The organism is Nibrella saemangeumensis, assembly GCF_039541915.1.
Taxonomy (GTDB): domain Bacteria; phylum Bacteroidota; class Bacteroidia; order Cytophagales; family Spirosomataceae; genus Nibrella; species Nibrella saemangeumensis.
On record NZ_BAABHD010000082.1, the window covers coordinates 171,156 to 228,826 of the forward strand.

The 57,671-nt window shown below is 53.3% G+C and carries 45 protein-coding genes (2 of these 45 cut by a window edge); 22 read left to right on the plus strand and 23 right to left on the minus strand.

Going from position 1 to position 57,671, the window contains the following annotated elements:
* The 5 genes from ABD949_RS25800 to ABD949_RS25820 all read left to right on the plus strand — a co-directional run.
* Positions 1-376 carry the final stretch of an Ldh family oxidoreductase gene (locus ABD949_RS25800; RefSeq protein WP_345248480.1) on the plus strand. It extends 722 nt beyond the left edge of the window, so the window shows 376 of its 1,098 coding nt (coding positions 723-1,098); the start codon falls outside the window, past its left edge; the stop codon is at positions 374-376.
* A gap of 31 nt (positions 377-407) precedes the next feature.
* Positions 408-1,514: a zinc-binding dehydrogenase gene (locus ABD949_RS25805; RefSeq protein WP_345248482.1), complete on the plus strand. Its 1,107-nt coding sequence runs from the start codon at positions 408-410 to the stop codon at positions 1,512-1,514.
* Between the two features lie 19 nt (positions 1,515-1,533).
* Positions 1,534-2,349: an alpha/beta hydrolase gene (locus ABD949_RS25810; RefSeq protein ID WP_345248484.1), complete on the plus strand. Its 816-nt coding sequence runs from the start codon at positions 1,534-1,536 to the stop codon at positions 2,347-2,349.
* A gap of 98 nt (positions 2,350-2,447) precedes the next feature.
* On the plus strand, positions 2,448-2,798 hold the full coding sequence (locus tag ABD949_RS25815) for a hypothetical protein (RefSeq protein WP_345248486.1): 351 nt from the start codon (positions 2,448-2,450) through the stop codon (positions 2,796-2,798).
* Between the two features lie 96 nt (positions 2,799-2,894).
* Entirely contained in the window at positions 2,895-3,728 is an 834-nt protein-coding gene (locus ABD949_RS25820) for an SdiA-regulated domain-containing protein (RefSeq protein WP_345248488.1), read from the plus strand.
* 214 nt (positions 3,729-3,942) lie between these two features.
* Here the strand turns inward: ABD949_RS25820 and ABD949_RS25825 are convergent, their stop codons facing one another.
* The 13 genes from ABD949_RS25825 to ABD949_RS25885 form a co-directional block, all read right to left on the minus strand.
* A complete protein-coding gene (locus ABD949_RS25825; RefSeq protein WP_345248490.1) occupies positions 3,943-4,437 on the minus strand; it encodes a RidA family protein in 495 nt (164 codons plus the stop codon).
* 210 nt (positions 4,438-4,647) lie between these two features.
* Positions 4,648-6,873, minus strand: a complete 2,226-nt coding sequence (locus tag ABD949_RS25830) for a carbohydrate binding family 9 domain-containing protein (RefSeq protein WP_345248492.1) — start codon at positions 6,871-6,873, stop codon at positions 4,648-4,650.
* Positions 6,874-6,944: 71 nt separating this feature from the next.
* Positions 6,945-7,742 (minus strand): hypothetical protein, encoded by a 798-nt coding sequence (locus tag ABD949_RS25835; protein ID WP_345248494.1) that lies wholly within the window; start codon positions 7,740-7,742, stop codon positions 6,945-6,947.
* A gap of 19 nt (positions 7,743-7,761) precedes the next feature.
* Positions 7,762-8,463: a hypothetical protein gene (locus ABD949_RS25840; RefSeq protein ID WP_345248496.1), complete on the minus strand. Its 702-nt coding sequence runs from the start codon at positions 8,461-8,463 to the stop codon at positions 7,762-7,764.
* Positions 8,464-8,597: 134 nt separating this feature from the next.
* Positions 8,598-9,833, minus strand: a complete 1,236-nt coding sequence (locus tag ABD949_RS25845) for a DUF4440 domain-containing protein (RefSeq protein WP_345248498.1) — start codon at positions 9,831-9,833, stop codon at positions 8,598-8,600.
* Between the two features lie 308 nt (positions 9,834-10,141).
* Positions 10,142-11,551: an FAD-binding oxidoreductase gene (locus ABD949_RS25850; protein ID WP_345248500.1), complete on the minus strand. Its 1,410-nt coding sequence runs from the start codon at positions 11,549-11,551 to the stop codon at positions 10,142-10,144.
* Between the two features lie 241 nt (positions 11,552-11,792).
* Complete coding sequence (locus tag ABD949_RS25855; RefSeq protein WP_345248502.1) at positions 11,793-12,413, minus strand: DinB family protein; 621 nt, start codon at positions 12,411-12,413, stop codon at positions 11,793-11,795.
* A 47-nt stretch (positions 12,414-12,460) separates the two neighbouring features.
* Positions 12,461-12,907: an ester cyclase gene (locus tag ABD949_RS25860; protein WP_345248504.1), complete on the minus strand. Its 447-nt coding sequence runs from the start codon at positions 12,905-12,907 to the stop codon at positions 12,461-12,463.
* Between the two features lie 104 nt (positions 12,908-13,011).
* Entirely contained in the window at positions 13,012-13,833 is an 822-nt protein-coding gene (locus ABD949_RS25865) for a DUF6597 domain-containing transcriptional factor (protein ID WP_345248506.1), read from the minus strand.
* 128 nt (positions 13,834-13,961) lie between these two features.
* Positions 13,962-14,660 carry a SanA/YdcF family protein gene (locus ABD949_RS25870; RefSeq protein WP_345248508.1) on the minus strand — a complete coding sequence of 233 codons (699 nt, stop codon included), beginning with the start codon at positions 14,658-14,660 and terminating at the stop codon, positions 13,962-13,964.
* A 3-nt stretch (positions 14,661-14,663) separates the two neighbouring features.
* Complete coding sequence (locus tag ABD949_RS25875) at positions 14,664-17,351, minus strand: DNA gyrase/topoisomerase IV subunit A (protein ID WP_345248511.1); 2,688 nt, start codon at positions 17,349-17,351, stop codon at positions 14,664-14,666.
* A 149-nt stretch (positions 17,352-17,500) separates the two neighbouring features.
* Positions 17,501-18,136, minus strand: coding sequence for an NUDIX hydrolase (locus ABD949_RS25880; RefSeq protein WP_345248513.1), 636 nt, complete (start codon positions 18,134-18,136; stop codon positions 17,501-17,503).
* 102 nt (positions 18,137-18,238) lie between these two features.
* Complete coding sequence (locus ABD949_RS25885) at positions 18,239-19,822, minus strand: NAD(P)/FAD-dependent oxidoreductase (protein ID WP_345248515.1); 1,584 nt, start codon at positions 19,820-19,822, stop codon at positions 18,239-18,241.
* A 229-nt stretch (positions 19,823-20,051) separates the two neighbouring features.
* On the opposite strand from ABD949_RS25885, the gene ABD949_RS25890 reads away from it, so the two are divergent.
* The gene (locus ABD949_RS25890) at positions 20,052-21,251 is read left to right on the plus strand and encodes an acyl-CoA dehydrogenase family protein (protein WP_345248517.1); all 1,200 of its coding nucleotides are present in this window, start codon (positions 20,052-20,054) and stop codon (positions 21,249-21,251) included.
* Between the two features lie 18 nt (positions 21,252-21,269).
* On the opposite strand, the gene ABD949_RS25895 is transcribed toward ABD949_RS25890, so the two are convergent.
* Positions 21,270-22,754, minus strand: a complete 1,485-nt coding sequence (locus tag ABD949_RS25895) for a helix-turn-helix domain-containing protein (RefSeq protein ID WP_345248645.1) — start codon at positions 22,752-22,754, stop codon at positions 21,270-21,272.
* Positions 22,755-22,958: 204 nt separating this feature from the next.
* A complete protein-coding gene (locus ABD949_RS25900; protein WP_345248519.1) occupies positions 22,959-23,555 on the minus strand; it encodes a hypothetical protein in 597 nt (198 codons plus the stop codon).
* A 255-nt stretch (positions 23,556-23,810) separates the two neighbouring features.
* Between ABD949_RS25900 and ABD949_RS25905 the strand changes: the two genes are divergently transcribed.
* Together ABD949_RS25905 and ABD949_RS25910 are read left to right on the plus strand one after the other, a co-directional pair.
* Positions 23,811-24,878 carry a sensor histidine kinase gene (locus tag ABD949_RS25905; RefSeq protein WP_345248521.1) on the plus strand — a complete coding sequence of 356 codons (1,068 nt, stop codon included), beginning with the start codon at positions 23,811-23,813 and terminating at the stop codon, positions 24,876-24,878.
* On the plus strand, positions 24,859-25,623 hold the full coding sequence (locus ABD949_RS25910; protein ID WP_345248523.1) for a LytR/AlgR family response regulator transcription factor: 765 nt from the start codon (positions 24,859-24,861) through the stop codon (positions 25,621-25,623). The genes ABD949_RS25905 and ABD949_RS25910 overlap by 20 nt, the downstream gene beginning before the upstream one ends.
* 189 nt (positions 25,624-25,812) lie before the next feature.
* Here the strand turns inward: ABD949_RS25910 and ABD949_RS25915 are convergent, their stop codons facing one another.
* Positions 25,813-27,963: a catalase gene (locus ABD949_RS25915; protein WP_345248525.1), complete on the minus strand. Its 2,151-nt coding sequence runs from the start codon at positions 27,961-27,963 to the stop codon at positions 25,813-25,815.
* 215 nt (positions 27,964-28,178) lie between these two features.
* Here ABD949_RS25915 and ABD949_RS25920 point away from each other — a divergent pair, with 215 nt between their 5' ends.
* Positions 28,179-29,789 (plus strand): FG-GAP repeat domain-containing protein, encoded by a 1,611-nt coding sequence (locus tag ABD949_RS25920; protein ID WP_345248527.1) that lies wholly within the window; start codon positions 28,179-28,181, stop codon positions 29,787-29,789.
* Between the two features lie 72 nt (positions 29,790-29,861).
* Here ABD949_RS25920 and ABD949_RS25925 read toward each other — a convergent pair whose 3' ends face one another.
* Both ABD949_RS25925 and ABD949_RS25930 read right to left on the minus strand, forming a co-directional pair.
* Positions 29,862-31,460 carry a SusD/RagB family nutrient-binding outer membrane lipoprotein gene (locus ABD949_RS25925; RefSeq protein WP_345248529.1) on the minus strand — a complete coding sequence of 533 codons (1,599 nt, stop codon included), beginning with the start codon at positions 31,458-31,460 and terminating at the stop codon, positions 29,862-29,864.
* Between the two features lie 19 nt (positions 31,461-31,479).
* Positions 31,480-34,812 carry a SusC/RagA family TonB-linked outer membrane protein gene (locus ABD949_RS25930; protein WP_425576811.1) on the minus strand — a complete coding sequence of 1,111 codons (3,333 nt, stop codon included), beginning with the start codon at positions 34,810-34,812 and terminating at the stop codon, positions 31,480-31,482.
* A gap of 542 nt (positions 34,813-35,354) precedes the next feature.
* Here ABD949_RS25930 and ABD949_RS25935 point away from each other — a divergent pair.
* Positions 35,355-36,512 (plus strand): ROK family protein, encoded by a 1,158-nt coding sequence (locus tag ABD949_RS25935; RefSeq protein ID WP_345248533.1) that lies wholly within the window; start codon positions 35,355-35,357, stop codon positions 36,510-36,512.
* A gap of 235 nt (positions 36,513-36,747) precedes the next feature.
* Positions 36,748-38,190: an alpha-L-fucosidase gene (locus ABD949_RS25940; RefSeq protein WP_345248535.1), complete on the plus strand. Its 1,443-nt coding sequence runs from the start codon at positions 36,748-36,750 to the stop codon at positions 38,188-38,190.
* 120 nt (positions 38,191-38,310) lie between these two features.
* On the opposite strand, the gene treS is transcribed toward ABD949_RS25940, so the two are convergent.
* Positions 38,311-41,625, minus strand: a complete 3,315-nt coding sequence (gene treS / locus ABD949_RS25945; RefSeq protein ID WP_345248537.1) for a maltose alpha-D-glucosyltransferase — start codon at positions 41,623-41,625, stop codon at positions 38,311-38,313.
* 416 nt (positions 41,626-42,041) lie between these two features.
* On the opposite strand from treS, the gene ABD949_RS25950 reads away from it, so the two are divergent.
* From ABD949_RS25950 to ABD949_RS25980, 7 genes are all read left to right on the plus strand, one after another.
* Entirely contained in the window at positions 42,042-42,581 is a 540-nt protein-coding gene (locus tag ABD949_RS25950; RefSeq protein WP_345248539.1) for a gluconate 2-dehydrogenase subunit 3 family protein, read from the plus strand.
* 93 nt (positions 42,582-42,674) lie between these two features.
* Entirely contained in the window at positions 42,675-44,393 is a 1,719-nt protein-coding gene (locus ABD949_RS25955; RefSeq protein ID WP_345248541.1) for a GMC oxidoreductase, read from the plus strand.
* 268 nt (positions 44,394-44,661) lie between these two features.
* Positions 44,662-46,194 (plus strand): tetratricopeptide repeat protein, encoded by a 1,533-nt coding sequence (locus ABD949_RS25960; RefSeq protein ID WP_345248543.1) that lies wholly within the window; start codon positions 44,662-44,664, stop codon positions 46,192-46,194.
* A gap of 1 nt (position 46,195) precedes the next feature.
* Positions 46,196-47,836 carry a glycosyltransferase family 2 protein gene (locus ABD949_RS25965; RefSeq protein ID WP_345248545.1) on the plus strand — a complete coding sequence of 547 codons (1,641 nt, stop codon included), beginning with the start codon at positions 46,196-46,198 and terminating at the stop codon, positions 47,834-47,836.
* A 1-nt stretch (position 47,837) separates the two neighbouring features.
* Complete coding sequence (locus ABD949_RS25970) at positions 47,838-49,004, plus strand: glycoside hydrolase family 26 protein (protein ID WP_345248547.1); 1,167 nt, start codon at positions 47,838-47,840, stop codon at positions 49,002-49,004.
* 104 nt (positions 49,005-49,108) lie between these two features.
* Positions 49,109-49,816 (plus strand): hypothetical protein, encoded by a 708-nt coding sequence (locus tag ABD949_RS25975; protein ID WP_345248549.1) that lies wholly within the window; start codon positions 49,109-49,111, stop codon positions 49,814-49,816.
* A gap of 143 nt (positions 49,817-49,959) precedes the next feature.
* A complete protein-coding gene (locus ABD949_RS25980; RefSeq protein ID WP_345248551.1) occupies positions 49,960-50,346 on the plus strand; it encodes a spore germination protein GerW family protein in 387 nt (128 codons plus the stop codon).
* Between the two features lie 91 nt (positions 50,347-50,437).
* On the opposite strand, the gene ABD949_RS25985 is transcribed toward ABD949_RS25980, so the two are convergent.
* The 4 genes from ABD949_RS25985 to ABD949_RS26000 form a co-directional block, all read right to left on the minus strand.
* Positions 50,438-50,998 (minus strand): OmpH/Skp family outer membrane protein, encoded by a 561-nt coding sequence (locus ABD949_RS25985; RefSeq protein ID WP_345248553.1) that lies wholly within the window; start codon positions 50,996-50,998, stop codon positions 50,438-50,440.
* A gap of 246 nt (positions 50,999-51,244) precedes the next feature.
* Positions 51,245-51,901, minus strand: a complete 657-nt coding sequence (locus ABD949_RS25990) for a CPBP family intramembrane glutamic endopeptidase (RefSeq protein WP_345248555.1) — start codon at positions 51,899-51,901, stop codon at positions 51,245-51,247.
* Positions 51,902-51,998: 97 nt separating this feature from the next.
* Complete coding sequence (locus ABD949_RS25995) at positions 51,999-52,778, minus strand: LytR/AlgR family response regulator transcription factor (RefSeq protein WP_345248557.1); 780 nt, start codon at positions 52,776-52,778, stop codon at positions 51,999-52,001.
* A 44-nt stretch (positions 52,779-52,822) separates the two neighbouring features.
* The gene (locus tag ABD949_RS26000) at positions 52,823-53,506 is read right to left on the minus strand and encodes an MCP four helix bundle domain-containing protein (RefSeq protein WP_345248559.1); all 684 of its coding nucleotides are present in this window, start codon (positions 53,504-53,506) and stop codon (positions 52,823-52,825) included.
* Between the two features lie 323 nt (positions 53,507-53,829).
* Here ABD949_RS26000 and ABD949_RS26005 point away from each other — a divergent pair, with 323 nt between their 5' ends.
* The 4 genes from ABD949_RS26005 to ABD949_RS26020 all read left to right on the plus strand — a co-directional run.
* Positions 53,830-54,696, plus strand: coding sequence for an alpha/beta hydrolase (locus tag ABD949_RS26005; protein ID WP_345248561.1), 867 nt, complete (start codon positions 53,830-53,832; stop codon positions 54,694-54,696).
* Positions 54,697-54,761: 65 nt separating this feature from the next.
* The gene (locus tag ABD949_RS26010) at positions 54,762-55,571 is read left to right on the plus strand and encodes a class I SAM-dependent methyltransferase (protein WP_345248563.1); all 810 of its coding nucleotides are present in this window, start codon (positions 54,762-54,764) and stop codon (positions 55,569-55,571) included.
* Between the two features lie 28 nt (positions 55,572-55,599).
* Positions 55,600-56,439 (plus strand): hypothetical protein, encoded by an 840-nt coding sequence (locus ABD949_RS26015; protein ID WP_345248565.1) that lies wholly within the window; start codon positions 55,600-55,602, stop codon positions 56,437-56,439.
* A 341-nt stretch (positions 56,440-56,780) separates the two neighbouring features.
* Positions 56,781-57,671, plus strand: the 5' portion of a protein-coding gene (locus ABD949_RS26020) for a helix-turn-helix domain-containing protein (protein ID WP_345248567.1). 78 nt of this gene lie beyond the right edge of the window; only the first 891 of its 969 coding nucleotides appear in the window; it begins with the start codon at positions 56,781-56,783; its stop codon lies off the right edge, out of view.

Sequence of the window (57,671 nt, forward strand, 5' to 3'; positions counted from 1 at the left end):
AGGCTACTGCCTGGCGGCTATGGTCGATATTCTGTCGGCGGTGCTAAGCGGAGCCAATTGGGGCCCCTATGCAACACCGTTTGCCATTACCGTGGCGGCTATGGACCGGCAGGTGGGCAAAGGTATAGGCCACTTTTTCGGGGCGCTGGACATTGAGGGCTTCCGGGATAAAACCGAGTTCAAGCGGGATATCGACGACTGGATACAGACCATGCGCAATACCAAACCTTTGCCGGGTACCGAAGGCGTACGGATTCCCGGCGATCCGGAGCGGGAGGCCTACGCCATTCGCCTGAAAGACGGCATTCCCGTCAACCACGAAGTCGTCGCTTCGCTGGAAGCCGTTGCCGGGTTGACCGGCATTGCCTTATATTAGCCGCTGATTCATGCCTAACCCTACCCTGACAATGAAAGCAAAAGCGGCCGTCGCCGACGGGAACGGTACCTTTGTTATTGGTTTTGTGGATGTGGCTGAGCCGCAGGCCGACGAGATCATCGTGGAAATGAAAGCCGCCGGCATCTGCCATACCGATTATGATTCGCTGTCGTGGGGCAAACCGATCATTATGGGCCACGAAGGGGCAGGTATTGTCCGCAGCGTGGGCCCGGCCGTTACGAAGGTGCAGCCGGGCAATGCGGTGATTCTCAACTGGGCCATTCCCTGCGGTCAGTGTTTCCAGTGCCTCGAAGGCAATCAGCATATCTGCGAAGTGAACTCACCCGTAACGGCCGGCAACCGCGCCAGCGGAGGCCACGCCCGGCTGGAGTCTACCACCTATAACGGACAGCCCATCGAGCGGGCGTTTAGCCTCGGTACGCTGTCGCAACTGGCGGTAGTCCGGCAGGCGGCAGCCGTGAAGATCGGCGTGGCTATTCCGTTTCCGTCGGCGGCCATTGTTGGCTGTGGGGTTATGACGGGAGTGGGTTCAGTAATCAACGCGGCAAAGGTAAAGCCAGGCCGGAGCGTGGTGGTGCTGGGTACCGGGGGCGTGGGACTGAACGTCATTCAGGGGGCGCGGCTGGCCGGAGCGGGCATGATTATCGGCGTCGATGTAAACCCGAACCGGCTGGAGATGGCGAAACAGTACGGTGCGACGCACACCATTCAGGCTGACCGGGCGGATACCGGTCTATTGCAGGCGGCTGCGCAGGTGAAGCAGATGACCGGTGGTCGCGGTGCCGATTACGCTTTTGAGTGCACATCGATTCCTGAACTGGGAGCCGCTCCGCTGGCGATGATCCGGAATGCCGGCCTGGCCTGTCAGGTGAGCGGTATTGAGCAGGAGATTGCTATCGACATGAACCTGTTCGAGTGGGACAAAGTCTACATCAACCCGTTGTACGGTCAGTGCCGCCCCGAAATTGACTTTCCGCTGCTGCTGAACCTCTATGCCAAAGGCGATTTGCTGCTGGACGAACTGATTACCCGAACCTATTCGCTGAACAACCTCCAGCAGGCCCTTGACGATATGCTGGCCGGCCGCAACGCCAAAGGCGTTATTGTGTTTGACTAAACCCTAACCTGGCTATTGGATGAACCCACCCTTCCGTACCATCAGAGTCTCCGACCCACGCTTCAATAGCGAGGGACTTCGTTACGTAACTGTTAAATCCACCAACCTCGCCGGGCGCGGTGATATTACCTTCTGGTGCCCCGATCTCCCGGACAATAACCAGGAGCCCTTACCGCTGGTCATTCTGCTGCATGGCGTGTACGGCAGTCACTGGGCCTGGACCCACAACGCGGGTGTACACCGGACGGCCGCCCGGCTGATCCGGGGAGGTCAGATGCCGCCAATGGTCCTGGCGATGCCCTCCGATGGCTTATGGGGCGACGGCAGCGGTTACCTGCCACATCCGCAACAGAACTTCGAACGGTGGATCATAGATGACGTGCCCCTGGCAGCCGCGACAGTATTCCCGGAATTGTTCCCCAACGGAGCCGTGAGCACTCTGTTCCTGACCGGACTATCCATGGGTGGCTTTGGTGCCCTGCGGCTGACGGCCAAATACCCGGAGCGGGTGAGGGGCGTATATGGGCTGTCGTCAATCACCCATGCCGACCAGATGAGTCTGTTTGTCGAGGAGCCGCTCAGCGCCTACCGGCAACCCGATCCGGTGAATGAATCGGTGCTGGCTCTGATGCTGCAAAACCGGGAGCGTCTGCCGCCCATCGGCTTCGACTGCGGCACCGAAGATTTGCTGCTGGAACACAACCGTGCCCTGCACCGCGCCCTGACCAGCCACGGCATACCTCATACCTACCTTGAGTGGCCCGGCGGCCACGAATGGCCGTACTGGGAGCGGCATATCGAAGATGCGCTGTTGTTCTTCAGTAAAATTTCTTAACATTTGCTTAACATTGACGTAACATTCCCGTAATATTATGGTAACAAAGGGTCTATCCCGGGTTGTATCGCTTAGCGATCTCATAACGACCAGCTACCATGAGAAAGACGGCACTTTTAATTATAGGAATAAGCCTTTGGGGTAGCCTGCAGGGACTGCTGGCCGATCCGGCTAAAGAAACAAAGCGGGCGCAAAGCTGTGAGGAGCAACTGGCTGCCTACCTCACCTGTCCCGACGTATTGAAAGAAAAAAAATTGAGTGGCATCGTGGTAATCCAGTTCCAGGTAAATGCCGACAGCCGCCTGGCTCAACTGGAAGTATTTAGCGCCGACGAACGGCTCAACGCCAGTCTGATTCGCCAGTTGACGGGGAAAAAGGTGAACCTGACCGACAACGAATATAAAAAGACCTATACGGTACGGTTGCATTTCCGGCCAACTCAGTCATAACTAAGCATTGTTGCTATAAAAAAGCCCTTGACCGGTGTCGGTCAAGGGCTTTTCGTTGTTTTGCCGTTACCTTTACCAGTGCATTTGCGATACGCTATGAAGTACCACCTGTGTGCCTGGTTGATCCTGCTTGGACTGGGCTGCCGCTCCCGACAACCAACTGAACAGCCGGCAAGCGCTGACTCATCGGCAACGTACCGTATGCCGTACCGGCTTACGGAGCCGGACCAGCGCTATAAGTTGCCCTCGTCATTGAAGGAGATCTCCGGACTGGCCTATTATAAGGATGATCAGTTGTTGTGTGTCCAGGATGAAAAAGCCGTGGTATATGTATACGACACCCGCCGGCAACGGGTAAATGATGAATTTAATTTTGGAGGATACGGCGATTTTGAAGGAGTCGAGTGGGTTGGCGGAGAGGTCTATGTGCTGGAAAGCGATGGTACTTTGTTTCGTTTTAAGCCCGGATCGAAAAAGATTGGCCGGACCGGAACCGACCTGCCGGCCAAAACCGAAGTGGAAGGGCTGGGTTATGATTCCAGGGCCAACCGGCTGCTGCTGGCGGTGAAAGAAGGTGTACCGCCCGCCGAAAAGCGTATCTACTCGTTCGACCTGCGAACCAAAACGGTGTATAAAGTATGGGTTGTGGCCGGAAGCCGTCTGGACGAGGTCGGTATCGACGGCAGGAAGTTTAAACCGTCGGGGCTGGCGGTTCATCCCATCAGTGGAGACTGGTACCTGCTGTCGTCGACTGGCAGGCAGTTGCTGGTTACCAACGCGAAGGGCGAACTCCTGTCGTCGGCACCGCTTGATCCAGAGCAGCTCCGGCAACCGGAGGGCATCTGTTTTGCGCCCAATGGTGATCTGTTTATTGCCAGTGAGGGAGACGGTAAGGCCGGTTATATTCTGCAGTTCGGTTATCAGCCGTAGCGGGTTGAAAAGGCAAATGGGCGGCTGTCGGGCAGCCGCCCCTGCACTGCATCATTTTCCATGTAAGGGCATGAGAACCCTTAAATGGTCCCTAACCTATCTTTAATAGCTGGTGACCTGCCGGGCTGTGGCTCCGGTCGGACTGTAATTTCAGAAACCGGGTGATAAACAGACGGTCGTATGTATAGTAAAGTTGCACCGGGTTAAATTTACCCTATTTATATTTTTTTTCGGCTTCCAATTCAATTTCCACCAGAAACTCGGGCTGGTCCAGTTGCTTTACTTCCAGCCAGGAACCGGTTGGATACCGGCGCTTGTAGTAGGAGGCCCGCAGGTCGGCATGCTCTTTGAACAGATCCATATTGGTGGTATACACCGTTTCTACCACCACATCGTCGAACGTACAGTCAAAGTGTCGGAGCGTCTTCTCCAGATCGCTGTACACGTTCTTCAACTGGCTTTTCATATCTCCCACCGAAGTGGGGTTACCCTGATCATCTATGCTTACCGCCCCGGACACCCGAATGGTATTGCCGATGCGTACTGCCTGTGTGAGGCCAGCGGGCTCCTCCAGGTCTGGCCGCAGGGTAAAGTATTCCGCTTCCCCCAGCGTGGGATCTTGGTAGTTGGTGCCGGCTTCGCCAGGCTGGCAGTTCGATAAGGTCAGTCCGGCAAAGGCTATACTGACCAGTTTAAGTAGCGAGTTCATCTTGAGGCAGGTTCTATTTCGGGAATAACGGTTCGGTCAGGAACACCGTCAAACCTACTGAAAATTACGCCGGCCCACCTATCAGTTTTGGGACAAAAACTATCAAATTCAGGCCAAAAGCTGTATTTATGCTTAAGTTCCTGCCCGTTGCCGGTCTTCTTCCGATGCGGCAGCACGCTTTCGGGTGCCAGGCAGCCATCTAAGGCCAGATTACCGGACAAAGGTGTACGTGTATTTGACCACAATCGTCCGGTCGTTGATGAAGGGGATAACCGGTTCCGCTCTGAGACGGTTGGTATTGTTGCCCTGGTTGAAGACAATGAACAGGTCATTGCCTTCACGGGGGTTGTATCGAAACCGGATATTGGACGACAGCACATTGGCAGCACTGTTGTATTGAATAAAGGCATCGAGCATCAGTTTAATGTTCAACGCCAGGCGGGTTTTCAGCCGGACCAGGGCTATATCCGAGGGTTGCCGCAGGGTAGGGAGCGTGACCCGGTTCCACTGCACAAAACCACCTAACTCGACAAATCGGGAGATGGCCCAGGTAGGGGTGACGCTTACCGACCAGCGCTGTCCGTCATAAAACTGACCGCCGTCGAGCAAGATTACGGCGTTGAATTGATTCGCTCCGGGTGTTTCAACCGACGCCAGAAGGCCATTAAACCGGTAGTGTCCGGCGGGTACGTACACATCTCCAAACAACTGGAGCGAATCACGGATACTTTCTACTGAGTGCCGGAGACGGGCCTGTAGCACATACCCGGATTTCAACTCGGCATTCCAGGTGGGAGCCAATTCGACCGACTCGGTCGTGCCGTCGGTATTGCGGATAAAGGCGTAGCCGTTTACCCCTAGTTGGTGGTTAATGATTCTGGAATCTTTGCCCGGCAGCCAGCCCCAGAATATGCGGTCACCAAAGCGGGTGTAGTTCTTGCGGAATTCAAATCCCAAAGTCGGATTATAATCGATCCCGGCCCGCGAATAGCTCAGGTCATAGCCGAAGCCTTTTCGGTTTCGATTTTCCCACTGCACCCGAATGCGGGCCGGGTCAAGGCTGGCAGGCGAACGGGTATAATTCGGCTGTGTAGGACCCCAATCGAACGTTTGGGCCCAGTTGATGGCCAGAAAGTCCTGCGCGAACAACCGGAAGATGCCATCAAGTCCATACGCCAGGTTACTTCTACCATCGGCTCCGATGCGTGAGGTGGTCATCAGGCCCACGTACGAATTTGGGTTGAATACCTGCCGCCGAAACCGTAATACACCCATATTTTCGGAGGGAAGGTTAAATTTGGCACCCGTTTGCATATCCATCAGGCCCACGTCCCAGCGGCCTACCCGCCCCACCACGCGTACTCCGGCCAGGATTGGAACCGCCTGCCCATTGTTCAGGCCGATTTGCCGGCTGTAGAAAAGCTGATTCGGCGCACCGAACCCAAAGTTGAAAATACTGGAGCGCTCCTGAAAAAAAAGTCGTTTCTCCGGGAAAAACAGCGAAAAGCGGGTCAGGTTAACCTGCTGGTCGTCGGCCTCTACCTGTGCGAAGTCTGTATTGATGGTGAGGTCGGCGGTGAGATTACTGGTCAAGCCTACTTTCATATCCAGTCCGGCATTAAACGTCGGTTTATTTACGGCCTGGTAGGACGATTGATTTTCGTTTAGTTGGTGGGACAGACTGTGGCCACCCAACACATACGGCGTAATATAAACCGGTTTGCGGGGGTGCAGGCTTTCAAACACGATGGGTTGCATTTGTGACGATTTCCAGATGCTGGGGCCACCCCACTGCGTTGAGATGAGCGGGTACGAATCCAGCTCGTTTTTACGGGCTATCCGTCTATTAAACGACATACCCATGACCACGCGCCCATTTTGATCCTGATACCGTAACGAAGAGAGCGGAATCTGAAATTCGGTGTACCAGCCTTCGCGGTTCCGGCTGGTGGCACAGTACCAAAAGGTGTTCCAACTAAAGTTGACCCAGTCGTTGTTAGGAACCTGGGCGTCGTTGCGCACGGTAAAGTCGATCCGGTTACCGGTGGGGGTGGTGGCGAAGTTGAGGGAGTTTTCTTTATCTGCGAAGGTATCCAGGTTAAACGAAAACCAGTCTCCACCATTACCCGGGGTGTCACGCTGAAAGGTAGTTCCCCGTACGCCATTGGGGTCGCTGTCGTACAGCCAGGCGGCTACGTACAGGAAGTTATCGTCGTAGGCAAGTTTCGCTTCAGTGCGCTCCGAGGGTTGTGCCCCCAGCGTTGGAATATGCATTAACGCCCCCAGCGGAGCAATCGTCTGCCAGCCCGGCTCGTCGGGAATGCCATCCAGTGTAAAGCTCCCGACATAGCGTGGAACAACGTACGGCGTTTTGTCCTGCGCTATGCCAGGAGCGATCGGCAGTAGAATGCTTAAAAGAAGAAGCGTTGTCTTCATGCAGAATGGTCGCAACCAATTTGACCTGTCGGACAGGTAAGACAGGTATCCCGACTTTTAATCTGTCACCTTTACTTCTTCATGGCCATCATGTGCGGTTCTGCACTGACAAAAAGCTCCCGCCAGCGCGACTGCTCCTGCGTGAAGGCGTTATCATGCAGCGTAATAGTATAGTTGAGTATTTGCCCAACCTCATAAAAGTCTCCGTTGGCAAAGTCGATCGTTTGCTTCAGCCGCTGCCCGTCGAATTCGTACGTTCCACCGAAATACTCCAGCACCTCATTCTCCTTCGATCCGTAGGTGACCGAGACAAAATGGGGGTACATCATATACTGGAGCGTAATGGTGCCCGGTTGGTCACGCATATGCATCGAATGATCCGAATATTCGGAGTAGAGGTGGAGCCAGACGCCCTCCAGGTTCGTAGCGGTCAGCGGCTTTTCGGCTTTTATCCGCTCGGCGTACTCTTCCGACAGGTAGTCGTGGTGCTTTTCGGTTCCTCTCACCATACCTCTCTGGTAGTACACCCCGTTTTTTAGCGAGTAGTCATATTTGATGGTCTGCCCGACGACTGTAGGGTTCCAGCTATAGAAACCGGTGGTCTCCAGGTATTTGCCATTTTTCAGGTGATAGGTACCTCCGCCAACGCTCCCGGTCTTGGCGGGGTCCTTGTGGTTATAAAGAACACTAACCCAATGGCCATTGACAAAGAGTTTCAGGGCCGTCATGTCGTCGCGGACTTTCAGGCCCGTCATGGTGCCGTGGCGGTATTTGGTCTGTCGATAGACTCCGTTCAGAACATTGGCCGGGTCGTCAGTATAGAAGCCCAGGGCTGGAATGACCAGCAGGAGAAATAATGCTTTTTTCATGATTAAAGAGGAAGAAGTGTTATTTAATGCTCAGTTCGGACCCAGCCACGACAACCTGCCGGCTGTATCTGTATGGATATCGTCGATAGGGAGAGTTGACTATCAGGGTATACTCACCGTGTATCAGGCCCCCTATGTCAATTTTACGGGCGTACTTTTCAGCGGTAATCGATTCAGTGAAAAAGCTCTGACCATTTTTGTCCTGCAGCGAAACTTTTAAACGCCTTTTGGTTGGGTTATTCAGGTGGACGAGTAACCGGGTTGGATTTTTTACCGCATGAGCTTCTACCCGAACAAGCGCATATTCGTTGTTAACCTCAACGGGACTGATTGCCGGTTCTGTTGGGGGCTCTGGCATCACGGGTTCCGGTGCCTGGGAGTTAGCTGTCAGATCATAAGCTTTTACCTTGGATAGGATCAGTTTGTTGGACGCCACCAGTTCCAGTGTTTCGCTGATGCGGCTTACGGTCCGGTCTGTGAGCTTAATGTACTGTCCCGGCATAATTTCTTCGTACACCAGTTTATGGCCGCTGTTGTACAGCCGCACTATCGTATTGCGGGTGGCGTGGTCGGTGTGTAGTTTCCAGTACCCCCGGTCGGGGTCACTAGGGTCGAGGTAGTTTACAGGGCTTTGCGACCGGGCCTGGGCGGTCGTAAGTAAAAAGATAATAAGGACGGCTAGAAATCTGAATGTTGGTTGAGAGAGGAAGGCAGAGCGCATAGCTGTACTAGTTAAGGTGATCGGTTATGTGTCATTTTTCATGATTGGTTAGGGGCACCGGCAGGCATTGTACTGCCGGTATGGTGCTTGTTAGTCGCGGTTAGTACCAATCCGGGAAACCGGTAGTGTAAGCTTTATTTGCGTTCTGACAGAACGTTGGGACTATATTCAAGTTTGGCGTGCTGGGCCGAGGTCCATTTCCACTGGCTGCCGTCGTACAGGTAGGTGTAGGTGAAGCGGTCTTTGTACGTATTGGCTGATTTGCCAGGGGTTTGGTATGAACTGGTGTTAATGCCCGTCACAATGGCTGTTTTACCGTAGTTACGGATTTTTAGATCCGTCAACTGCATTGAAACCTTTTCGCTGCCTACTTTTTTCAGCAGGTCAAGTGTCTGGTCGAGCGTATAGGGGTCGCCTTCGCTGCCGACAAATACATAATCCGGCGTGCAGTATTTTTTGAAATAGGCAGACGGCCCCTGCTCATATTCCCGCGTCATCGACTTCACCAGGGCTTCGGTCATCGGTGGTACTTCATCGTCGGCCAGTACGGCCACCAGTTTCCACTGCCCATCGAGTTTTTCGAGGTAACGGGCCTGTCTGGCGCGGGCTTTCCCGGCGCTGGTCTGCCGCTCCTGTATAAACGTCACCCAGGCGGAGGTTCCGTTCACCCGGATGGCGTAGTCGGAGTTAGCCGCACTCTGGTACTCCGCAATGGAGGGGTTACCGGCCGCTACTTTGAGCATAGCATCGCTGAGCGATTCGTAGCCCATAACCTCCATGCTGTGGGAAATGTAGGGGGTATGCGCCCAGTACGACATCACCTTATCCGCCATGCGGTTGCCGAAGGCTTTGGTTTCGCCTTCAATAACCTCTTTGATCGAGGTTTCATCGCCGGAGTCGGGGTAATTGAGTTCCTCCACCATAAAAGTTACGTTGACGATCTTCCAGTCGTTTCCGACTTTTTCCAGGTACCGGCTTTCACGGTTGGTATGCCCCTGGCCGTTTGGGAAGGTCACTTTCTGGCGATACGTAGCCCATGCCGACGAACCGCTTACTCGTACCTGATAGTCTGAGTACAAAAGCTGTGGTTTCCCCATGGTACTCGCTATGGGCATTTTGCCCCATTCTTCGAGCTGACGTTTGACGTTTTCATAACCCTGAACAAACAGAGGCTTATTAGAACCACCGGTTCCTGAAAGGCTGATATACGGTGCATTACGCCAGTAACTTAGTTCTTTCGCTACATCACCGGCCATCGAGGCCATCGTTTCGCCTTCGGTTACTTTCCGAATGGCGGCTTCATCGGAATTCTGGGCCTGGGTCCATGCCGTGACCAGGAACAGGGAGAAAAGGAGGAAAGAAGTTTTCATGCTGCAGGAGTAATAAGGAGGATAATCGAATTTCGTGATTGTGAAACCTTGTACCTGCACGGGTACCACCGTTACTCAGCCAGCGTTTGGCAAACCGGCTTTGGTTTTGAAGCCGCCGACTGTGGCTTCACGGCAACTCGCTTAAAACAAACGTAAGAAGACTCAGAAAAAAGTGATAGTAAATTTGGGACATTTACTATCACTTTTGAGACAAGCCCTCAAATGACCCGAAAACGAGCCATCGTTTGAGCGAACGGTAAGGGACTGGTAAAGAGACCCGGTCTAATCGAAAATAAACTAGCTGTTTTTCAATTAGTTGGGTGGTTCGCAGGCATCAGGGGAGAAATGTTGTTGTTCAACCGGAAAAAATTGTCCGGATCGTATTTGGCCTTCAACTCAGTCAACCGATCATAGTTCGGGCCATAAGCCGCCCGGATGCGGCTGGTGCCGTCCTCAGCATCAAGATGATTTACGTATACCCCCTGGGTGAACGGTTCTATCTCATTCCAGAAATTGCGAACCCAGGCGATCTGCTCTGGCGCTTCGTCAGGGTTGGTCCATTGCGAAATAATATCAAAATCCCACTGATCGTTCCGCAGGCCGTAAGCGGTCTCTCCGGCCTCGATCCGGGTAGCGGCCCCTTTCATGTGCAGAAACAGAACGACGGCCAGGGGGGATGTCCGTTTGGCTACGTTTGTCAGGATGGTATTGATGAATGCATCGTCAATTTGACGGATGTAGCCGGACTTCCAATACCGGTGTATGCCATGGGCCATGCCGGCGTCGAACATACCCTGGAGTTGGCTGTACGGCATTGCCTGCACCAGATCGGCCAGGGGATTACCGAAGGCGCGTACTTCCCGGAGCCGGTCTTCTGCCTCCCCGGTCGGGCCAAACCATCCGACCAGCAGGGCTATAACGGGTAACCCGTCCGGCGTGGTCAGCAAACCCGCGAAAAGCATCAGGGCATCCGGTTGTCTTCGGGCAACGTCCCGGTAAAACTGGAGAACTTCTTTTGCCTGTTCCATCGGGTAGAGAATCATTCCGCCCACCACCTCAGGCCCTACCGGGTGAAGCTGAAACATGAAGGAGGTGACAATTCCAAAATTCCCGCCACCGCCCCGAATTGCCCAGAAGAGATCTTTATTTTCAGTTTTGCTGGCGGTGAGTACCCGCGCATCGGCCGTAACCAACTGTACGGACAGGAGATTGTCGCAGGTAAGACCATGCTTACCCATCAACCAGCCCAGGCCACCGCCCAGCGTTAGCCCGGCAATACCGGTGTGCGATACCGTTCCGCCCGTAGTAGCCAGACCATAGCGTTGGGTTTCCTGGTCCAGGTCGCTCCATAACGCTCCGGCACCCGCTACCGCAATCTGCTTGTCCGGATCTACGGTTACGTTGTTCATAAGCGATAAATCGATCATGAGTCCGTCTTCACAAACTGCATTGCCGGCTACATTGTGTCCTCCGCCTTTTACCGATACCAGAAGGCCGTACCGGCGGGCAAACGCTACCGCATTCAGGACATCGTCGGTTTGTAAGCACCGGGCGATCATGGCCGGACGACGATCAATCATCCCGTTCCAAACAATCCTTGCCTTATCATACCCTTCGTCACCAGGGCGGAGAAGCCGGCCCTGTAAACTGGCCTTAAACAATTGAATCGCTCCTTCGTCGAGAAGGGCGCTTACATCGGAAGCGGTTTTAAGATCCATAGTTTGACCTGAGTTAAAAAGCCTGAAAATGAATGCTTTATTAAACTTACCGATTTAGCAGGATATAATTTCAGGAATTCCGGGTCATGGCACTCCACAGCCCGGAAACAGGCAAAGGTTTGATTGAACGGCAACTAGCCGAAAAAAAACAACTCAGGAGGGGGGGCAGGAATGGTTAAACAGAGGAGGGGCCTGGCCGCTGCCGGCAAGCCCCTCCAGAACAACGATTTATCGGATCAGCTTAGCGCTGCGTTGTCAGCTGTGATGCTTTTGGGTAGTTCGGGTGCGCTTTGACCCGGAGTATCTGGCGCATGTGCCGGTCGCAGTGCCCCCACATAACGATATACATCTGGTGTACGCTGCGTCTCCGGTCCGGGGCGGTCGTCTGAAAGTAGGCCCGCAGATCGGCGTCTGTTTTCTCCAGGAAGCCGATGTGTTCGTTGCGGAGCTTCAGGAAGAACCGCAGGTTATCTTTACCCCGCATAAAGCCCAGTGGGCGTGAGAAGTCGGGCGAAATATGTTTAGCTTCCTCCATGATAAATGCGAAGTGAACGCTGTCGGGCGCGCAGGTCTGGTTCAGTTCCGGTGCGGCTTTCGGCCGCATGGCCATCGATACGTCACGGGCGAACAGCATCTCCCAGTAGCCGAGATGCTCCACAATTTCGCCAATGCTCCAGCGGTCGGGCGACTCACGGAAGTGCCACTGCTCGTCTGTTAAGTGTTCGGTTTCTTTAATGAGTTCGGCGCGGGTACGCCGGAGGTTGTCCAGTTGGTATTGCTGATCGGCTTTGGTCCAGAGCCGCTGGGGCAAAGCCGTATGACCCGCCAGGCAGGCGAACAGAAAAATGACTATAAATTTCATGGTTAAAATGGAATGGATAGAACGATGTTTTGTACCTGACGGCTGGTTTACAACGCACCCAACTGCTGCTGAAAACGCTGATGGTCCCAGTCAATAGTGATGCTGATGACCTTGTCGGCTTCGTTGAACCGAAAGATGAAAATGTGGTCGCTGTTGAAGCGCAGCCCCTTGCTGGGAATACCGGCGAAGTCTTTGGCCTGGGTACCGAAGATCACCACTTTGCACACGACGCTGTCGTCCTCGGTCTCCATGGTGTCAATGGTATTGTCAATGTCGGGGAAGCAGTCCATCAGCAGGCTCCAGAGATTGCGACCCAGACCCCCAATGGTGCCCCGGCCATCTTCGCCGAGCGGTTTAAACCAGACTTCGCCGTTGGGGTCACAGAGACCGATCATGCGGTCGGTTTCCAGATCCTGATACGCCGAAAAAAATTCAATACAGGTTCCTTTGCGGGTGAGCTCGGTTACCGATTCTACGTTGTTTTTGGTTTCCATAAAAGAAGATGTTTACTGGTGTTTTGTCGGATTGACAAAGCAAAACTACAAGGGTGGCCCCGGTTGCCATTGTAAAAAACGGACGTTTTTACAATCGGGGGTTCTCACTCATCCCGGAGATAGTTGGCCAGTTCGATATTACTTTTAACGTAGAGCGACGGGCTTTTGCCGGTGAAACCGGTAAAGTCTTTGATGAAGTGCGACTGATCGTAATAACCGGCCTTATAGATAATCTCGTGCCAGTCGCTGACATTCCAGCGGTTGGAGGCCAGTTCGGCGCAGAGGTAACTAATCCGGCGAATGCGGGCGTAGTATTTGGCGCTGACGCCTATTTTGTGCAGGAACTGCCGCTCAAACTGTCGCCGGCAGATGTAAAGATCACCGATCAGTTCGTTGATGTTGATCACACCCCGCTTCTCAACAATCAGGTTGGCGGCATAATCGGTGCGGTTCAGCGGATTTTTCAGCAGCGACAGCCGGTACAGCAGAAACTGCTCCAGCAGAGTAACACGGGTAGCCATGTCCGGCGCTTCGCCAATACGGTCGTACAGGCCCTGCACCTTTTCGCCGAGCACGGCCAGGAGGTCGAAGCGCTCGTCGGAGAATTCGTACATAGGTAGTCCAAACAGGTTGCTCAGTCCCGTCGGTTTAAACACAATACCGACCATATGGATACTGTCATGGAGGGTAAGCTGATAACTATGCGTGGCCTGACCGGTAATAAACGCGGCCGGAACCTCCAGCACCGAATGTTTTGGGTTCTGGATGGCATACGTTCCGCCGTAATTGAGAACAATGGAGCCAAAACCATTGGGTGGTGACTCTACCCGAAACGCTTCGGGTAAATTTTGCTCGCTGTCCCAGACGAAATAGCATTCGACGAATGGTTGCAGGGGCGGGGCCGGTTGATATTTTCGGTACAGCATAGGGGCACTATGTAGGCATACAACCAGGAAGGGCACTTGCAATAGGCGTATACCCTGCCATAACTTCTCAGTAAGTTAGGAGAAATTTTTAAAGAAATGGTCAGGCGACTTAGTCAACGGTAAGCCGGCTACTTGATCTCCCGATTAATATAAACAGGCTGTGGGCGGAGGAAGTGAACATCGAGCATGGCGCGGGGCCGGGCCAGGTATTCACGAATGAGCGTCCGGAAGGAGTACCCGTCGGGCACATCCTGGGCGGCAAAGGCTACGGCGTTGATGCCTTCGTGCTCGCAGATATACAGCGCACGGGCGTTGTGGAAGTTCTGGGAGATAATGGTGATGTTCTCCTGGTTGAATACCTCCTTGCAGCGGACTACCGAGTCGAAGGTGCGGTAGCCGGCGTAGTCGAGCGTCAGCACCGATTCGGGTACGCCAAGCTTAATGAGCGCCTTCTTCATGTCCGAAGGCTCATTGTAGTACTCCGAATCGTTGTTGCCGCTCAGGATAATGTATTTTATTTTGCCTTCCTTGAACAGCCGAGCGGTGGCCTCCATCCGGTAGCGGAAGAAAAGATTCTCCTTCCCCCCCTTGACGTGCTTGCTGGTACCCAGTACCAGGGCTACGTCGTTGGAGGGAAGCTGATTGATATGGAAGAAAATCTGACCCTTTGTGCTGTACACCACCCACCAGTTACACAGCAGAATAACGATCATGGTCAGGAATGCCAGCAGGATTCCTCCCTTGATAATTCGCTTTACCTGCCGCATCGATACGCGGGATGGCGTCTCCTGATCGGTGTAGTCAGTGGTGTACAACGTTGGGTTCATCAATTAAGAAAACAAACCTAATTGTACCGGCTCACTCGCTGCCGCAACATCGGTTGCCGCAACATCGATTGCCGATACTTCTTCGGCGGGGTCAGCCAGGACCGGTATGGCGGGAGCTTTCCCCTTGGTACCGGACTGGCCTTCCAAAGCCGGTTTTCCTTCTATAACGCGCGGAGCCAGCAATTTGACATCCTTTATTTTGGCGTACGGTAATTTAGTCCCCAGGGCTTTCCAGCCGCGTACATCAATAAAGCCTTCCGGCTCCAGCACCATCTTCTCCACCGGGCCGCGGTCTTTAAGCTGGTACGTCAACTCAATTCGTGGGTGCCGTTCGCTGGTGACCGCCCCTAGTCGGGAGCCTTTGACGTCGCCGATGTAGCTGAACTTCTTATCGATTGTCGTCGTCTCTACCTTAAAACGCTTCACATACCAGGCTTTCTGGTTCGCTTCGTAATAGACCGCCGACAGCACCCGCTCCGGATCGAATTTTTCCAGCACAGCAATGTCGTGCGGCTCATAACGGTTAGTCAGGTCGAAGCTGGTCAGCTCATAGGTGCCGTCTTTGTAGGCCACCAGAATGCTGTCTTTGGCTTCAAAGTTGCCCAGCAGGCGGCCCCGCTCGTCGCGGTTCAGGCGACCCAGGTGATCGTCGTACCAGATATCTACCCCGCCGAGGGTGGATACCCCACCACTTTTCTGCACGATCTTCCGAATTGGGTACCGGGTCAGGATGTTCCCCTGCGCCGACCGGTTCTTGACGCCCAGCGTGGCAAAGTCAAAGTCGAACTGCTTGACCTTGGCCGAACTCTGCGCCGTCAGGTTAACTGTGATCACCTCCGCTTCACCGTTGTCGTTGGCCGTAAAGTACAGTGCCTTCGACTTCGGGTTGCCCATCGTCAGGTCATACTCGCGGTCGCGGGTTACGGCCGTAATCGGGAAACGTTTGGCCATCGATATACCCGACTTACCGTCGAGGTAGATCAGGTTGTAAATCTTCCGCTCGTCATTCTTTTTAAAGACAGAGACGTAGATAATATCCTTACCGACGAAGACTTTATCCGCAATTTTTGTGACGAGGCACTTGCCGTCGCGCCGGAACACGATGATATCATCAATGTCGGAGCAGTCCATCACGTACTCGTCTTTCTTCAGGCCGGAGCCGATGAAGCCGCCTTCGCGGTCGACGTACAGCTTCTGGTTGGCGGCTGCCACCACATTGGCGGCTATGGTGTTGAACGCCCGGATCTCGGTTTTGCGGTCGCGGCCTTTGCCGTATTTCTTGTGGAGGTCTTTATAATACTGAATGGAGTACCGGATGATGTTGGCCAGGTTATCCTCGGTTTCGGTGAGTTCCTGCTCCAGCCTCCGCATCAGTTCGTCGGCCTTGAAGGCGTCGTACTTCGAAATCCGCTTGATCTTGATCTCGGTCAGCCGGATGATATCGTCTTCCGTAATCTCGCGGTAAAACTCTTTTTTGTACGGTTTGAGCGCCTTGTCGATGGTTTCGATCACCGCTTCGAACGTTTCGCACTCCTCAATTTTGCGGTAAATGCGCTTTTCAATGAAGATCTTCTCCAGCGAACTGTACAGCAGTTTCTCCATCAGCTCGTGCTTCCGGATCTCCAGTTCGCGCTGCAACAGGTGAACCGTCTGGTGCGTATTGAGCTTCAGGATATCCAGGACCGTGACAAAGTGCGGCTTGTCGGCGATAATCACGCAGGCATTCGGCGAAATGGATACCTCGCACTCGGTAAAGGCGTACAGCGCGTCGATAGTAATATCGGGCGACACACCGGGAGCGAGGTGAACGTGGATCTCCACGTCTTTTGACGTCAGGTCCTCCACCTTTTTGATTTTGATCTTCCCGTCGTCGTTGGCCTTGATGATCGAATCCTTCACCGACGTGGTCGTGGTGCCGAACGGAATTTCGCGGATGATGAGGGTCTTCTTATCCAGCTCCTCGATCCTGGCGCGAACCCGTACTTTGCCACCCCGCAGCCCATCGTTGTAATTGCTGACGTCGATCTGACCACCGGTCGGGAAGTCGGGATAGAGCACCACCGGCTTATCCTTGAGAATCTGGATGGAAGCCTCGATGAGTTCGTTGAAGTTATGCGGCAGAATTTTGGTCGACAGGCCAACCGCGATACCTTCAACGCCCAGCGCCAGCAGCAAGGGGAATTTAACGGGTAAAGCCACGGGTTCTCTCTTGCGGCCGTCGTAGGAAAGCTGCCACTCGGTCGTGTCGTTGTTGTAAACGACTTCGTTGGCAAACTTCGAGAGCCGTACCTCAATGTACCGGGGAGCGGCCGCACCGTCGCCGGTGCGAATATCACCCCAGTTGCCCTGGGTATCGAAGAGAATGTTTTTCTGACCGATGGTGACCAGGGCTTCGTTGATCGATGCATCGCCATGCGGGTGGTACTGCATGGTCTGACCGATCACGTTGGCCACCTTGTTAAAACGCCCGTCGTCCATCTCCTTCAGGGCGTGCAGAATCCGGCGTTGCACCGGCTTTAGCCCGTCCTCAACGGCCGGTACGGCGCGTTCCAGGATTACGTACGAGGCATAGTCCAAAAACCAGTTTTCGTAAAGGCCCGACACGACAGTTTGGACGTGTAGGGTTTCTTCTTTCTTCGTATTTGTTGTTTTGGATTCGGTAGGTTCCTGATGTTCCTGTTCGTTCATCATGAAGCGTTACGATTGAAAAATGTGGGACAGGTGGGGTCTTACAGAGCATGTCTGATGCGAGAGCCAGACCTGTCTATGACTCCTTAAATATACAAAAAAATCCGATAAAAACCGCGTTTCGCGGCAAAAATGGCGGATTCTGACGAAAATCAGACAATATGATCAATAACCATCAGCAGTTCGCTGATCATCATGGCCGTGGCTCCCCAGACGCGGAACTCCTGAATCTGGTAGAACGGCGCGTCAATGGTGGTACCCCGCACTTCGATCTCGTTAATTCCGATAATGCTCTCGTCCATCAGCGTATGTAACTCCACCTCTACCACCCGGTCTACCTCGCGGGGATCGGGGTAAAAGTCGGGGCGGTAGGGGAGTATGCCCACCACCGGCAGCACAAAGAAATTGCTGGGCGGAATATAGAGTTCCGTCAGCGTACCCAGCACCCGCACGTCCGTCACCCGAATGCCAATTTCCTCCTGCGCTTCCCGAAGGGCCGTCTGAATCAGGCTACGGTCGGTGCGCTCCATGCGGCCACCCGGAAATGCCATCTGCCCGGCATGAACGCCGTCGTAAATCGGCCGTAGGATCAGCGGCATGTAGATCGAGCCCTGGTACGGGTAAAAGACAATAAGTATCGCACTTTTCCGGGTACGCTCGTTGGGTTTCAGCATTTGCCGCATCCGCGATGCCGACGCCATCTTCCGATGGGCAGCCTCCCCCGGCAGCGGCTCCTGCAGGTTCCTATGAAGGGCTTCGGTAAAAGTTGTAAATGACGTTTGCAGCATTCAGATTAAAGAGTTCCAGGTTCCACGTTTCAAATTTCAAGTTAAAAGCAATCTACACACTGCAACATGGAACCTGAGACATGGAACCTGAAACAAGTAAACTTACTTGTAAATAGCAACTAACAGTTCCGCGCATCGCTCGCCGTCCATGGCGGCCGATACGATACCTCCGGCGTATCCGGCTCCTTCGCCACAGGGAAACAGCCGGCGTACCTGCACGTGCTCGCAGGTGTCCGGTTGGCGCGGTATCCGGACCGGCGAGGAGGTGCGACTCTCGGCACCAATGATCTGCCCTTCGTTGGACAGGTAGCCGCGCATCTTCTTGCCAAAGTCGCGCAGCCCCTGCCGGAGCGGCTGGGCAATGTGATCGGGCAGCACGTCTGCCATATCCACCGACGCCAGACCGGGTTGGTAGGAGGTGGGCAACAAGTTAGGCGAAACGCGGCCGTTTACAAAATCGGCTACGCGTTGGGCCGGTGCGGTCTGGGACGGTTGGCCGTTGCCGCTACCGGCCAGCCGGCAGGCCCGCTGTTCCAGAGCCTGCTGCATCACCAGTCCCGCCAGCGGTCCGTGTTGCCGGTACGGCTTCAGGTCGGCTTCGGTGATGGTGACCACCAGGCCGGAGTTGGCAAACCGGGAGTCCCGCCGGGAGGGCGACATGCCGTTGACGACCAGTTCGCCCGGTGCCGTTGCCGCCGGGACAATAAACCCCCCGGGGCACATGCAGAACGAAAAGACCCCGCGCTCTACTCCGCCATGTCGGGTCTGCGTCACCAGGCTGTACGAAGCCGCCGGCAGGTAATCACCCCGGTTGGGCCGGTGGTACTGCAACTGGTCGATCAGCGCCTGCTGGTGCTCGATGCGCACGCCCATGGCAAAGGACTTGGCTTCGATGGCAATGTTGTTATCCCGCAGCAGGTAAAAGATGTCGCGGGCCGAATGGCCGGTGGCCAGGATTACCCCCAGGCCGGTAATTTCGTCGCCATTGGCCGTGACAACACCTTTCATCTCGCCGTTCTCCACAATCAGCCCCGTAACTTTGGTATCGAACCGAACCTCACCACCTGCATTCAAAATACTTTGGCGGAGGTCGGCCACTACATACGGCAGTTTGTTGGTGCCGATATGCGGGTGGGCGTCGACCAGAATCTGGTCAGTAGCGCCGTGGGCGACCAGAATTTCCAGGATACGCCGGACGTTACCGCGCTTGGTCGAGCGCGTGTATAATTTACCGTCGGAGTACGTACCGGCACCACCTTCGCCGAAGCAGTAGTTGGACTCCGGGTTAACGATATGGTCTTTGTTGATGGCGGCCAGGTCGCGTCGGCGGGCGCGGACATCACTGCCCCGATCCAGCACGATGGGTTTAACGCCCAGTTCTATTAACCGCAAAGCCGCAAACAATCCGGCCGGACCGGCACCAACTACAATGGCCTGCGGAGCCCGACTGACGTCCGGGTATTCCCTGCGGAATTCGAGAACGGGTGGTGGCGTTTCGCCGACGATTACTTCGGCATCGACGTGAACCCGTACCTGACGCCCACGGGCGTCGATGGACTGCCGGCGCTTGCGGACAAGAGGGGCCTGGTTATCGGTTATGCGCAGTTGTTCTAAAGCAATGGCCCGGAAGGCCGTTTCGTCCAACGCCTGTTCGGGGCTCAGCGTGAGCGATATCGGATGAATCATACTCGTCTGGTAAGGTAGCTATCCTTACAAAAGGCAAAAAACAATAAATTAAGGGCAAATCTAGCCCTACCTGAAACAACATTCACTTTTTCTTTTGAGTTCTGCTTTATAGAGGCAACAGTAGGCAGTGGGAAGATAGCAGTAGGCAGAAGTGGGGCCACCCCGCTGCTCATTACATCTGCCTACTGCTATCTACCCACTGCCTACTATAAAAACCACCCCATAGCTCATGCAACCAACAACAGCCCGCAACAAAACCGACCTCTTTGAATCGCCCGATTTTTATAACATTGACGACCTGCTGACGCCCGAACACCGGCTGGTGCGGACCTCAATGCGCGACTTTGTGAAGCGGGAAATCACGCCCATCATCGAAGACTATGCCGAGCGGGCCGAGTTTCCGGAATCTATCGTGAAGAAGTTCGCGCAGATTGGCGCGTTCGGCCCGACACTACCCTCCGAATACGGGGGCGGTGGCCTGGATTACATATCGTACGGCCTGATGATGCAGGAGATCGAACGGGGTGACTCGGGTATGCGGTCGACGGTCTCTGTGCAGAGTTCGCTGGTGATGTATCCCATCTTTGCGTTTGGTACCGAAGAGCAAAAGCGCCGGTTTCTGCCCCGGCTGGCCAGTGGGGAACTGCTCGGTTGCTTCGGCCTGACGGAGCCGGGTCATGGTTCAAACCCCGGCGGGATGGAGACAAGCTTCATCGAGCGCAGCGACTATTACCTGCTCAACGGGGCCAAGATGTGGATTACCAATGCCCCGCTGGCCGATCTGGCCATCGTCTGGGCCAAGAACGATCAGGGCGCGATCAAAGGCCTGATTGTCGAACGCGGCATGGAAGGCTTCACGACCCCGGAAATCCACAACAAACTCTCGCTGCGGGCCAGCATCACCGGCGAACTGGTATTTCAGGACGTGAAGGTGCCGAAGGAAAATATGCTGCCCGCTGCCGAAGGGCTGAAAGCGGCCCTGTCCTGCCTGGACCAGGCCCGCTACGGCATTGCCTGGGGAGCCGTGGGGGCGGCCATGGATTGCTACGAAACCGCCCGGCGCTACGCCCTGGAGCGGGTGCAGTTTGGCAAGCCCATAGCCGGCTTTCAGCTCACGCAGAAGAAACTGGCCGAGATGCTCACCGAGATTACCAAAGCTCAACTAATCTGCTGGCGGCTCGGCATGCTGAAAGACCAGGGCGTGGCCTCTTCGGCGCAAATCTCCCTGGCCAAACGCAATAACGTTGAAATGGCCCTGCGCGTAGCCAGAGAATCCCGCCAGATCCTCGGCGGTATGGGCATCACCAGCGATTTTCCCATCATGCGTCACCTGATGAACCTCGAGTCCGTGGTCACCTACGAAGGTACCCACGACATACACCTGCTGATTCTGGGCGCGGAAATCACCGGACTGCCAGCCTTCAAATAAGTCAGGCCATCGGTCTGACTATTTCAACGATTCCATACCCCGCTTCATAGCCTCCAGCTGCCGGCGTTTCTGGAGCACGGTGGGGGCGGCTACGCGCTCGCGGCAGTCGAAGAGGCCGCAGCGCTCGCAGGCTTCGTTGACGATGCGGTGGTTAATGCCATTGGCCGGGTTGTTCAAAAAACGCATCTTGCTCTTTAAGGCGTCGTTGACGGCAAAGCACATGGATACACTCATGTTCTGACCAATCTGCGGCTGGTGGGGGTGAGCGACCGTGATAATCAGGTAGGTCTTGCCGGTATCGGCATACTGGGAGAGTTGCGCCCGGCACAAGGAGCCGTTGAACTCCTTTTGCTGTTGCAGCAGGGCCAGTTCCTGCAGGCTGGTGAGGGCCACCCACCGGCGGCAGTGGTGCTCATCGACCATACCTCTGGGACCCTGTAGCCGGGAGAGGTGCATCTCTTTCGTCAGCCGGAAGATGTTCTGTCCGGCGGTGTTGTTGAACCGGTAGAAGAATAACTGGTCGATGCCAAAATCTCTGGGCAGGATATTGCTGAGCCGGTAGAAAAAACGCTCGGGCGTGGAGTGGAAGTCGGCGATCAGTTGCAGAAAATCGTCGCTGCTCCACGTTTCGCGCTGAAAAAACGCTTCCAGGCGGGAGGCCAGTTGCTCGCGCCGGATCAGGATAGCCCCGGCAAAATACGAGGCTTTGTAGTTGTTCAGGATCTGCTCAAACGACTCGGCCTCTACCCAGGCATACGTACAGGGCCGGACTTTCAAATTGAGGTACTGAAAACCCAGTTCGCGGGCCAGAATGAATGTTTTCTGGTTGGTGGTCAGGTTGGCGTTCAGGTGCAGCACCTGGCTTTCGGGCCGGAACACAGACCGGAGCTGAGCCAGTTCAGGCTGGGTCACCGGGTCAAACTGGTGGATGTCGATATTGTACTGAAGGCGTAGCAGGTTGGTCAGCAGCGACTCGGATACGGGCTGGCCCTGGGGCAGAAACTCGCTCAGGAACTGGCTGGCGGCTGCTTCGATGTCCTCAAAATGGTTGTCGTACATCTCCTGGTATGACCGCAGCATGGTCAGGTACAGCCGCTCTACGCTCATGTTATAGCTCTGGGCGATGTCCATGAACGTCCGGATCATGGCGCTGACCTTATCGGGCGCTTCGGCCAGCAGTTCGAGCAGGTCGGCGGGGTCGATGCCGAACAGTTCGAGTGGTATTTCGGTGAGGAAGTTGGAACGCAGCAGGTCGGAGATGGGCTCCAGCTTTTTGCTCAGTTTAAGCGAAACCAGACTGTCGTAGTCTACCTGCATGGCATTAGCCAGGGCGGCTATTTTGTCGGTTTTGGGGTATTTTCGGCCTTTTTCAATCTCGGTAACGTACGATACAGACATACCCGATGCCTGAGCGAGTTCGCTCACGGATAATCCTTTGTCAAGGCGCAACTGCCGGAGTTTTAGTCCGAACAGCAGACGGATATGGTCGGTGGGAAACGACACGTTCGCAATTTTTATCATAATCTCTCTGTAAAGTAACGAAAAAAGGCTGCGTAGGCGTTCCGGTCTTTCGTCGCTTACAGAGGTAAAAGAAAATTCGCCGGCCGTTTTACCGACTAGAGGTAGCGAATAGTGAAATTGGCAAAAGAAACCCGCCCACCGTTTTACCGGTAGGCGGGTAAGTAATTGTTAGTAGAAAGAATCCAGTCAGTTGATACGTCGGGTCAGCGACCGAATGCCCCAGGCTACCAGAAAAACGGCCATTCCCTTCTCTACCCCGGCACTGTAGGCTCCACGATCCAGGAGCGGTGCTACCGGAGACAACGCCAACCCGCAGAGCAGCGAAACTGGTTCGAGCAGTATAAGGGTCCATCCGACATACCGGGGCAGGCGATTAATTTTTAAGGTGACTACCCCATACCCAATCAGGGCCGAAATCCATAGCAGGGGGCCATAGGGAAAACTAAAGATGGTCAGCAGGGGCTGATCGGTTAGCAGGCCGACATTGCCTAGCCAGACCAAGGCCATACTACCCATCAGGGCGTAAAAGGCGATTTGTTCGGTTAAAAAAGTCGCTGATCGTTGCAGCCGGTGCAGGTAAACAAAGGTTAACGCTGTCAGGGTAAACGGGATCATCCAGTATAAGTCCCGGATGTTGTTCTGCTGCGGATGAATAATCGACTCTATCCCCAGCGCTATCCAGCTGAAGGTCGCTAAAAGACCGGTTCGCCAGCCGGCCAGGGCGCTGGCATACAGAGAGGAGCCGGGCATAACGGCGATTGCGGGCGATAATTGGTTTTCCATGGTTTTCTTCACGTAAGTGTGTTGGTGTGGAACAGAATGGCGTAATCAGGGTGCCTGATGACCTGTCAAAATTGACCGCTCTTGGCTTCATTTGAAATAGACGCCTGTTTAAAGCAGTAAAAAGCCGTTTTTAAGCGTCGATATTTTTCCCGTTCCGCTGTTCAGGCCAGCCGGTTGTTCTGCCTTTTCTGCCAGTAAGCTATATTGGTCCAGTCATTTTGGCTTTGGCGGCCGAACGTAAGTACATTCGTAACTATGCAGAACAACGATTTATCCCGGCTGGAAAGAAAACTGCTGCTGATTGGCATTCTGCTTTTCGTTTGTGCCTGGTATGTGGGTGAGCAGCAATATCGGAAGGGCGTCACGCCAGACGCCTTGTTGGGAATTGGTTCTATACTGGCGCTGGCTTCGGTGCAATGGCTGATAACGCACCGTGTGCTGCTGGTCTTTCGTGATCGCTACCCCCATTACAGCAAGACTTTGCCGAGAATTCTGTTTTCACTGCTGGTGAGCGGCACACTGGGTATGATTACCGGTACCCTCATCAGCGGTATTTCCAAACTCATCGTCACCGGCGCAGCGTTTACCTTTGAGCCGTTTTCCCTGTATTTTAGCTCCAGCTTTTTCTTTAGCGCATTGATTATCGGTGCCCACGAGGTGCTGTATAACTTCTACGAATTACGTCGGCTCGACCAGGAGCGGGAAGCGTTGAAAAAGGCTCATTTGCAAAGTCAGTTTGATTCGCTGAAAACCCAGGTGAATCCCCACTTTTTGTTCAACAGCATCAATACGGTTCTGTCGCTTATTCACACCGCTCCGGCCAAAGCCGAAACGTTTCTGATTGAGTTATCGTCTGTTTACCGGTACCTGCTGCAAACCAGCGAGAATGAGCTGGCTACCTTACAGCAGGAGCTTCAGTTTACGCAATCCTACTTCCACCTGCTAAAGATGCGCTTTGGGGAGGCTATTCGGTTAGACGTCACCATCAACCCGGAATGGATGAATTATTTGCTGCCGTCTCTTACGCTGCAACTGCTGTTGGAAAATGCGGTGAAGCATAACATCGTTTCGTTGAGCAGGCCACTGACGATCTCGCTGCAGACCCAGCAGGACCCGGCCGGTGACAGGGTGTTTCTGCGGGTGCAAAATAACCTGCAACGAAAGCCGCTGGCCGTAGCCTCTTCCAGAATGGGTCTCACTAATATTCTGGCCAAATTCCGGCTACTGAACCAAAATGAGGTGATCATTACCGATCAGGATGGTCACTTTACCGTTATACTGCCCCTTCTAAAAAGCAAACCCTATGAACGTCCTGATCATTGAAGACGAACCGCTGGCCGTTGACCGTCTTCGTCAGTTGCTGGCGCAAATAGATCCCACGCTTCAGATTGCCGGTGTCACAGACAGTGTTGAAGCATCCGTTGCGTGGCTGCGATCGCAACCCAAACCGGACTTTATTTTGATGGACATCGAACTCTCCGATGGACAAAGCTTTAGTATTTTTGAGCAGGTAACGGTGAATAGCCCGGTGATTTTTACCACCTCCTATGACGAGTACGCCATCCGGGCGTTTAAGGTCAACAGCATCGATTACCTGCTTAAGCCCATAAAGATAGAGGACTTACAGGCTGCTCTGGTCAAATTCAGAAATCTGAGCAGCCATTTGCCGCCGGGCCCATCGCTTCGTCTCGAAGAGTTGCTGATCCAGTTACGCCAGCCTGTCAAAGAATACAGGGATCGTTTTTTAGTAAAAGTAGGGCAACGTTTCTTCTCGATTGAGGTAGATGATATCGCTTATTTCTATTACCACGACCGAATTACATTTCTGAAAACCTGGAAAAAGGAAGTGTATTGCCTGGATTACATCCTGGATGAGCTGGAAGGCATGCTTTACCCAAAAGCCTTCTTCCGGGCAAACCGGCAATACCTGCTGCACGTTAAATCGGTTAAAGATATACATACGTATTTCAGCGGCAAGCTGAAATTAACCTTACAACCACCCGCTGAGGAGGAAGTGCTGGTAAGTCGTGAACGGGCAGGTGAGTTTAAAAACTGGATGGGCCGGTAACGGCTCGTCTGCGTTGGTAATGCGGGACGGACGAGGTCTGCGGCTGCGACGCCAGTAAAAGCGGCCAAACGGGTGCTGCCACAGCACTAACGCATAGGAAAAGCGCGATACAATCGCGTCCCCCGCCCGTCTCGCGTTACCAACGCGGACGAGCGGGGCGCTGCTCATAGTGAATGGTGAAATAGGAAATCAGGCCGGTACCATATCTTTTTTGGCCCGGTTCCAATGCCGGTGCTGGGCAATGGATTCTTTGAAGGCGGTGAAGAAGTCACCCGAGTACGAGTCGGCCTTCACTACGCCATTATCGCTTGTGCTACCGTCGTCGAACGGTCCTCCGCTATCATCGGGCGTATTCAGGTTGACGCCCCGGATTGAGCTGGTCTGGAGCAGTTTGATGCCCTCCGCCGTGGCCCCGATGGGTTTGCAATGTTTAAACGCTTCGTTGATGAAGTGGATGGCGTCGCCCTGCATCCGCAGTTTTTCCACGCTGTCTTCCCCACCGGCCACATATACGGCATCGTACAGCACGGAGGCCGTGGTGGTGAAGGTTTTGTCGATCTTGACCTCATCCAGGTTCTTTAGCTTGCCCAGCCTGGTGGATACTACCTCGCCTTTGGCTCCTTCGGCTTTCAGAGCGTTCTTCAGGCTGACAATCTGCTCTACATCCGCTCCCTCGGCTGCCAGGATCGCTATCTTCCGGCCTTTGATAGAATCCTTTTTGGTGTTTTCCATACTTAACGCCGGCGAGCGCTCTACCGTTTTGCGGTTCTGCCAGATCCGTTCCCGCTGCGCCCGCAGGTCCTCCTGTATCTGTTGTATGTCGTGGTCGGGCAGCGGGTCAAGGCCGAGGCCTTCGGCTACCTGCCGTGACAGATCAGCATCCACATGGGCAATCAGCCGCACCATGCGCTCCTGGATGTCCATGGTCTCTACTTTCCCTAGTTCAAACAGGAAGGCTTCGAGTATATGCTTTTTTTCGACCGCCGACATGCTGTTATAAAACAGGGTAGCCTGGCTGAAATGGTCACGGAATCCTTCGCCCCGTGTCCGGATCTTCGGCCCCTGTACGTGTTCCGGATAATGAACATAGCCGTTTTCTTCTTCGGGAGCCATCTTCGGGTGACCGTCGGCCAGCGAGTTCGGGAAGTAGTTGACGCGCCCTTTGTTGATGGTCTGGCGCATATAGCCATCGCGCTGGTTATTGTTCACCTCGGCATGAGGGCGGTTTATGGGGATTTCGGCGAAGTTGGGACCGCCCAGCCGGATCAGTTGCGTATCCAGATAGGAGAACAGCCGTCCCTGCAGCAAGGGGTCGTTGGTGACGTCGATACCGCTGACAACATGGCCGGGATGGAAGGCTACCTGCTCGGTTTCGGCGAAGAAATTGTCGGGATTACGGTCGAGCGTCATCTTGCCGATGATCCTGACCGGCACCAGTTCTTCGGGCCAGAGCTTGGTGGCATCCAGAATATCGAAGGCAAAATCATCCGCCTGCTCTTCCTCGATCATCTGAACCCCGAGTTCAAATTCGGGATAGTTGCCCACTTCGATGGATTCCCACAGGTCGCGCCGGTTAAAGTCCGGATCTTTACCGGCAATCTTCTGGCTTTCGTCCCAGACCAGTGAGTGCATACCCGCCACCGGCTTCCAGTGGAACTTAACAAACCGGCTCTTGCCCTCATCGTTGACGAACCGGAAGGTATGCACCCCAAAGCCCTCCATCATAGCTAAACTGCGCGGCAGCGCCCGGTCCGACAGCACCCACATGATCATGTGCATCGACTCCGGCATCAGTGAGATAAAATCCCAGAAGTTATCGTGGGCCGCCGACGCCTGCGGCATTTCGTGGTGGGGTTCCGGTTTGATGGAGTGGACCAGGTCGGGGAACTTAATGGCATCCTGGATAAAGAACACCGGCATGTTGTTACCCACCAGATCGTAATTACCATCTTCGGTATAAAATTTTACGGCAAAGCCCCGCACATCGCGCACGGTATCCGGAGACCCCCGGAAGCCGACCACCGTAGAGAACCGGACGAAGACAGGGGTTTTTTTGCCCGGGTCCTGGAGAAATCCAGCCTTGGTATAAGCTGTCATGGGCTCGTATACCTGGAAATAACCGTGGGCTCCGGAGCCACGGGGGTGAACGACCCGTTCGGGTATCCGTTCGTGGTCGAAGTGCATCATTTTCTCCCGGAAGTGGAAGTCCTCCAGCAGGGTAGGGCCACGATCACCGGCCTTAAGGCTGTCGTCGGTGTGGTTGATGCGCACACCCTGATTGGTGGTGAGGTACTGTTCTTCCTTATTCTGGTCGGGAGAGGGCTTCTTGTTGTGTTCCATAACGTAGACTGGGGTTTATCGAGTGAGTTGTCGGGCAGATTTGGTCGATGCTGCCTGTTTAAATAACCCCCTCTATACGTTATAGTTATTAGAGTCTTATTAGAATTATTTTATTACCGGGCGTTTACCGTTTCTGACATTGGCACACACTTGTGTTATTGAAAGCGTATAACTTGCATAAGTTTCTTTACCCATTATTGTAAACGACTCGTCCGATGCCTTCCCCCAAAACAGCTTTGATTCTTTTTGTTTCCCTTGGGATGGTCTCTTTTTATGACATTAATAATAGTAATACTACTCGTGGGTCTCAGGGCAATGAAGCTGCGGTAACCGATTCTACTGCCGCCGGCAAACAACTCGCTTTGCGGTACTGTGGGACCTGTCACTTATTTCCTGAGCCCGGGTTACTGGACAAGAAGACCTGGATTACCGGCGTTCTGCCTAATATGGGGATGCGGCTTGGGATTAAAATACCCGGACAGGATACACTGAAACCGCTCTCACCCGAGGAAGAACAAGCCGTTAGCGCCCTGAATATCTATCCCGAACAGGCCGCGCTGTCGGTGGCCGACTGGCAGAAGATTGTCAGCTACTACGAAGAAAATGCCCCGGACGATCCATTACCGCAAAAAACGCATGCTTCTATTACCGGTCAGCTTCCCTTATTCAGGGGGAAGGCCCTCGTGCTGAGCGACAAACCGGTGCCGCAGACTACCTTGTTAAAATTCGACAAAAAGACCGCTCAGCTTTACATTGGTGATGCCCAGAATGCCCTGTATGTGCTCGACGGCCAGTTTAAACCGAAGGATACTTGGTGGATTGACACCCCGCCTACCGATATAGACTTTCCCGAAAATGCCCCTCCCCGGTTGCTCACGATTGGTATATTTCGTCCGTCGGACCAACAGTTGGGCCGCCTGATGACCCTGGAACGGTCGGCGAAAGCAGGCCAATCCAGGCCGGGCCACGAAGGGCCGGGCCAATCCAGGCCGGAATCTGCGCCGATTAATATTCGGGGATTGCCCCGGCCTGTCCAGTTTGCCTCCGGCGACCTGAACGGCGATGGAAAGGAAGATGTTGTGATCTGCGGTTTTGGTAATAATGCAGGAAAGTTGTTCTGGTACGATGGATTTGATCCCGCTAAGGAACATGTGCTGAAAGCGGCTCCCGGTGCCCGAAACGTTATCATAAGAGATTTTAATCGGGACAACAAGCCGGACATTATGGTGCTGATGGCTCAGGCGCGCGAGGAAGTGTCTATTTTTTATAACCAGGGAAAAGGAGAGTTCAAAGAAAAAACGGTGTTGCGGTTCTCCCCGCTGTTTGGCTCCAGCTATATCGAACTCGCTGATTTTAACAAAGACAACTTTCCGGACATTCTGCTGGCCAATGGCGACAATTGGGATTATTCGGCCATTCACAAAAACTACCACGGGATACGCATTTACCTCAACGACCGGAAAAATAACTTTAAGGAGGCCTGGTTTCACCCAATGTTTGGTGCCAGCAAGGCCATTGCCCGGGATTTTGACAATGATGGGGATCTGGACATTGCCGCTACGGCTTTTTACGCCGACCTGGAGCAACCGGAACAGGGCTTTATTTACCTGGCCAACGAAGGCCGGTTTACCTTTAAACCGTTCAGCACCCCCGAGGCTGCCACTGGCAAATGGTTAACGATGGAGGCCGCCGACTTCGATCAGGACGGCGACATTGACCTGGTGTTAGGCTCCTATTTCCATTCTTTTGGCGAAATGACCCAGTTACTCTTTAAAGGTATTACGACGTTTCCCCAACTGCTGGTGCTGGAAAACCAGAGGAAATAAAATTCATTCACAAAAAGAGGCAAACCAATCGGCTTGCCTCTTTCCCATCACCTTCACCGTAGTTAAGGTACCTTATTTAACATCCCAGAAAATCTTGGTTTTCAGATTATCCGTTGCCTTAACGGCGGCATAATTAGCCGCGTTGTAAGTGATTTCATTGCCCGGAACGGTAAACCGGACCGGAGGCAGCGTTTGATTATTGGCGTTGTCAACCTGGAAACCTAACACCGGATAATCCAGCCGGCGAATGTCGGCCCAGTTTTCCAGGGGCTGAACCAGGTTGTAGTGCAGCCATTTCTGGGTAGCAATCAACTTTAGTTTATCTGCGCTGGTAGTGGCACCGCTCCAGCTTACGCCACTGCTGGCAATATACTCGCTGATGGAAGCCGCTGTGGCCGGAGCCGGTATTGTAGAACCGGTAATACCTGTCGCATTGGTCTTCGCTAATATACCATTGTAGAATTCTACCGACTGGGCAATGGCTGTTTCATAGGCCGTTTTGGCTGCAGCATCATTTCCGGATCGTAAATAGTACTCTGCTTTAATCAGGTTTATCTGCGGAGCATTGATCAGTATACCAGGGAAGAACTGGTTACGGCTCAGGGTAAAGCGGTTGTAAATAGCCACCTGACCGGAATTAAAGAGCGTGGTCTGAGCCGCTTCCGTGGCCAGGGGATCAATACCAATGTACTTACCGGCTGCATTGGCACCTGGCTCAAAAAGAATCGGCAGACGCGGATCTTTATTGGCATTCATATTGTCAATGATTGCCTTGCTGGCTGTGTTTCCAAACCAACCCGCCGACTCTATACCATCCTGGAATCCTTTCGAATTAATATCCGTGTTGATATCATACACGTTGATCTGGATGTTCTGCGCGTTGGTTTCAACAATCGGATAGGTCGAAGGGTTACCCAGAATCTCAGCCATTTCGGTATTCGCTCTGGCCTTAAAGCTTTCGACATCCGATACCCGGTTCAGCACCCGCAACCGAAGTGAGTTACAGTACCGCTTCCAGGCCGTGATATCGCCCTTGTTAAGGAAGTCCTGCGTCTGGAACGATTTCTGATAACCGGCGTTCAGGGTAATTCCATTTAGCTCAGTGGCAATCCGCTTGAGGTCATCCATCAGGAACGCATAGATGCTTTCGGCGGTATCAAATTTGGCAGCCGACGCATTGTAATCGCCACCATTGGTGCTGAGCATCCCCGCTGAACTAAAGGGAATAGCACCAAACAGGTCAACCATTTTCTGCGTATAGTCGTACACATAAACCGCAGCCGCCAGCATGAATATTTTGCGGTCGGCCTGCTGATCGGCTGGTTTTGCCGCGTATACTTTCTGCAGTTCACGGTACTGAGCCAGCATATTGTAATAGTTGTACCAGACGTCTTCCATCCCTGAAGAACCCGGCACATACTGCCCGGATGAATTGATCCAGCCGGTTGCCTGATTGTAATGGTTCAGGGAGGTTCGCAGCGTCACAAAGTAGTACCGATACCCCGGCAGTATGTAATCCCGGGGAGCGAACAAAACACCCGTAAACTGTTTTTCAACGGTCGTTTCGGCAATCTTGGACGGATTCGGATAGGCTTCCGTAAACTCAGACTCCTTACACGATACATTAGCAAACAGCAGCCCGGCTAAAAGGAGAGAAGATATTTTTTTCATGTTCATGATCGCGTTATGATTAGAAGCTGGCCCGTAGCATGACACCCATGGTGCGGAACGATGGGTTGTTACCAGCGTTGTTAATGTTATCTACCCATCTCGTACCCGCGTTGGTTTGTTCCGCATCCAGATCCTTGATGGTCCGGTAGAAGAAGAACAGGTTCCGGCCAAACACCGACAGCGTCAGGTTCTGCGTGCCAATTCTACGGGTAAGACCTGCCGGCAACCGGTAGCCCAGCGAGAGTTCCCGCATTTTGACATAGCTGTTCTCCTTGACGTATAATTCGTACCGCGAGTTGCTGTATTGAGGACCTCCCCAGTTGTAGGTGCTGTTGTAATACACCGCCTGCGAGACAATGTTGGTGTTTTTCTCACCATTAGCCAGCACGCCATCCATCAGCATACCATCGTTGTAAACTTTCTCCCCGTTGGGTCCGGCATTGCCCGTTGTCGGAATACCTTTGCCGGCTGCATCCTTGTAGTAGCGAAGTCCACCGTGTTCGGCATCCATGGCCGTAAGGCTTTCCTCGGTCAAACCGCGTGATGTTAACCAGTTGATACCCGTCGGCATGATGTGGCCGCCGTACCGGAAGTCCACCACCGCGTACAACGATACCCCTTTGTAGTCAAAGCTGTTGATCAAGCCGCCCGTCAGTTTGGGCATGGCGTTACCGGCCTTGATCCAGGTGTTGGCGTCCAGTTGGTAAATGCCATTCGGGCCTACAATTTTTTGTCCATTGGCATTGGTCAGGATGGGATGCACATAAATATCGCCCATCGGCTGCCCAACTACCGACCGTAACTGAGCTGCGTTTCCGTCGTAGTCAGCGTGTAGCAACTCGGTTGAGTTATTGGCCAGTTTCTCGACCTTATTCATGTTGCGGGCCAGGTTCAGGGTCAGATCCCAGTTCAGTCCGTTGGCATCCTTGGCTTGTATTGGCGATACGTTTAAGCCCAGTTCCAGACCCTGGTTTCTCAGGGTACCGATGTTCGCCAGAATGGTTCTTGCTCCCGAAGTGGCCGCAATGCTCAACGGCAGGATCTGGTCTACGATCTGGGCGTTGTAATAAGACAGATCGACGCTCAGCCTGTTTCTGAATAGCCGGGTCTCCAGACCAAACTCGTATTCGCGCTTTTGCTCAGGGCGAATACGGTCGTTGCCATAATCGCTGCTGATGTTCGTATACAATACCGAGCTGCCACCCGTTTGCTGAATCCCCAGGTTACCCTGGTTGTAGGCATTGTTTGCACTGTAAATCAGGGGGTAGTTACCTACAATACCCCAGGATGCTCTCAGTTTAGCATAGCTGATAGCTGTTGGCAGTCGGAATACATCACTCAAAACCAGGCTGGAGTTTACCGATGGGTAAACGAAAGCGTTGTTGCCCTTCGCCAGCGTTGAGGTGCGGTCTCTGCGGATGGTTCCTTCAACAAAGAAGAAATTCTTGTAATCGAAATTCACGGTACCTAAAAACGCATCCCGCAGGTAGCGGTCGCGGCTGGTATTGCTGTTGGCGGTATTCACCGAGGCCGATACGTCGAAGAAGTTCTCAGTACTTAAACCACCGTTTGTCGACCGGCTCATGAACGTGTTCAGCATCTTATTAGCCGTGTAGCCTCCCTGTGCCGTTACCGCAATATCCTCGTTAATAGCATGGGTATATCTGAGCAGAATGTCGGTGTACACATTGCTGTAGAGATTGTTATTCATGCCGAAAGAGCCTGAGTACCCAAACGCAAGCGGGATGGCGCTGCGCTGCTTATCTTCGATCCGCTCCGAGGTAAGATCGGTTCCTACCCGGCCTCTCAGCATCAGGCCTTTGGTAATATCCCAGGTCTGGGTAGCACTGGCGATTACGCGGTTGCTGTATTCGTCGTAGGTATTGGCGCGGGTGCTCCACACATAATCAGCGATGTCTGTCTTGAAGCCATTCCGGATAATGTTCTCCTTAGGGGTCAGACTCTGGTTGGTTCCGGTCACATACCGGTATCCCTGGCTGGTCTGGTATTTATTGAAGTACCAGTCAGCGGCTTCGAAGCGATTCATCATCCCCGTAAAGTTGTTGATCATCCGATCTACTTTATACGGACGATTGTGCGTATACTGATTGATATAGTTAACCGTCAGATCCGTTTTCAGCTTTGGACTGGTGTTAAAGCTGGTCGTCAGGTTCATGATGTTCCGTTCGTTTTTCGCGCCGTAGCTGATCATGCCATTATCCTGCCGCGTGTATGAAAAACGAACGTTTGCGTTATCCATCACTTTGGAAACGGCCAGGTTGATGTTGGCACTGTTCGCATTCTGGAACAAATCGGCATAGCTGTTGCCGGAGGGTGAGTACGGCCGGACTACGCCATCGAAAGCCATTACCGGCTGACCGTCAAACTTAGGGCCGAAGTTAACCGTAGCGTTCAGCAGTCCGCGGGTATCACCCTTGCCGTCTCCATCGGTATCGTAGTAGATAAATCCATTGTCATCCTGACCGCCATTGGCGTAGTTCAGCATATAGCCGGGACCTCTGACATTCTGGTAGCGGGGCAGATAGGCAATTTTGTCGACGCTGTAGCTGGCCATGAAATCCACACCCAGCCCTTTTTTGCCTTTACCGGTTTTGGTAGTCACCAGCACTACCCCGTTTACCGCTTCGGAGCCGTAGAGCGCAGCCGCCGACGCACCTTTCAGGATTGAGATGTTTTCGATATCGGCCGGGTTCAAATCCAGGATACCGTTACCGCGAATGCGCTGATCGCCCCAGTAATCGTTGTTGCGAGTTTCGCCGTTCCGAATGGGGATACCATCCATAACGATGAGCGGCTGGGTATTGCCCGTGATAGAGGCCAAACCGCGGATGCTGATGCTAACCGCACTGGTAGCACCACCGGGCGTGGAGTTTATGGTTACGCCAGGCGCTTTCCCATAAAGGGCTGTTGCGAAGTTCGGGGTCGCTGTTTTGATCAGGGCTTCATTGTTGACCACCGCGGTAGCATACCCCAGCGCCCGTTGCTCTTTGGCAATGCCCAAAGCAGTTACAACAACCTCGTTTAGTGTTTTGTCATCGTCGGCCAGGGATAGGTTAATGGTGTTATCGTCACCGACAGTAACTTCCTGTGAAGCGAACCCTAACGAGCTAAATTGCAGTACATTGCCTCTCTGCGCGCTAAGGCTGTAGTTTCCGTTGGCATCTGTAACAGTTCCTTTGTTGGTTCCTTTAATAAGGATGTTGACGCCGGGCAGGCTTTCCTTGTTTTTATCGGTCACCTTTCCGGTGATGGTCTGCTGAGCCAAGGCAAGCTGGCAGCAGAACAAGAGCAAGGTTGCCAAAAAAGTAGATTTACTTCTGCATTCTCTCATCGTTTAACGGTTTACAGTTAATTTAACACAATGATTATATATTTTTAAAATAAATCAAAATATCTGTTCTTTTTTATAAAAAAATATAATCAAATACAGGAAATATTAAGGATTAAAGCTAAATACTCCTGATTGCCTGGATACAGTTTTTAAAAGTTATACGTTGGGCTGTCTGAAATGTAATTTATCAAACTGTTAAAATTCAGCGGTTTATCTATATAGATGTGCAAATTTTTTGATCCCCCCTGATGGGCTATCAACTTATGAGAAAAATGCTATTGATATATTTTTGATGATTATTAGGTAATTTTGTTTATATTTTTCCATCTTTATGTCTATTAATTAAAATATTTTAAAATTTGTTACCTGGTAGAATAGGTGAAGCGCTTTTGCGGTATGGTAGTATTATTATACAAAAGGTAGCTTTTCATATATAAGGTATCCATCGACGTTTTTTCTTAACCATGTTGACTTCCATAAAAGCATCTAACGGACCAGTTGCCACAGACGGAGAGTCTGTTGTAAACCTTAAAAAGGGCAGGATGAAGCGCAGCATTCTCCAGCAGCTTTACTTAGTCGGCACCGTCACCATTGCGCAACTGACGCGGGCGCTACACGCGAGTGTTCCCTCTGTTACGGCGCTGATTGAGGAGTTAATGCTGGAGAAGTGGATTGTAGACGTGGGGACGGCCGATGCCCAGTTTGGCCGCAAGCCGGCACTCTATGCCCTGAACAATGAGGACCGGTTTGTGCTGGTGCTGGATATTACCGTTCATGATACCAAGATTTTCATTTTTAATTGTCGGAATGAGGTTATCGTCCGGCGGGATACTCCGCTTGGGTTAGAAAATAATCCCGCCTTTCTGACTAATCTGCTCGGCAGCGTTGATCTGGTACTCGACGAAGCCTCGGTCCGTTTAGAAGAGATCGTCGCGGTTGGAGTCTCCATGCCTGGGTTGGTCGACCCAGACAACGGGGTTAATCATACCTATCAGAATCTCAGCCCGAACCATTCTTCGCTGGGTGAACAGCTGGAAAAGCATTTTGCTCGGCCGGTTTATCTGCTGAATGACTCCAAAGCAACGGCCCTGGGCGAACATCGCTTCGGTCTGTTACGGGGAAAACGTCACGCTTTATCCATAAATATCGACTGGGGTGGGATGGGATTAGGCGTTATTCTGAATGGGGAAGTCTTTCAGGGCGCATCGGGCTTTGCCGGTGAACTGGGGCATATACCCGTTAAACCGGATGGTGACCTTTGTCAATGCGGTAAGATTGGTTGCCTGGACACCATAGCGTCGGCGACTTCTGTGGTTAAACGGGTAAAAAGCCAGCTACGGGAAGGTCAGATCTCCCGGTTGGCCGACATGGATATTGATCTGATCGACATCCGAACCGTTATCGACGCAGCGAATTTCGGAGATGCGTTTGCGATTGACCTGCTTCACGACCTGGGTAAGGAATTAGGCAGGGGTTTGTCAATGGCGGTTCACCTGTTTAACCCGGAGGCCATTGTCGTGAATGGTGTTCTGGCCAAAGCCGGCAAATTCATCAGTAATCCCATTGAGCAGGTCATTAACAAATACTGCTTTGCCGACTTCCGAAATAACTTATCGATCAGTATGTCGGAACTGGGCGAAATGGCCAAGCCCTACGGCGTACAGATCTATGTGATGGAACATGTGCTTGATAGTCAATAAGAAGATGTATAAGAGTGTATTACTGCCAACCTTGCTGGCCGGCAGCCTCCAGGCACAGGCACAGGAATACCCTGCTGAACAAATGCCCGATTCAGGTGAGCCGCGTTCAGTTGCCGGTGTATAATGAGCGCTATACCAGTGATCACCTCAGCGCCTATTTCGCCTGGACAAGCCCGGAAATCGCCCGCCCGGCGGACTAAACCAAGGCCTGACGCTCCAACCAAGATTGCCATTTATGAAACACAATTTGCTTACCGGCATAGCCGGCCTTCTGTTGGCGACTACGACACTGGCGCAGCAGCATTCCGAACAGAACCATGCTAAATACGTGCCACCGAAAGACCCCCTTGTTCAGCAGAAGCTGAGCCAATGGCAGGACATTAAATTCGGATTGCTGATGCATTGGGGTACCTATAGTCAGTGGGGCGTTGTAGAGTCATGGTCGCTCTGCCCCGAAGATGAAGGCTGGTGCGAACGTCGTGGTCCCTATGCCGCCAACTGGTACGAATACAAGAAAGCGTATGAGAACCTGCAGACCACGTTTAATCCCACGAAGTTCAACCCCGAACGCTGGGCTGAAGCCGCCAAACATGCGGGCATGAAGTACGTGGTCTTTACCACCAAGCACCACGATGGCTTCTGTATGTTCGATACCAAACAGACGGATTATAAAATCACCAGTACCAAATCACCGTTCTCCACGAATCCGCGTAGCAACGTGGCTAAGGGGGTGTTTAATGCGTTCCGGAATCAGAATTTCATGGTGGGGGCTTACTTTTCTAAGCCCGACTGGAACACCCCAACCTATTGGGACCCGTACTTCCCGCCTAAAGACCGGAATGTGACTTATTCGCCCAAACGCTACCAGGACCGCTGGCAGAAATTCAAGGATTTTACCTACAACCAGATTGAGGAGCTGATGACTGGCTATGGCAAGGTCGATATTCTGTGGCTGGATGGCGGCTGGGTACGCCCGGCCAGCACCATTGACACCACCATTAGCTGGCAGAAGACAATTCCCTACGATCAGGATATTGATATGGCCCGTATTGCCCGGATGGCGCGCAGTCATCAGCCGGGTTTGCTGGTAGTAGACCGCACCGTGACCGGCGAGTTTGAAAATTACGTTACCCCCGAACAATCGATTCCGGATCAGTACATGCCCATACCCTGGGAATCGTGCATGACCATGGGGAATTCCTGGTCGTATATTCCAAAAGAAAACTTCAAGTCGGCTCACCGTCTGATCCAGACGCTGGTGGATATCGTCGCGAAGAATGGTAACCTGTTGCTCAACATCGCTCCCGGTCCCGACGGGGAATGGCATCCGGAAGCGTACCAGCGCCTGCAGGAAATCGGCCGGTGGATGGCGACTAACGGAGAGTCGATTTACGGCACCAAGCCCGTAGCGCCCTACCGGCAGGGCCAGTGGGCCTACACCGAAAAAGGACCGGTTACCTATTTGACGTATCTGCCAAAAGAGGGGGAGCGCTTACCAGAGACAATTACCCTGACAAACCGGTCGGCCGGGTCAGGCGCTAGGGTCACCCTGTTGGGGTATAACAAGCCACTGAACGCTCAACGGAAGGCCGAAGGACTGATCGTGTCACTGCCGGAAAAGGCGCGTCAGCAATTCGCTGGTCAACCAGCGTGGGTATTTAAAATGGAGCAAAAATAAACGGCTCTGCACCCGCCGTCATAGCTTCCGGAGAGGCAGCGCAAACCATCGGGTCCTACAAACGGGCGTGTTCAGCAAAAGGGGGCTAATGGCTGTCCCCTTTGCTGAACACGCTCCTGTTTACCCGATAATCGACTGAATAATCCGCAGGGGAGCCAGGGCCTGCTCGGGCTGGCTGCGGAGGCTAGGGCTCAGGTCGTTAACGGCCCGTTCCAGCATATAGGTTTCCAGCATCATCTGCAAATCGGCTTTATCAGTCGGGAGGATGGTGTTGTCCTGGATGGTCATCAGATAGCCTTCCATAAAAAATCCGCACATGTGGTGCGCCCATAAATCGGCAAAGGGCAGCAGCGGCCGGATTTCCTCCTGCGTTACCTGATGCGTGGTGAAGAAACCCTCATAGGCTACCTGATAAAAGGAGCGGATCATGGCGGCTACATCCCGCAGGGGAGAACGCTTCAGCCGTCGTTCGCTATACGGCCGGGTTGGGTCACCGCCAAAGTTGGTAATGGCCACATCCTTCCCGGTGAACAGGATCTGCTGAAGCCGCATATTCCCGTGAATCCGAATTTTGACAACGTCCAGCTTTTTGGCATAAATCCGCTTCAGGGTTTCCAGAATATCGTCTTTGCGGTTCGAAATCGTTTGTATTTCCTGCCGGATGTGGTCCGGCAGCCTCTCCAGACCCCGGGACATGACTTCGTAACTTTCCCGCACCTGCGCCTGCATGGACGAGAACAGCGACCGCTGGTAATGCAGTGAGAACTCTTCGGGCGTAAAATCCCGGTGGTTGGTGCCGGCCGCCAGCGCCCGGTGCAGTTCGGCCAGTCGGATGCCCATCTGCCAGGCCTGACCGGCTGCGTGGGCACCCAGCAAATCCCGGAGGTGTTCGGGCAGGTCGTCAAACGGCGTAGGGTCGATCAGCGAACCGATGTGCTCGTCGGGGCGCAGGCTTTCGCGATCGCGGGCGAGGATCCGTTCGATAAAGTTGTTCAGCCGTTCGAGCATGAAACTGCGGCCATCGCCGTGGTTCTCCACCATTTCCTGCACCATCCCAATCTGTACGGCATCCTTCTGGAACTGCCATTCAATAGACCCGAAATACCGGGGTGTATGGGCAAAGGAAGCCTGCTCACACAGGAACCGGCTTAGTTCGACGTCGGGGTTTACGGCCCGGTCTACCTTGCGGTATATTTTCAGGAAGAAGCGGTTGTCATACGTAATGGCGGTATAATCCCGCACCACCGGGTAGAGACGCGAGCGGATTTCTTCGGTAGCATCAACAATCTCGCCTAAATCCGAACTGTCCGTAAAGACCAGCGTACTGTTAGACAGGGTAAGCTGCTTATTGGCCAGCATATTGGTTAGCAGCATTTGCTGGAACCCAACGGTAAACAGAGCATCGCACAGTAACCCTTCCTGATCGCCGACCCGAAGCTGAGCGATCACGGCCTGCGGACAGTTGTCGCCAATACTGCGGGCTTCCTGCTCCTGCACAAACGTGACCGGCAGCAGGTAATTTTCGGGTAGCCCGCTCTCGTAAGACACCTCCAGCAGCAGCATGAAAACAGGATGCTCCGTCATAGGTATGGTTGCCTGTTCGCTGATGCGGAGACTGAAAATACTGCGGCCATTACCGGCAAACCAGCTTGATTTGCGCAGAAAAGCCGGGAACAGGCTGCTTTCCAGCCGGCTGCGGTTGCTATTGCTCAAGAGGTCTTCCCAACGGTCCAGGGTTAGCTCCGGCAGGGACTCCTTCGCGTCGGCTTCGCTTCTGACTTTCTCCAGCAAAAACCACTGGAACTCGTGGGCGCTGAGGGTAAAGAAATACGGCCGGTCTTCGCGGATGGCGGGGAACCGGTTCCGGCTGAACACCTCAACCGGTACGTACCCACCGAAGTTGCTCAGCTCAATCTCCGCCGGCTGCGAAAATTTTGAAAGGTTTACCACAATCAGCAGCGTCTCGTCTTCATAGGTACGCGTGAAGGCCAGCACCTTTGGATTCTCCACGGGCAGGAATTTCATGTCCCCCCGGCTGAAGGCCTTATACCGCTTGCGCATGGTAATGATGTGCTTCATGAACCAGAACAGCGAGGAGGTATTCCGGCGCTGCATCTCCACGTTTACCGACTCATAGTGGTACTCCGGGTCCAGAATAATGGGCAGGTATAACTGGTGCGGGTTGGATTCCGAAAAGCCGGCATTGCGGTCGGGTGACCATTGCATAGGCGTTCGGACGCCGTCGCGGTCGCCAAGGTAAAAGTTATCGCCCATCCCGATTTCATCGCCGTAATAGATCACCGGCGTACCGGGTAGTGAAAACAGCAGCGAGTTCATCAGCTCAATGCGCCGGCGGTTATTTTCCATGAGCGGGGCCAGTCGGTGCCGGATGCCGAGGTTGATACGCGCTTTGGGATCTTTGGCGTAGACCTTGTACATATAGTCCCGCTCTTCGTCGGTCACCATTTCCAGCGTCAGTTCGTCGTGGTTGCGCAGGAAGATGGCCCACTGGCAGACCTCGGGGATCTCGGGTGTCTGGTCGAAGATGTCCGTAATCGGGTAGCGGTCTTCCATTTGGAGCGACATAAACATCCGGGGCATCACCGGGAAGTGGTAGTTCATGTGGCATTCGTCGCCATCGCCGAAATACGAGGCCGAATCTTCGGGCCACATATTGGCTTCGGCCAGGAAAGCAATGCCAGGGAACCGTTCGTCAATATGTTTCCTGAGTTTTTTCAGGAACGCATGGGTTTCCGGCAGGTTTTCGCCGTTGGTCCCTTCCCGCTCAAACAGATACGGCACGGCGTCGAGCCGGAAGCCGTCGACCCCCATCGCGCACCAGTAGTCGAGTATTTTAAAAATTTCCTCCTGCACCAGCGGACTGTCGTAGTTAAGGTCGGGCTGGTGGTGGAAGAACCGGTGCCAGTAGTACTGCTGCGCTACCGGGTCCCAGGTCCAGTTGGAGGCTTCAAAATCCTGGAAGATAATCCGGACGTCTTTGTACTGGGTAGGGTCGTCGCTCCAGACGTAGAAATCCCGTTCGGGCGAGCCTTTGGGGGCCTGTCGCGCCCGCTGAAACCACGGATGCTGGTCGGAGGTGTGGTTGATGACCAGCTCGGTAATGACTTTCAGATTACGCTTGTGGGCTTCGCTCAGCAGCTGTTTAAAATCAGCGATATTGCCGTAGCGGGGGTTGATGCTGTAATAATCGGCGATGTCGTAGCCGTCGTCGCGCAGGGGAGACGGGTAAAAGGGCAGCAGCCAGATGGCCGTTACGCCCAGTTCCTGCAGGTAATCGAGTTTTTCCAGGAGGCCTTTAAAATCACCAATGCCATCGCCGTTGCCGTCGCGGAAGGCCTTGATGTGTAACTCGTAAATGACGGCATCTTTATACCAGTGAAGCTTATCGTCCAGAACAGGTTTGTTGTCTGCCATAACGGTTTGGAGCAGTTTTCTTAGGTTGAGCGAAAGGAGTTTGTACCGGACAGATACCGGTAGCGGAGATCAGCACAAACTGATCGTTACGTATGATAAACTGATGGAAGCGGTGTTTGTTACAGGATCTGTGGACCGTTCCCCGCCTGGGGCAGCCATCGTTGGCAGTGACAAACTGACGAAAAAGCACTAAACGTGACAAACGGTAAACTAATGCTGACTTTAAATGAAAAACCTCTTTTTGTGAAGGAACTGTAAAGCCAGGGCCGCTGTTAATTTGGGACTAAGTAGGTAATTAATAGAAAATTTTAATGCTTCTGCCTACCTAACGTATTAGTTTTTATCCCGAGGGTGCTTTTGTGAATAACGGAAAGGCAAATCACACTTTCTGCTGAATTATCTCTTCATAACAAAACATGCAACGAAGATCCGCATTAAAAAACCTGGCGGTGGCCTTTGGGGGACTGGTGAGTCTTCCGGCCTGGGCTAACGGCTGGACCCCGGAATCCATCGGACAGGTTTCGACTTTATCGGCTAATCAGGAAGCGTTACTGGCTGAAATCGTGGAAACGATTATTCCGGAGACTAACACTCCCGGCGCCAAATCACTCAAAATTCACCAGTTCGCGTTGCGGGTGATCAACGACTGTTACGGTGAACCCGCCAAGGCTGCGTTAACAAAAGGTCTTGCGGCAGCGGAAGAAACGGCCCAACAAACCTTTACGAAATCCTTTATGGCCTGTGATGCTACACAACGAAAGGAGGTTTTTGCTAAGCTGGGCAACGATCCTGATGAGGAAACCAAACGATTTGCCGGACTGATCAAAAATGTTACCATCCAGGGGTATATGAACTCAGAGTACTACCTGGTCAACGTGGCCAAGTACGTTATGGCTCCTGGCTTCTATCACGGCTGCGTGCCCGTTCCGTCCCGCGCACTGACCGATAAAAAATAGTTTAAAACTGTTTCAGGTTTCACGTTTCAGGTTGCTGACGCGAATAGGCTGCAGCGTGAAACCCAGAACCTGAAACGTGAAACCTGAACACGAATGTCTTATCTAAACATAGATTCCATAAAAGACCGCACGTTCGACGCCATTGTGATTGGCTCGGGCATTAGTGGCGGCTGGGCCGCCAAAGAACTGACCGGTGGTGGCTTGAAAACACTCGTGCTTGAGCGGGGTCGCGACGTAAAGCATATCCAGGATTACCCTACGGCCATGAAGCAGCCGTGGGAGTTTGAACATGGCGAACAACTGACGAAAGAATATAGAGATGCCAACCCCATCGCCAGCCGGTGCTACGCCAACCGGGAAGATGCGTCGCATTTCTTTGTCAAGGACGCCGAGCACCCATACGTGCAGGATAAGCCCTTCGACTGGATTCGGGGCTACCAGGTTGGCGGTAAGTCGCTGATGTGGGCGCGGGGTACGCAGCGGTGGTCGCAGTACGATTTTGAGGGACCCTCCCGCGATGGTTTCGCCGTGGAGTGGCCTATTGGGTACCAGGATATAGCGCCCTGGTACAGCTATGTCGAAAAGTTCGCCGGTATTTCGGGTAACAAAGACGGATTGCCACAGTTGCCCGATGGCGAGTTCCTGCCCCCACACGAGCAGTCGTGCGTAGAGAAGCATTTTACTGAGCAGATGGCGAAGCAGTACAAAGGTGCCCGGCCAATCATCATTGGTCGCTGTGCGCACCTGACCAAGCCGCAGCCGATTCATTACCAGCAGGGCAGGGCTCAATGCCAGAACCGCACCCTCTGTCAGCGGGGCTGCCCGTACGGTGGGTATTTCAGCAGCAACTCGTCGACGCTGCCCTGGGCGGCTAAAACGGGCAAAATGACCCTGCGTCCAAATTCCGTAGTGCATTCCATAATCTACGACGAGAAGAAAGGCAAGGCCTCCGGCGTGCGGGTGATCGACGCCAACACGAAGGAGGTAACGGAGTACTACGCCCGTGTCATCTTCGTCAATGCCGCCTGTCTGAACTCGAACCTGATTCTGCTGAACTCGACCTCGAACCGGTTCCCGAACGGGCTCGGCAACGACAACGGTCTGCTGGGTAAGTACATGGCGTTCCACAACTTCCGCACGACGATTTCGGCCGAATACGAAGGCTTCCTGGATGTGACCAGCGAAGGCAACCGCCCCAGCAGCAGTTACATCCCGCGTTTCCGCAACGTCTTCAAGCAGGAGACCGATTTCCTCCGGGGATGGGCCGCCGGTTTTGGCTCCAGCCGTACGCTCGACATTGACCGTTCAGGGCTTGGCGAAGACCTGAAGGCCAGTCTGATGGCTCGTAACCTGGGCAACTGGCGCGTCAGTTCGCACATGATGGGCGAAACCATTCCGAAAGAAATCAGTACCGTATCGCTCGATAGCAGCCTGACCGACCCCTGGGGTATTCCGCAGTTGCGCGTATCCATCGGCTACGACGACAATGATGAGAAGATGATCAGGGACTTCCACGAGTCCATGACCGAAATGCTCACCGTCGCTGGATTCAAAAATATTCAGACCAACGACAGGCCCGATAAGGCTCCTGGTCTGGATATTCACGAGATGGGTGGCGTCCGGATGGGTAAAGACCCGAAAACGTCGATGCTGAACAAGTGGAACCAGTTTCATAACTGCAAAAACGTGTTCGTGACCGACGGTGCCTGCATGACTTCGACCTCAACGCAGAACCCCTCGCTCACGTTTATGGCCATCACGGCCCGGGCGGCTAATTATGCCGTGAGTGAAATGAAGAAGAAGAACTTGTAGCTACTACGCCATTACATTGCTCGTCCGCGTTTGTAACGCGAGACGGGCGAGGTGCGCGTCTGTGACGCGCGTTGTATGAGAAGCTGGAATCGCATTACAAATGCGCACCTCGCCCGTCTCGCGTTACAAACGCGGACGAGCAACGGCAATGAGTGAGCCTGCCCTTCAAAAGGCAGGCTCTTTTTTTGTCCGCTCCGGTGTCCATTAAAAAAAACTTATAAACGTTTTTATCGCGTTTTAGTAAGCCAGAGATGGGTATTTTTGCTTAATGATGAAAATAATACCCTTCCTTGTTTTCTTCTGCTCATTAAGCTCGGTCCGGGGACAAAACACGGCCGTACCCGATACCGTGGAATACGCCCGCGCCAGAGCTTATGCCAATGACTTTGCCGAAGCTGACCGGCTCCTTTCGCTTTATACCCTAACGCACAATGATATCAACGCCTACCGGCTCCACGCGCAGGTGCTGTATTGGATGAAGGCATACAGCCGGGCAGAGGCTGTTTATGAAACGGCCCTGGCTACCTACCCGGACGTTCCTGTGGTGAAGCTGGATTACGGACGGATGCTGTTTGAACTGGGGAGGATGAAACGGGCAGAAGACCTGCTGAACGACTACCTGCCACACGACCCGCGTCATGCCGAGACGCATATGCTGCTGACGTATGTTGACCTGTGGCAGGGCAATAGTCAGGCCGCCCGGAACCGAATTGCTCAATTACGGTTATGGTACCCCGACAACAAAGACATTGAAACGCTGGCCGGCACCGTTTACGCGCAGACCGGCACGACGTTCCGCGCCGGGTGCAGTTACCGGGCTGACGATCAGCCGCTCCGCAAGGTAAGCTATACGCTGGAAGCGGGCCGGGCGGATACCTGGTGGTTCTCACCGGTGGTGCGGTTCCGGATGGACAATTTCACCGTATCGACTACCACGTACACCACCCAGTGGCTGCAGGCCGGCAATACGGTGACGCTGGGGCGTATGGGCCTGACCGTGCAGGGATCGGCGGGTTTGTTCACGGCCCGGTATCCGGGTAAAAAGAATGGCACCGGGGCTGGTGATCAGGCGGTGTCCGAACTGACCGGGAGCCTTCAGGTGACGCAGAAACTGACGCCTTCGCTGTTTCTGGAACTGGGTGGTGACCGACAACCTTACCAGTATACCATCGCCAGTATTCAGACACCCCTGCTGCCGTACGTTGCCCAGGCCTCCCTCCGGTTGAACAAAGCCGATGCCTGGCTCGGTAAGGCGGGCTATGAGGTGCAGCAGTTTAGGCGCACCGGCCGGGTAACCACCGCGTACGGCTGGCTACTGGCCCCCCTGCTGACGACTAAACGGGTGGACCTGAAGGCGGGCTACGCGATCACCTACACGGATGCCGACCGGAGTACGTTCGTACCGGCGCTGTCACTCAACTCCATTCTGACAAATTATAGGCCGGATACCCCAATCAGGGGTGTGTATGATCCCTACTTCTCCCCGGCCAATCAACTGGTCAATGCCCTGCTGGCATCGGCCAGGCTGAGGGTCGTGAAGGGGGTGGAACTGTCGGCTAAGGCTAATGCCGGTATCTGGGCGTCGGCTGGTAACGCGTATCTGTATCTGGACAACGGCCCCGGCAACACAGTGGTACTGAATCGGGACTTCGGGACAATGCGGTACCATCCGGTAGTGCTGGAGGGTGACCTGCGGGTAACCTGCAGCCGGCATATCAGCCTGCAGGCTTCCTATACCTATAGCAGTCTGTTTTTCTACAAAAGCCATCAGGCGAGTGTCGACCTCAAATACCATTGGTAGCATGAACCGGGATCAAACAAATTTATGGGCTTACCGACGGGTACCCCGCACCGCCAGCTGGCAGAAATTGGGCCTGGCGGTGCTGGTGACGGCCGGTTTCGTCAGCCTGGTATACCTGTTCGACTGGTGGTTTCGGGCCGCCCATGTGCATTCGGTCCCCTGGTTCGTGGTCCTGTCGCTTATTTTCTGGTGGGGGCTGATCCGGATGGCGGTGCTTTGGATCAGTTACCTGCGCATCAGCCAGCCCAGGCCCGTGGCTGCGCAAGCGGGGTTACGGGTAGCTATTTTTACGACCAGTTCGCCGGGCGAGCCGCTGGGTATGTTTGAGAAAACACTGGCCGCCTGCGCCCGCATCCGGTACCCCCACACTACCTACCTGCTCGACGACACTGGCGATCCGCGTTACCGGGAGGTGGCCGAACGATACGGGGCCTTCTGGCTTGAACTGACCGGACTGCCGGGGGCCAAAGCCGGGAAAATCAACGCGGCCCTTCGGCAAACTACCGAAGAGTTTGTGCTGGTGCTCGACCCCGACCACATTCCCTTTCCCAATTTTCTCGACGAAGTGCTGGGGTATTTCGACAATCCCAGGGTCGGCTTTGTCCAGGTAGCGCAGGCCTACTATAATCAGGAGCGTTCGTTTACGGCACGGGGCGCGGCCGAGCAGACCTACGGCTTTTATGGTCCCACGCAGATGGGCATGTACGGGCATTCCTGCGCCGTAGCAATCGGGGCCAACTGTACCTTTCGCCGGGCGGCCCTGAAGAGCATCGGTGGGCACGGTATCGGTCTGGCCGAAGACCTGGTTACGGCCATTCGGCTGCATGCCGCCGGGTGGACATCCGTGTATGTACCCAGTATTGTGAGTCGGGGGCTGGTGCCCGAAGATCTGGGCTCATTCTGCAAACAGCAGCTCAAATGGGCGCGGGGGGTACACGAAGTGCTGTTCGCCGAACTGCCGCGACTCTGGCCCCGGCTGTCGGGCTGGCAGCGGCTTTCGTACCTGACCATCGGTACCTACTACTTCTCGGGGGTAATCACGCTGCTGTTTCTGCTGATTCCGTACCTGTTTTTGTGGTTCAGGGTATTACCGGCCAGTATGGATTTCTCAGAGTTTCTGGCGAACTGGCTGCCGGTGGCCGTGACCGGCTTCAGCATCTACCTGTATGTGCAGCAGTGGCTGTGCCATCCGTCGACCGAACGGGGGCTGCACTGGCGCGGTATGTTGCTGAAGTTTGCCTGCTGGCCGGTGTTTTTCCGGGGATTCGTGCTGGCTCTTCGAAATGCCGACATTCCGTACATACCAACCGCCAAGCAGGCGGTAAAAGGCTTTACGCACTTTGTCCGGCCGTTGCTGGTGCAGCAGCTCATCTTTGCCGGTACGCTGGTCGGTATTGGCATCAAGCGAGGTTTTTACACGGCCGAAGCCAGTTTGTCGCTGACCAGTGGCGAAGTCTGGGGGATGGTGCTGTTTGCCGCCATTGCCTGTCTGGCGTCGTTCGGTGGGGTGTATGCCGCCTGGCAATCCACCCGACCAGCTCCCGGCGACCCCTGGGACACCGTTAACCCGGCAGGTATCGACGTATCGGCCCGCCCGTCGGAAAACCTCAGAGATCAACCCGAATCACTTGTAACGCATTAATATGAGAACGATACTTGTCCGAATAGCGGCTTTCGTGCTGGTCGTCGTGCTGGGCATCAGCATGTCGTTGCTGCTGACCTTTGTGGGCGATAAGTCAAAAGGACCGGTGAGCGATCTGATCACCACCGTGAATGCCGGTATTTCGCATCTGGAAAAACGATTTACGGCTACCCGTGCCCACCGGGTTTCGGACCTGAAGTGGCTGGAGCGCTACCGCCACCGGACGGCCGGTATTGCCACCGCCGATCGTATGCTGTTGGGTGCGTACGACGACAATACCGCCGAGTCGTACGAAAGCATTGTCGCGCTGGAAGATTCACTGGACACCCGTCTGCCTATTATGTCGATCTATTCGGCCTGGGGCAGCCGGCCCGATCAGGTGTTCCCGCTGCTGCGGGTGCAGGCCATTGCCGATCTGGGGTCCATTCCGATGGTGACCTGGGAGCCGTGGCTGGACGATTTCAGTCCCGACCAGTTTCCGTTCAGCGCCCATGCGGAGAACAAAAACAAAGGAGGAATGCGGGCTATTGCTGAAGGGCGGTACGATGTGTATATCGATAAATGGGCGCTGGACGCCAAAGCCTTTGGCGAGCCATTCTTTCTCCGGCTGGGTCACGAGATGAACGATCCCTACCGCTACCCCTGGGGGCCGCAGAACAACCAGCCCGACGATTTTATTGCGGCCTGGCAGCATGTGGTTACCCGCTTCCGGACGTTGGGCGCTACCAATGCCATCTGGGTGTGGTCACCCCATCCGGCGTATAAGAATTTCGAAGCCTTTTACCCCGGCCACGCCTTTGTAGACTGGGTCGGTACCACGGCGATCAACTACGGTACCGTAGCCCCCTGGAGCCAGTGGTGGTCCTTTCAGGAGGTGATCGGAGCGTTTTACGAACGGGTATCGCTCTACAAAAAACCGGTCATTATCTGCGAGTTTGGCTCGCTGTCCGTCGGCGGTAACCGGCCGGCCTGGTTTGCCGATGCCCTCCGGACCTTGCCAACGCGGTATCCGGCCATCAGAGCGGTGGTGTTTTACCACAACGGTAACGACAAAACCACCACCTACAAATCCCTCGACTGGACGTTCCGGACGGACTCGGCTTCGGTCGCTGCCATCAAACAGGCTATCCGGTCAGGGCCAGGGACCCGGCAGCCGGCGGATATATAGCGGATGAGTGGCGCGTGCCTGATCCAGATGGGTTTCTTGTCCTGGAACCGGTAAATATTTCCGAAAAATAGTTATCTTGTCTAAGGAAATAAACCACCCTGCTCATGCGAATCGTCGGTCTTTTAGCTTTGATTTGTTTTGTGGGCGTTGGCGCATACGGACAGAAGTGCGTAGTCTCTAAAGATGCAAAAGGTCGCGTGGTAACGATTTGTCAGATGTACTTCGCCCAGATTGAGCCCCGGACAACCGGTCTGGAGCGTCCCTCGTACAAAGAGATGGTGTACCTGGGCAGCGAGTACTTTGGCTTTCCGGTCTGGCAGGACGGCACCGTGCAACTGGCCGGCCGGCAGATTCGGGGTGCCCTGGCCTATAACATTATAACCGACGAACTGCTGTATCAGCTCGGTAACAGTACCGCCGTGGAGAAAGCTATACCCGAAGCGTTTACCATCGGCGGTCACCGCTTTATCCGGGATGCTTCCAAAGGAATTGGACGGGACAGCCGGTATTATATGGTGCTGAACAACGGACCAACCCGCCTGCTGAAAAGTTTTAAGTGCCAGTTGCGGGGGCGTGAAGAAAACAACGGCTATACTAAAATGGATGAGTTTGACGGCCGGTATGAGACCCAGGAGCAATATTATATCAAAAAAGGCAGTGCGGTACCGGAGCCTGTTACCCTTACCCGGAAATCGTTGCAAGCCGTGCTTGGCGACCGGGCAGATGCGATTACTGACAAACTACCCCGTCGGAGAATTACCGAGGAAAACGTAATTGAGGTGTTGAAGCACTACGACGGGCAGATGCAGTAACGCGAGCGTCGTTACGGTAATGGCCCATTGATCCGTGCTGGCAGTGTCGGACTATCCCTCCTTTACGACCTTAACAGGCTGCGGGTAGTCCCTTCACAAAAAGCATACGAAGTTTTAACGGAATCTCTTCAATCATCTGTTTTATGAACACGTCAATGACAAAAGAACTGCTTCAGACACTAACGGAGCGAATGACCGGTGGGGCTTCTGTCCAAAAAGTATACGGCGAACCGATTGTAGCCGGTCAGAAAACCATCATTCCGGTTGCCAAGGTAACGCTGGGGTTCGGGGGTGGGTACGGTGAGGGACGGGCGGGCCGCAAAGGCGCATCGACCGAGACAGACGAGAGCGGCAAAGGAGAGGGTGGGGGCGTAGGCGGTGGTCTGATTGTCCAGCCCCAGGGAATCATTGAGGTTACACCCGATCAGACCCGCTATATTCCGTTACGGTCCGGCCGCTACATCGCGTTAGGCGTAGCGCTCGGGTTCGTGCTGAGCGGCATTATGGGTTTGCGGAGCCGGAAATCCTGAGCGGTCCCAAAATCATTCCAACGACTTTCAGGCGATCACTGCTACCCCGCCGTGCTGCTGAGAGCAGGCCCATAACCTAATTATAGCAAGGTTACTTCTTTTTCGGCGGTGCCGGCTTGGCAGGTGTTTTTGGAGGACCCGATGGCCTGGGCGTAGTGGTGCCATTTGTTGCGGGAACGGCTGCCAGGCTGATGCCCAGTTTGGTTAGTACCAGGTTGGTAATGTCGTAGTCCTTAGGGGCGAAAAGCAGGTTCGGCAGGGCATTAGCTCCGCTGTCGGTGCTAAAAATGTACGTATACCCGTTTTCTGTAGCTACGGCATCAATAGCGGTTTGGGCTTTTTGCAGCAGTGGGGCCAGGAGTTCGTTATTCTTTTTCTGGATACCTTCGTCGGCACTACGGGCAAATTCCTGAATGCGGGCCTGCAGGGCTTTCAGTTCGGTTTCTTTGTCTTTCCGGATGACATCGCTCATCTGAAGGGCCCCTTTTTCGTACGCTACATACTTATCCTGAAATTCTTTTTGCAGCCGTTTCAACTCATTTTCCGCCTGGGTTTGCTGCAGCGAAAGCTGATTGTTGACGTTCTTCATCTCCGGCATCTGTTCCAGAATGTATTGCAGGCTGGTATAACCGATCTTCAGCGGGGCAGTCATTCCAGGGCCGGTTTCGGTCGATTGCGTGAACGCGGCTAGTGGCAGAAGGAGTCCTATTAGGACAGAAATAATCCTCATTGAACAAATTTTTTGTAAAATACAAGTTTCGCTCGGGACGTGTAAGTTCTTAACAAAATTTAACGATACCAATTGGCATAGGTAGCCGATTGGTATCGTTGCCAGCCGGCTGCTCATCCGTAATTGAATGGTGAAACGGGCGGGGTGCGCGATAGTTTATCGCGCTGCTTACTTTTTCATCATAGGTATCATCATGAACAACGTAAAGTCGACCAGGAAATGGCCGATGATGTTGATCCATATGTTGCGTTTCCAACTGTAGAAAATGGTTAGTAACAAACCGGCTCCGGTGACAAACAACAGGTGACCGGCACCCCATTGCAGATGGGCAAGCACAAACAGGAGTAGGGGCAATGCGCCTGACAGCAATTTGTTGCCGGTTAGCTCCTCCAGTCGTTCAATCGAGTAGGCGCGGAATAGCAGGTCTTCGACAACAGCCGCCCGTAAAGCGAGGATAAACAGAGCATACACAGGAAGGCTGCCGATGATGCTGGCTTTTTCCTGAGAAACCGGCCAGCCAAAATAGCTGACGACAACGTTGAGGAGCGGAAACAGGAAGAACAGCAGGATACCGAGCAGAAACCCCCACCCCAGTTCTTTTAACCCGACAGCTTTGAAGCCTGCACTGCGGAGAGGCCGTTTCTCAACAACGAGTAGATACGTAAATACGAGACCGCCTATGCTCCACCAGATTATTTCATTGATCCATAAGGAGAAGCCGAGGTGTTTGCCAAAAACGGCAAAGAGAAAGGGTAAGGCTAGACTCAGACTAACTCCGATCAGCGTCTTGTTGGCAGTTGGTTGTGAAATGGTGATTGCTTTCATTGTTTTCTTTTTTTGACAAAACAGCTAAGCAACCCCTTAAAAATGAAGAAAATAGTAACAGGAAAAGCCGAATAGTCAGTAAATAGCCGCTGAATGGTCAGTCATTATTCAGCCACTTTCTGAACGCTGCCGTCTTATACCGGCTGACGGTCAGGTCGGAAAGGGTAGAGTCTGCGACGTTCAGTGAAACTTTAAGTTTGAAATTCTCGATGGGCTGCACGCTTTGAATGCTGTTGCGGCTGACAATGACTTGCCGGTTCAGGCGATAGAAGGTATCCTGTTCCAGTGATGCTTCCAGTTCCGATATGGTAAAGTCTGTACTCATCTTCCGGCCATTTCGAAGAACAACAAAAACGATCTTTTCCAGCAACTGAAAACACGCAATGTCGGTGATGGGCACTTGCATTGTCTGACCGCCGGTGTTGATCCGGAGTAGTTCGCTGGTATAAATTTTTCCCCGCTCCGGCTGAGCCCGCAGCAACTGGTCGAGCCAGAAATACAGGTTTACGGCGGCTGCAAACAGCAGGCCTATCAGAAATCCGATCAGGTAATTATGGAGATTGAAACTGCGGTCATAAATGACCAGTACAATCAGCAAATAAGCCAACAGGTAGAAGACAGCAAAGAAAAACAGATTGGTGCCGCTTACCTTCAGGATAAGCGGCAACCGAATGGCTTTCTGTTCTTCGCGTCTGAGAAAGTACCGGAAAATGAACAGCTGAACCTGCCAGCTGGTGAGTGAAAACGAGTACTGAAGCCCAAACTCAAGCAACAGGGCAGAGGCCGGTGGAAGGGTTTTATGCTTCAGTACGGTAATCAGCAGCACCAGCCCGGCCAAGCCAGTCACATACGGACGCTTCCTGAGGTACTCTCGCATTCTTATGTAAACAAGCGACCCACTATTCGCCGATCCGGGGCTGTTTAGTTAAGCGGAAACGACCGCGGATTCTGCTTTATAATTTTGGAACTATGAATCAATCCAAGGATCAGGGCTCCAATGATAATCGCCAGCGCAATCTGAAGCGTGAATATTAAATCGACCAGTGCCGACCCGCTATGCGACTCTTTCATCAACTGCCGGCCAACTTCCGACTGAATATTGGTCAGCTCGTTGAGGTGACGAATTGCCCCCCGGAACGTGACGGCGCTGTCGGTGTTAAACAGCCGGCTACCGGCTTCTTTCTGGTCGGTTTCGCTCAGGTTTAGTATAGTTTGCTCCTGAGCGGCATACGAATAAATATTCTGCTTAAACGCCCGCAGGCTCTCTGATTCCTTCTGGACCAGATACGTTTCTTCTACTTTCCGGATCAGGGAATCGATCCGATGGTTGTACGTAGTCAGTTGTCCGCGGGCCTCCGCCGGTGTGGTGCGGCTGCCCGATACCAGGTAGGCTTCCATCAAAAGCCGTTTGTTGTACAGGTTCTCGCTGAGGTATACCAGATCGACGGCCGGTAACAGCCGGTCCTGGTAGATGGACGAGAATGATTTATCGATACCGCGCACATTACTTCGGGAAATAACGGTATTCAGCGTGACAAGCGCCATTATACCCGTTAACAGAAGTGCGGCCTTTATTTTCTGCTGAATGACGAATGACCATTTCATAGTTTGTTGAGGAAGTTATAACCTCTCTTTTTATACTATATAACGAAATTTTTCGAAAATTCCTTTAGCCCTGGTAGAGTTATTCAGGCGCTCTATTCAGCTACAAAAGCACAAACGTATACTAACATACGCTCACTGCCGGATTTTTATTCAATATACTCAATTAAACAGACTTTTTACCGGGTATGTACAGCAACCGACGATTCAGGCACCGCTTACGACGAGTCGAACAGTGAAAACACCGACCTGACGGACGTGTGGATGGTCACCGGCAATTTCCCCCTAAGTTTGCTCTGTATATAACAACTTTAACACACCACACCATGAAAACTATTTACGCGTTCATTTTTATACTGCTTAGTCTGGGTAGTACCTATGCGCAGAAGCCCTATACCATGACCGAAACGGTTACGTATAATGTGAAATCCAGTAGTAGCCAATCTGACTATCAGCTTATTATCTCTCTGCCCGATGGGTATAAGGCCGGCGATACGACCCGTTATCCGGTTCTGTACCTGCTGGATGGCTATTTCTTCACGCCAATGGTAGCCTCGCTGCAGCGATTTTACGCCATGGGCGGAGAGGTGCCGAAGACAATCGTCGTCGGTATTAGTTATCCGGTAACCGAAGAGGTAACGGTTCATCAGCGCCGGACTTACGATTACACGCCGACGGCAGACACCCGAACGACAGATGAAATTGCTGCTTTTTATAAAGTACCTATGGAGTCGGGCGGAGGAGCCCGGTTTCTGCAAACGTTACGGGACGATATTCTGCCCTTTGTAGATAAAAACTTCAAAACAACCAGCGACCGTGCCTTATGCGGGCACTCCTTCGGCGGGCTGTTCGGCACCTATACGCTGCTCCATGCACCGGAACTGTTCAATCGGTACCTGCTGAGCAGTCCCTCGTTCCCGTGGGCTGACCAGGCGCTCTTCAAAGACGAGGAGATGGTGTTCAAGTCTGGCCGGAAATCACTACCGGCCCGTGTTTACTTCTCCATGGGCGGCAACGAAACAGATTATATGATTTCGCCTTACAAGCGGATGCTGCAAAACCTGAGAGAACGCCAGTACAGGGGACTGTATCTGGAAGAACATATCTACGAAAAAGAATCCCACACATCTGTTGTGCCGACTGCCTTCGCCCAGGGGTTGAGAGCAATTTACCGGCAGGATAAGAAGCCGTAAATGCCGATAAAATGGAATTATTTGCCTATCTTTCAGGGTGTTCCTACCTTTAATCGTATAGTGCCATGGACCCTTCCAGGATTGCCTTTCAGGGCGCTATCCCTGAAAACTACGAAACGTACCTGGGCCCCTACCTGTTTGAGCCCTACGCACAGGACCTGGTAGTGCGCATCCAAAGTCCGGGCGAAGCCGTGCTGGAGCTCGCCTGCGGAACCGGCCGGGTTACCCGCCATCTGCGGCAGCACGTTCCGGCTTCTACCCGCCTGGTGGCGACGGACCTGAACGCCGATATGGTAAACATGGCCCGGCAGCGGAACCCCGATGCTGCCGTGGACTGGCAGGTGGCCGATATGCAGGCGCTGCCGTTTGCTGATAACCTGTTCGATCTGGTGGTTTGCCAGTATGGGTTCATGTTTGTGCCCGATAAGCCGCTGGCGTTCCGGGAAGCGTATCGGGTACTCCGGCCCGGCGGCCGGTTGCTGTTCAATACCTGGGATAAGCTATCCAACAACGAGACCTCGGATCTGACGAATCAAACAATAGCGGAGTTTTTTCCGGATAATCCGCCCACCTTTTTCAACATACCCTTTTCCATGCATGACCCGCAGGCCATTCAGCAGTTGCTGGCCGAAGCCGGGTTCCGGGATATTACCATTGAGCTGGTTACGAAGCAATCGGAAAGCGAATCGGCGGAAGCGGTTGCCAGAGGGTTTTTAACCGGAACACCGTTGTATTCCTTTATCAGCGAACGGAGTGCCGACCGTATGCCGCAACTCATCGAGGCCGTAACGACTGCCATCACGGAGCGATTCGGTGCCCGACCCGTCAGCCGTATGCAGGCCTGGGTATCGCAGGCCGTTGTTCTCAAAAAATAACGTATAGGTAAAGCATTCGATCTGGCTGATGAAACGAAAACCGTACCGCCCGAACCCATATATCGTACATGCGCCGAAGAATCAGGCCTTAGCCCTGGAGAAATCAGGCCGGTCATCTGCCAATTATTCCAATTCGGGTTATTGGTTTCTGGCGCTCATTGTGCTGGTCGCAGCCGGGTTTTATACCACGTACCTGTCAAAAATTACCGAAACACAGCCGGCCGTTGTCCATTTTCATTTTGTGCTGATGGCCCTCTGGATTGCCATGCTTATTACGCAGCCGTTTCTGATTAAATACAAAAAGCTTAGCCTGCACCGGATGGTGGGCCGATTAAGCTACGGCGTAGTGCCGCTGACGTTGCTGTCGGGCTTTCTGATGCTTCGGTATGCTTACTATCATTTTATTGACGAAGCAACTCTGCACGCATCTCAGGGGGGCGTGCAGCTAAGCGCCGATGAACTGCGCCGGCAGGCCGCCGGGTATGTGGCTATTGTGGTTTTCTGGCTGGCTATGTTTGCGGTGTTTTACACTCTGGCGATTATAAATCGAAAAAAAACGCCGGCTCATGCGCGGTATATGGTGGCTGCGGCTTTATCGTTGCTGGGGCCAACAATTGACCGGATCGTGGTCTTTGTAGTTGGGCTGGAGAAGTTGCCGGCCGGTTTACCCATCGAGATCGTTGCCTTTTTTGTGGCTAATACCGTGCTGGCTGTCCTGTTATGGAAAGATTATCGCGCTAAGCGGGCAACGGCTACGCTCCGAAACAGCCTTTTGATTTATCTGCTGGGGCAGGCGTTATACTTCACCTTACCAAAAATGGTTGTTTGGGGATACATCATGGCCTTTATGATGCAGCCCAAGCCCTAAATGTCCCTGAAAAGCTTGCTTTACCATCAGTTTTTCGTCAAAAGGATGATGTTTTGTTTTGTATAGTATTTTGATAAAATCTTTTTGATATGAGATTAGTAAGGTGTGAAATTGAAGCTAATTTGTGAATTTGATTAAATAATTACTAATATTCAGTTTATTCAAAAGGAAGGTATTTGTATTAATTTATTATGAATTTTTGGGGTTGTATAGCCATAATTTATCCAAAGGCTTTGAAATTTATTGTAATATTCCTTTGTTAGCGGTAAGAGTTTCTATCGGCATGGGCGATGTACAGCCAATTGCCAAATACTGGAGACTGTTAATCAATTTGAAAACATATGAATAATTATAATAAAATTATTGAATCCCTGGTTGTAAGCGTTGGTCGGGCGGAATATCTTCACTGGCTTCATTCCCTGACTGTTTCGGAATACGGTAATTCGGTAAACGTACTATTGAAGGTTTATGATGGACAGGTTACGGTCAAAGGCCTGGGGCAGCTTGAGGTAGGGGACCTGTTATTTATTCCGGCGGGCAAAGCCCTGACCATAACCTTTGGTGACGCCAAAAACGCGCAAACCATCTCGCTGGAAGGGCTGAAGGCGGACGCCGGGCGCTATATCCAGCCAAAAGCAGATCCTCAGTTGCTGGGTCAGTTTCCGAACTCATTCGGCTACATATCGTTTGGGGCCAGCGTATTTGAACAGGTTGATTTTTTTGCGGCCCTGGAGGTGCCACCGTTTGTTATTCGGGGTGGGGAAACTGCTGACGTATCCACTCCGGGAGCATCCACTCTGGGAGCCTCTGCGCTGGCGAAATCGATGGAGCGGGTCTTGCAGGAAGTTGCGCTGGATCAGGCCGGGAAAGACCGTCTGATACACAATAAAACAGAGGAGATTGTAATTGGCCTGATCCGCTATATGCTGGATAAGGGCATGTTTATCGAGCAGTTGGTAACCAACAGCACCTACTTCAACGATCCACGGCTAATCAATCTGTTCTCTTATATAAAAGAGAATTTGGGCGGGGACCTCTCCAACAAGGCACTGGCCAACGTGGCCCATGTGTCAGAAGATTACCTGGGCCAGTATTTTAAGCACCGAACCGGTATGAACCCGCAGGATTACATTGAGTATCAGCGGATGGAAGCGGCTCTGGAACTGCTGGGCAACTCCCGGACCAGCATTAAGGAGATTGGCGCCAGGGTAGGCTACAAGGATACCGCTTAC

Excerpts from the sequence above, each read along its gene's own strand:
- ABD949_RS25960 (WP_345248543.1), top strand. The coding sequence starts at position 44,662 with ATGATGAAAATAATACCCTTCCTTGTTTTCTTCTGCTCATTAAGCTCG.
- ABD949_RS25915 (WP_345248525.1), bottom strand. The coding sequence starts at position 27,963 with ATGGAACACAACAAGAAGCCCTCTCCCGACCAGAATAAGGAAGAACAG.
- ABD949_RS25870 (WP_345248508.1), bottom strand. The coding sequence starts at position 14,660 with ATGAACCCAACGTTGTACACCACTGACTACACCGATCAGGAGACGCCA.
- ABD949_RS25830 (WP_345248492.1), bottom strand. The coding sequence starts at position 6,873 with ATGAAGACAACGCTTCTTCTTTTAAGCATTCTACTGCCGATCGCTCCT.
- ABD949_RS25985 (WP_345248553.1), bottom strand. The coding sequence starts at position 50,998 with ATGACTGCCCCGCTGAAGATCGGTTATACCAGCCTGCAATACATTCTG.
- ABD949_RS25930 (WP_425576811.1), bottom strand. The coding sequence starts at position 34,812 with ATGAGAGAATGCAGAAGTAAATCTACTTTTTTGGCAACCTTGCTCTTG.
- treS (WP_345248537.1), bottom strand. The coding sequence starts at position 41,625 with ATGGCAGACAACAAACCTGTTCTGGACGATAAGCTTCACTGGTATAAA.
- ABD949_RS25860 (WP_345248504.1), bottom strand. The coding sequence starts at position 12,907 with ATGGAAACCAAAAACAACGTAGAATCGGTAACCGAGCTCACCCGCAAA.
- ABD949_RS25980 (WP_345248551.1), top strand. The coding sequence starts at position 49,960 with ATGAACACGTCAATGACAAAAGAACTGCTTCAGACACTAACGGAGCGA.
- ABD949_RS25890 (WP_345248517.1), top strand. The coding sequence starts at position 20,052 with ATGCAACCAACAACAGCCCGCAACAAAACCGACCTCTTTGAATCGCCC.
- ABD949_RS25995 (WP_345248557.1), bottom strand. The coding sequence starts at position 52,778 with ATGCGAGAGTACCTCAGGAAGCGTCCGTATGTGACTGGCTTGGCCGGG.
- ABD949_RS25880 (WP_345248513.1), bottom strand. The coding sequence starts at position 18,136 with ATGCTGCAAACGTCATTTACAACTTTTACCGAAGCCCTTCATAGGAAC.
- ABD949_RS25935 (WP_345248533.1), top strand. The coding sequence starts at position 35,355 with ATGAAGCGCAGCATTCTCCAGCAGCTTTACTTAGTCGGCACCGTCACC.
- ABD949_RS25910 (WP_345248523.1), top strand. The coding sequence starts at position 24,859 with ATGAACGTCCTGATCATTGAAGACGAACCGCTGGCCGTTGACCGTCTT.
- ABD949_RS25990 (WP_345248555.1), bottom strand. The coding sequence starts at position 51,901 with ATGAAAGCAATCACCATTTCACAACCAACTGCCAACAAGACGCTGATC.
- ABD949_RS25885 (WP_345248515.1), bottom strand. The coding sequence starts at position 19,822 with ATGATTCATCCGATATCGCTCACGCTGAGCCCCGAACAGGCGTTGGAC.
- ABD949_RS25965 (WP_345248545.1), top strand. The coding sequence starts at position 46,196 with ATGAACCGGGATCAAACAAATTTATGGGCTTACCGACGGGTACCCCGC.
- ABD949_RS26005 (WP_345248561.1), top strand. The coding sequence starts at position 53,830 with ATGAAAACTATTTACGCGTTCATTTTTATACTGCTTAGTCTGGGTAGT.
- ABD949_RS25815 (WP_345248486.1), top strand. The coding sequence starts at position 2,448 with ATGAGAAAGACGGCACTTTTAATTATAGGAATAAGCCTTTGGGGTAGC.
- ABD949_RS25835 (WP_345248494.1), bottom strand. The coding sequence starts at position 7,742 with ATGAAAAAAGCATTATTTCTCCTGCTGGTCATTCCAGCCCTGGGCTTC.
- ABD949_RS25950 (WP_345248539.1), top strand. The coding sequence starts at position 42,042 with ATGCAACGAAGATCCGCATTAAAAAACCTGGCGGTGGCCTTTGGGGGA.
- ABD949_RS25845 (WP_345248498.1), bottom strand. The coding sequence starts at position 9,833 with ATGAAAACTTCTTTCCTCCTTTTCTCCCTGTTCCTGGTCACGGCATGG.
- ABD949_RS25840 (WP_345248496.1), bottom strand. The coding sequence starts at position 8,463 with ATGCGCTCTGCCTTCCTCTCTCAACCAACATTCAGATTTCTAGCCGTC.
- ABD949_RS25825 (WP_345248490.1), bottom strand. The coding sequence starts at position 4,437 with ATGAACTCGCTACTTAAACTGGTCAGTATAGCCTTTGCCGGACTGACC.
- ABD949_RS25875 (WP_345248511.1), bottom strand. The coding sequence starts at position 17,351 with ATGATGAACGAACAGGAACATCAGGAACCTACCGAATCCAAAACAACA.
- ABD949_RS25850 (WP_345248500.1), bottom strand. The coding sequence starts at position 11,551 with ATGGATCTTAAAACCGCTTCCGATGTAAGCGCCCTTCTCGACGAAGGA.
- ABD949_RS25940 (WP_345248535.1), top strand. The coding sequence starts at position 36,748 with ATGAAACACAATTTGCTTACCGGCATAGCCGGCCTTCTGTTGGCGACT.
- ABD949_RS25810 (WP_345248484.1), top strand. The coding sequence starts at position 1,534 with ATGAACCCACCCTTCCGTACCATCAGAGTCTCCGACCCACGCTTCAAT.
- ABD949_RS25855 (WP_345248502.1), bottom strand. The coding sequence starts at position 12,413 with ATGAAATTTATAGTCATTTTTCTGTTCGCCTGCCTGGCGGGTCATACG.
- ABD949_RS26010 (WP_345248563.1), top strand. The coding sequence starts at position 54,762 with ATGGACCCTTCCAGGATTGCCTTTCAGGGCGCTATCCCTGAAAACTAC.
- ABD949_RS25905 (WP_345248521.1), top strand. The coding sequence starts at position 23,811 with ATGCAGAACAACGATTTATCCCGGCTGGAAAGAAAACTGCTGCTGATT.
- ABD949_RS25900 (WP_345248519.1), bottom strand. The coding sequence starts at position 23,555 with ATGGAAAACCAATTATCGCCCGCAATCGCCGTTATGCCCGGCTCCTCT.
- ABD949_RS26015 (WP_345248565.1), top strand. The coding sequence starts at position 55,600 with ATGAAACGAAAACCGTACCGCCCGAACCCATATATCGTACATGCGCCG.
- ABD949_RS25925 (WP_345248529.1), bottom strand. The coding sequence starts at position 31,460 with ATGAAAAAAATATCTTCTCTCCTTTTAGCCGGGCTGCTGTTTGCTAAT.
- ABD949_RS25820 (WP_345248488.1), top strand. The coding sequence starts at position 2,895 with ATGAAGTACCACCTGTGTGCCTGGTTGATCCTGCTTGGACTGGGCTGC.
- ABD949_RS25970 (WP_345248547.1), top strand. The coding sequence starts at position 47,838 with ATGAGAACGATACTTGTCCGAATAGCGGCTTTCGTGCTGGTCGTCGTG.
- ABD949_RS25865 (WP_345248506.1), bottom strand. The coding sequence starts at position 13,833 with ATGCTGTACCGAAAATATCAACCGGCCCCGCCCCTGCAACCATTCGTC.
- ABD949_RS25975 (WP_345248549.1), top strand. The coding sequence starts at position 49,109 with ATGCGAATCGTCGGTCTTTTAGCTTTGATTTGTTTTGTGGGCGTTGGC.
- ABD949_RS25805 (WP_345248482.1), top strand. The coding sequence starts at position 408 with ATGAAAGCAAAAGCGGCCGTCGCCGACGGGAACGGTACCTTTGTTATT.
- ABD949_RS25955 (WP_345248541.1), top strand. The coding sequence starts at position 42,675 with ATGTCTTATCTAAACATAGATTCCATAAAAGACCGCACGTTCGACGCC.
- ABD949_RS26000 (WP_345248559.1), bottom strand. The coding sequence starts at position 53,506 with ATGAAATGGTCATTCGTCATTCAGCAGAAAATAAAGGCCGCACTTCTG.
- ABD949_RS25920 (WP_345248527.1), top strand. The coding sequence starts at position 28,179 with ATGCCTTCCCCCAAAACAGCTTTGATTCTTTTTGTTTCCCTTGGGATG.